The sequence below is a fragment of the Pseudomonas subflava genome (genome assembly GCF_023823685.1).
Lineage (GTDB): Bacteria > Pseudomonadota > Gammaproteobacteria > Pseudomonadales > Pseudomonadaceae > Aquipseudomonas > Aquipseudomonas subflava.
The window spans coordinates 112595-170265 of the sequence record NZ_JAMXBF010000007.1; the positions used below are offsets into that span (position 1 = coordinate 112595).

The 57671-nt window shown below is 63.1% G+C and carries 53 protein-coding genes and 2 tRNA genes (2 of these 55 running past the window's edge); 37 read left to right on the plus strand and 18 right to left on the minus strand.

All coding sequences use genetic code 11. The features are described 5' to 3' along the window. On the minus strand, positions 1-134 hold the beginning of the coding sequence (locus NF616_RS11925) for a rhodanese-like domain-containing protein (protein ID WP_252273497.1). Its footprint begins 280 nt before the window's first position; only the first 134 of its 414 coding nucleotides appear in the window; its start codon is at positions 132-134; the stop codon falls past the left edge of the window. A gap of 139 nt (positions 135-273) precedes the next feature. Between NF616_RS11925 and gpmI the strand changes: the two genes are divergently transcribed. The 3 genes from gpmI to NF616_RS11940 all read left to right on the plus strand — a co-directional run bounded on the left by gpmI (position 274) and on the right by NF616_RS11940 (position 4555). Then, the gene (gene gpmI, locus NF616_RS11930; protein ID WP_252273498.1) at positions 274-1809 is read left to right on the plus strand and encodes a 2,3-bisphosphoglycerate-independent phosphoglycerate mutase; all 1536 of its coding nucleotides are present in this window, start codon (positions 274-276) and stop codon (positions 1807-1809) included. Positions 1810-1973: 164 nt separating this feature from the next. Continuing rightward, entirely contained in the window at positions 1974-3215 is a 1242-nt protein-coding gene (locus tag NF616_RS11935; protein WP_252273499.1) for a murein hydrolase activator EnvC family protein, read from the plus strand. Between the two features lie 29 nt (positions 3216-3244). Then, complete coding sequence (locus tag NF616_RS11940) at positions 3245-4555, plus strand: S41 family peptidase (protein ID WP_252273500.1); 1311 nt, start codon at positions 3245-3247, stop codon at positions 4553-4555. Between the two features lie 125 nt (positions 4556-4680). On the opposite strand, the gene NF616_RS11945 is transcribed toward NF616_RS11940, so the two are convergent. The 8 genes from NF616_RS11945 to hisB form a co-directional block, all read right to left on the minus strand. Then, a complete protein-coding gene (locus tag NF616_RS11945) occupies positions 4681-5442 on the minus strand; it encodes a substrate-binding periplasmic protein (protein WP_434091882.1) in 762 nt (253 codons plus the stop codon). A 135-nt stretch (positions 5443-5577) separates the two neighbouring features. Then, on the minus strand, positions 5578-6333 hold the full coding sequence (locus NF616_RS11950) for a substrate-binding periplasmic protein (protein ID WP_252273501.1): 756 nt from the start codon (positions 6331-6333) through the stop codon (positions 5578-5580). Between the two features lie 218 nt (positions 6334-6551). Further along, the gene (locus NF616_RS11955; RefSeq protein WP_252273502.1) at positions 6552-7286 is read right to left on the minus strand and encodes a substrate-binding periplasmic protein; all 735 of its coding nucleotides are present in this window, start codon (positions 7284-7286) and stop codon (positions 6552-6554) included. A gap of 101 nt (positions 7287-7387) precedes the next feature. Next, a complete protein-coding gene (gene hisF, locus NF616_RS11960) occupies positions 7388-8146 on the minus strand; it encodes an imidazole glycerol phosphate synthase subunit HisF (RefSeq protein WP_252273503.1) in 759 nt (252 codons plus the stop codon). A gap of 72 nt (positions 8147-8218) precedes the next feature. Next, positions 8219-8962: a 1-(5-phosphoribosyl)-5-[(5-phosphoribosylamino)methylideneamino]imidazole-4-carboxamide isomerase gene (hisA, locus tag NF616_RS11965; RefSeq protein ID WP_252273504.1), complete on the minus strand. Its 744-nt coding sequence runs from the start codon at positions 8960-8962 to the stop codon at positions 8219-8221. A gap of 34 nt (positions 8963-8996) precedes the next feature. Then, complete coding sequence (locus NF616_RS11970; RefSeq protein WP_252273505.1) at positions 8997-9254, minus strand: DUF2164 domain-containing protein; 258 nt, start codon at positions 9252-9254, stop codon at positions 8997-8999. Beyond that, a complete protein-coding gene (gene hisH / locus NF616_RS11975; protein WP_252273506.1) occupies positions 9255-9893 on the minus strand; it encodes an imidazole glycerol phosphate synthase subunit HisH in 639 nt (212 codons plus the stop codon). Beyond that, positions 9894-10487, minus strand: a complete 594-nt coding sequence (hisB, locus tag NF616_RS11980; RefSeq protein WP_252273507.1) for an imidazoleglycerol-phosphate dehydratase HisB — start codon at positions 10485-10487, stop codon at positions 9894-9896. Positions 10488-10634: 147 nt separating this feature from the next. On the opposite strand from hisB, the gene NF616_RS11985 reads away from it, so the two are divergent. Further along, positions 10635-11033, plus strand: a complete 399-nt coding sequence (locus tag NF616_RS11985; protein WP_252273508.1) for an acetyl-CoA sensor PanZ family protein — start codon at positions 10635-10637, stop codon at positions 11031-11033. Positions 11034-11202: 169 nt separating this feature from the next. Here NF616_RS11985 and NF616_RS11990 read toward each other — a convergent pair whose 3' ends face one another. Further along, entirely contained in the window at positions 11203-12417 is a 1215-nt protein-coding gene (locus NF616_RS11990; protein WP_252273509.1) for a sterol desaturase family protein, read from the minus strand. Positions 12418-12700: 283 nt separating this feature from the next. Between NF616_RS11990 and NF616_RS11995 the strand changes: the two genes are divergently transcribed. The 6 genes from NF616_RS11995 (at position 12701) to NF616_RS12020 (ending at position 19239) form a co-directional block, all read left to right on the plus strand. Beyond that, positions 12701-14923, plus strand: coding sequence for an AsmA family protein (locus NF616_RS11995; RefSeq protein ID WP_252273510.1), 2223 nt, complete (start codon positions 12701-12703; stop codon positions 14921-14923). Beyond that, positions 14920-15987 (plus strand): A/G-specific adenine glycosylase, encoded by a 1068-nt coding sequence (gene mutY / locus NF616_RS12000; RefSeq protein WP_252273511.1) that lies wholly within the window; start codon positions 14920-14922, stop codon positions 15985-15987. Before NF616_RS11995 ends, mutY begins: the two co-directional genes overlap by 4 nt. Continuing rightward, positions 15984-16256: an oxidative damage protection protein gene (locus NF616_RS12005; protein ID WP_252273512.1), complete on the plus strand. Its 273-nt coding sequence runs from the start codon at positions 15984-15986 to the stop codon at positions 16254-16256. Before mutY ends, NF616_RS12005 begins: the two co-directional genes overlap by 4 nt. A 109-nt stretch (positions 16257-16365) precedes the next feature. Further along, positions 16366-16441 (plus strand) — tRNA-Phe (locus NF616_RS12010). A 91-nt stretch (positions 16442-16532) separates the two neighbouring features. Next, positions 16533-17183, plus strand: a complete 651-nt coding sequence (locus NF616_RS12015) for a DedA family protein (RefSeq protein ID WP_252273513.1) — start codon at positions 16533-16535, stop codon at positions 17181-17183. A 106-nt stretch (positions 17184-17289) separates the two neighbouring features. After that, complete coding sequence (locus NF616_RS12020; protein ID WP_252273514.1) at positions 17290-19239, plus strand: HD family phosphohydrolase; 1950 nt, start codon at positions 17290-17292, stop codon at positions 19237-19239. 416 nt (positions 19240-19655) lie between these two features. Here the strand turns inward: NF616_RS12020 and NF616_RS12025 are convergent, their stop codons facing one another. The 3 genes from NF616_RS12025 to NF616_RS12035 are packed head-to-tail and all read right to left on the minus strand — an operon-like array spanning position 19656 to position 22905. Next, a complete protein-coding gene (locus NF616_RS12025; RefSeq protein WP_252273515.1) occupies positions 19656-20552 on the minus strand; it encodes a M48 family metalloprotease in 897 nt (298 codons plus the stop codon). 14 nt (positions 20553-20566) lie between these two features. After that, entirely contained in the window at positions 20567-21067 is a 501-nt protein-coding gene (locus NF616_RS12030) for an SH3 domain-containing protein (protein ID WP_252273516.1), read from the minus strand. Next, positions 21064-22905 carry a CHASE2 domain-containing protein gene (locus NF616_RS12035; RefSeq protein ID WP_252273517.1) on the minus strand — a complete coding sequence of 614 codons (1842 nt, stop codon included), beginning with the start codon at positions 22903-22905 and terminating at the stop codon, positions 21064-21066. Before NF616_RS12035 ends, NF616_RS12030 begins: the two co-directional genes overlap by 4 nt. A gap of 434 nt (positions 22906-23339) precedes the next feature. Here NF616_RS12035 and NF616_RS12040 point away from each other — a divergent pair, with 434 nt between their 5' ends. From NF616_RS12040 to NF616_RS12110, 15 genes are all read left to right on the plus strand, one after another. Continuing rightward, positions 23340-24113, plus strand: coding sequence for an ABC transporter ATP-binding protein (locus NF616_RS12040; RefSeq protein ID WP_252273518.1), 774 nt, complete (start codon positions 23340-23342; stop codon positions 24111-24113). 13 nt (positions 24114-24126) lie between these two features. Continuing rightward, entirely contained in the window at positions 24127-24879 is a 753-nt protein-coding gene (locus tag NF616_RS12045) for an ABC transporter substrate-binding protein (RefSeq protein ID WP_252273519.1), read from the plus strand. A 55-nt stretch (positions 24880-24934) separates the two neighbouring features. Next, positions 24935-25627, plus strand: coding sequence for an ABC transporter permease (locus NF616_RS12050; protein WP_252273520.1), 693 nt, complete (start codon positions 24935-24937; stop codon positions 25625-25627). Beyond that, positions 25627-26316, plus strand: a complete 690-nt coding sequence (locus tag NF616_RS12055) for an ABC transporter permease (RefSeq protein ID WP_252273521.1) — start codon at positions 25627-25629, stop codon at positions 26314-26316. The genes NF616_RS12050 and NF616_RS12055 overlap by 1 nt, the downstream gene beginning before the upstream one ends. 70 nt (positions 26317-26386) lie before the next feature. Further along, entirely contained in the window at positions 26387-27592 is a 1206-nt protein-coding gene (locus NF616_RS12060; RefSeq protein ID WP_252273522.1) for a methyltransferase, read from the plus strand. Between the two features lie 331 nt (positions 27593-27923). Continuing rightward, positions 27924-27999: transfer RNA gene (locus tag NF616_RS12065), tRNA-Thr, on the plus strand. A gap of 271 nt (positions 28000-28270) precedes the next feature. Continuing rightward, entirely contained in the window at positions 28271-29704 is a 1434-nt protein-coding gene (locus tag NF616_RS12070) for a mannose-1-phosphate guanylyltransferase/mannose-6-phosphate isomerase (protein ID WP_252273523.1), read from the plus strand. A gap of 34 nt (positions 29705-29738) precedes the next feature. Continuing rightward, positions 29739-30830: a GDP-mannose 4,6-dehydratase gene (gmd, locus tag NF616_RS12075; RefSeq protein ID WP_252273524.1), complete on the plus strand. Its 1092-nt coding sequence runs from the start codon at positions 29739-29741 to the stop codon at positions 30828-30830. Between the two features lie 16 nt (positions 30831-30846). Beyond that, positions 30847-31929: a DegT/DnrJ/EryC1/StrS family aminotransferase gene (locus NF616_RS12080; protein WP_252273525.1), complete on the plus strand. Its 1083-nt coding sequence runs from the start codon at positions 30847-30849 to the stop codon at positions 31927-31929. Positions 31930-32199: 270 nt separating this feature from the next. Further along, a complete protein-coding gene (locus NF616_RS12085; RefSeq protein WP_252273526.1) occupies positions 32200-32931 on the plus strand; it encodes an ABC transporter permease in 732 nt (243 codons plus the stop codon). Further along, positions 32928-33680 (plus strand): ABC transporter ATP-binding protein, encoded by a 753-nt coding sequence (locus NF616_RS12090; RefSeq protein WP_252273527.1) that lies wholly within the window; start codon positions 32928-32930, stop codon positions 33678-33680. Before NF616_RS12085 ends, NF616_RS12090 begins: the two co-directional genes overlap by 4 nt. After that, positions 33677-35914: a glycosytransferase gene (locus NF616_RS12095; RefSeq protein ID WP_252273528.1), complete on the plus strand. Its 2238-nt coding sequence runs from the start codon at positions 33677-33679 to the stop codon at positions 35912-35914. The genes NF616_RS12090 and NF616_RS12095 overlap by 4 nt, the downstream gene beginning before the upstream one ends. Continuing rightward, on the plus strand, positions 35905-37554 hold the full coding sequence (locus NF616_RS12100) for a glycosyltransferase (protein WP_252273529.1): 1650 nt from the start codon (positions 35905-35907) through the stop codon (positions 37552-37554). Before NF616_RS12095 ends, NF616_RS12100 begins: the two co-directional genes overlap by 10 nt. Beyond that, positions 37551-38165 (plus strand): NeuD/PglB/VioB family sugar acetyltransferase, encoded by a 615-nt coding sequence (locus NF616_RS12105; RefSeq protein ID WP_252273530.1) that lies wholly within the window; start codon positions 37551-37553, stop codon positions 38163-38165. The genes NF616_RS12100 and NF616_RS12105 overlap by 4 nt, the downstream gene beginning before the upstream one ends. A 57-nt stretch (positions 38166-38222) precedes the next feature. Then, positions 38223-39362 (plus strand): glycosyltransferase, encoded by a 1140-nt coding sequence (locus tag NF616_RS12110; protein ID WP_350493493.1) that lies wholly within the window; start codon positions 38223-38225, stop codon positions 39360-39362. Positions 39363-39438: 76 nt separating this feature from the next. Here NF616_RS12110 and NF616_RS12115 read toward each other — a convergent pair whose 3' ends face one another. Continuing rightward, positions 39439-40815: a hypothetical protein gene (locus NF616_RS12115; RefSeq protein WP_252273532.1), complete on the minus strand. Its 1377-nt coding sequence runs from the start codon at positions 40813-40815 to the stop codon at positions 39439-39441. Between the two features lie 212 nt (positions 40816-41027). On the opposite strand from NF616_RS12115, the gene rfbB reads away from it, so the two are divergent. The 6 genes from rfbB to NF616_RS12145 are packed head-to-tail and all read left to right on the plus strand — an operon-like array spanning position 41028 to position 47579. After that, a complete protein-coding gene (rfbB, locus tag NF616_RS12120) occupies positions 41028-42086 on the plus strand; it encodes a dTDP-glucose 4,6-dehydratase (RefSeq protein ID WP_252273533.1) in 1059 nt (352 codons plus the stop codon). Positions 42087-42088: 2 nt separating this feature from the next. After that, a complete protein-coding gene (gene rfbA / locus NF616_RS12125) occupies positions 42089-42961 on the plus strand; it encodes a glucose-1-phosphate thymidylyltransferase RfbA (protein WP_252273534.1) in 873 nt (290 codons plus the stop codon). After that, positions 42958-43503, plus strand: a complete 546-nt coding sequence (gene rfbC, locus NF616_RS12130; protein WP_252273535.1) for a dTDP-4-dehydrorhamnose 3,5-epimerase — start codon at positions 42958-42960, stop codon at positions 43501-43503. Before rfbA ends, rfbC begins: the two co-directional genes overlap by 4 nt. Beyond that, the gene (gene rfbD, locus NF616_RS12135; protein ID WP_252273536.1) at positions 43500-44369 is read left to right on the plus strand and encodes a dTDP-4-dehydrorhamnose reductase; all 870 of its coding nucleotides are present in this window, start codon (positions 43500-43502) and stop codon (positions 44367-44369) included. Before rfbC ends, rfbD begins: the two co-directional genes overlap by 4 nt. 43 nt (positions 44370-44412) lie before the next feature. Then, positions 44413-46221, plus strand: a complete 1809-nt coding sequence (locus NF616_RS12140; protein WP_252273537.1) for a sensor histidine kinase — start codon at positions 44413-44415, stop codon at positions 46219-46221. Beyond that, the gene (locus tag NF616_RS12145; RefSeq protein WP_252273538.1) at positions 46218-47579 is read left to right on the plus strand and encodes a sigma-54-dependent transcriptional regulator; all 1362 of its coding nucleotides are present in this window, start codon (positions 46218-46220) and stop codon (positions 47577-47579) included. The genes NF616_RS12140 and NF616_RS12145 overlap by 4 nt, the downstream gene beginning before the upstream one ends. On the opposite strand, the gene NF616_RS12150 is transcribed toward NF616_RS12145, so the two are convergent. After that, positions 47576-47953, minus strand: coding sequence for a DUF5064 family protein (locus NF616_RS12150; RefSeq protein ID WP_252273539.1), 378 nt, complete (start codon positions 47951-47953; stop codon positions 47576-47578). The genes NF616_RS12145 and NF616_RS12150 overlap by 4 nt on opposite strands. A gap of 352 nt (positions 47954-48305) precedes the next feature. Between NF616_RS12150 and arcD the strand changes: the two genes are divergently transcribed. From arcD to NF616_RS12175, 5 genes are all read left to right on the plus strand, one after another. After that, the gene (gene arcD, locus NF616_RS12155) at positions 48306-49733 is read left to right on the plus strand and encodes an arginine-ornithine antiporter (RefSeq protein WP_252273540.1); all 1428 of its coding nucleotides are present in this window, start codon (positions 48306-48308) and stop codon (positions 49731-49733) included. Between the two features lie 16 nt (positions 49734-49749). Next, positions 49750-51000, plus strand: coding sequence for an arginine deiminase (arcA, locus tag NF616_RS12160; protein WP_252273541.1), 1251 nt, complete (start codon positions 49750-49752; stop codon positions 50998-51000). A gap of 64 nt (positions 51001-51064) precedes the next feature. Next, a complete protein-coding gene (locus NF616_RS12165) occupies positions 51065-52075 on the plus strand; it encodes an ornithine carbamoyltransferase (RefSeq protein ID WP_252273542.1) in 1011 nt (336 codons plus the stop codon). 116 nt (positions 52076-52191) lie between these two features. Beyond that, positions 52192-53118 (plus strand): carbamate kinase, encoded by a 927-nt coding sequence (arcC, locus tag NF616_RS12170; protein WP_252273543.1) that lies wholly within the window; start codon positions 52192-52194, stop codon positions 53116-53118. A gap of 184 nt (positions 53119-53302) precedes the next feature. After that, the gene (locus NF616_RS12175; protein ID WP_252273544.1) at positions 53303-55186 is read left to right on the plus strand and encodes a beta-ketoacyl synthase; all 1884 of its coding nucleotides are present in this window, start codon (positions 53303-53305) and stop codon (positions 55184-55186) included. Positions 55187-55286: 100 nt separating this feature from the next. Here NF616_RS12175 and NF616_RS12180 read toward each other — a convergent pair whose 3' ends face one another. From NF616_RS12180 to nudE, 3 genes are all read right to left on the minus strand, one after another. Next, positions 55287-55736 carry a thioesterase domain-containing protein gene (locus NF616_RS12180; protein ID WP_252273545.1) on the minus strand — a complete coding sequence of 150 codons (450 nt, stop codon included), beginning with the start codon at positions 55734-55736 and terminating at the stop codon, positions 55287-55289. A 378-nt stretch (positions 55737-56114) separates the two neighbouring features. Next, positions 56115-56936 carry a 3'(2'),5'-bisphosphate nucleotidase CysQ gene (gene cysQ / locus NF616_RS12185; protein ID WP_252273546.1) on the minus strand — a complete coding sequence of 274 codons (822 nt, stop codon included), beginning with the start codon at positions 56934-56936 and terminating at the stop codon, positions 56115-56117. After that, positions 56933-57499 carry an ADP compounds hydrolase NudE gene (gene nudE / locus NF616_RS12190; protein ID WP_252273547.1) on the minus strand — a complete coding sequence of 189 codons (567 nt, stop codon included), beginning with the start codon at positions 57497-57499 and terminating at the stop codon, positions 56933-56935. Before nudE ends, cysQ begins: the two co-directional genes overlap by 4 nt. Positions 57500-57581: 82 nt before the next feature. On the opposite strand from nudE, the gene yrfG reads away from it, so the two are divergent. Next, on the plus strand, positions 57582-57671 hold the beginning of the coding sequence (gene yrfG / locus NF616_RS12195; RefSeq protein WP_252273548.1) for a GMP/IMP nucleotidase. 585 nt of this gene lie beyond the right edge of the window; 90 of the gene's 675 nt are visible here — the first part of the coding sequence; it begins with the start codon at positions 57582-57584; its stop codon lies off the right edge, out of view.

Consider the following 57671-nt stretch of genomic DNA (forward strand, 5'->3'; position numbering starts at 1 on the left):
GCGGTCAGTTCGCGGCTGGAGAGGCTCTGCCCGCCCTTGCGCAGCTCGGTGACGATGAGCAGCACCAGGAGCACGGCGAAGCAACCGGCCAGCGCATAGTGGTTAGTGGCAAATTCAATCAGTTGGGCCAACATCGTGAGGTTCCAAAGCCTTAAAATGGCGGCCAGTATACACAGCGCGCCCATCGGGCCAAGCCCCGCACGGCGGTGACGCCAGAGCCCCACGCCGGTAGAATGCGCGACCTTTTTTGATCACCACAGAGAGCCAGTCTTCATGAGCGCGACGCCCAAACCCCTGGTCCTGATCATCCTCGACGGCTTCGGCCACAGCGACAGCCCCGACTACAACGCCATCCACGCGGCCAACACCCCGGTGTACGACCGCCTGCGTGCGACTTATCCGCACGGCCTGATCTCCGGCAGCGGCATGGACGTGGGCCTGCCGGACGGGCAGATGGGCAACTCCGAGGTCGGCCACATGAACCTCGGCGCCGGGCGCGTGGTGTATCAGGACTTCACCCGGGTGACCAAGGCGATCCGCGACGGCGAGTTCTTCGAGAACACCGAGATCAATACTGCGGTGGACAAGGCGGTCGGTGCCGGCAAGGCCGTGCACATCCTCGGCCTGCTCTCCGACGGCGGCGTGCACAGCCACCAGGACCACCTCGTAGCAATGGCCGAACTGGCCGCCCGCCGCGGCGCCGAGAAGATCTACCTGCACGCCTTCCTCGACGGCCGCGACACCCCGCCGAAGAGCGCCCAGCCGTCCATCGAGTTGCTCGACGCCACCTTCGCCAGACTCGGCAAGGGCCGTATCGCCAGCCTCACCGGCCGCTACTTCGCCATGGACCGCGACAACCGCTGGGACCGCGTCGAGCAGGCCTATCACCTGATCGTCGATGGCCAGGGCCAGTTCAATGCCGCCAGCGCCGTCGCCGGCCTGGAAGCAGCCTATGCCCGCGGCGAGAGCGACGAATTCGTCAAGGCCACCACCATCGGCGAGCCGGTGAAGGTCGAAGACGGCGACGCCGTGGTATTCATGAACTTCCGCGCCGACCGCGCCCGCGAGCTGACCCGCAGCTTCGTCGAGGCAGAGTTCCAGGAGTTCGAGCGCAAGCGCGTGCCACAACTGGCTGGCTTCATCATGCTGACCCAGTACGCCGCGAGCATTCCGGCGCCCAGCGCCTACAAGCCGGAGCCGCTGACCAATGTGCTCGGCGAGTACCTGGCCAATAACGGCAAGACCCAGTTGCGCATCGCCGAGACCGAGAAGTACGCCCACGTCACCTTCTTCTTCTCCGGCGGCCGCGAAGAGCCGTTCGCCGGTGAAGAGCGCATCCTGATCCCGTCGCCGAACGTCGCCACCTACGACCTCAAGCCGGAGATGAGCGCGCCGGAAGTCACCGACAAGATCGTCGACGCCATCGAGCACCAGCGCTTCGACGTGATCATCGTCAACTACGCCAACGGCGACATGGTCGGCCACACCGGCGTGTTCGCCGCCGCCGTGGCCGCCGTCGAGACCCTGGACGGCTGCGTCGGCCGCATCGTCGAGGCGCTCGACAAGGTCGGCGGCGAGGCCCTGATCACCGCCGACCACGGCAACGTCGAGCAGATGGAAGACGAGTGCACCGGCCAGGCGCACACCGCGCATACCTGCGAGCCGGTGCCGTTCATCTATGTGGGCAAGCGCCCGGCGACCATCCGCGCTGGCGGCGTGCTGGCCGACGTGGCGCCGACCCTGCTGACCCTGATGGGCATGCCGGTACCGGCGGAGATGACCGGCAAGACCATCGTCGAACTGCAGTAAGCCTTCGCCGCGGACGCGGCAATCCGTGAAACGCTCGCCGGCTGCCGCCCGCGGGCGTTTTTTTTGCGCAGCGCCGCGGGCATACTAAGGCCAGCCGACGGCTCGCCGCAGATTGCGCCGACCTCGCCGCTCCCGACTCCCCTCCCCCAGGTGCCGCACCGCCCATGTTCCGCGCCCTCGTCCTCGTTCTTCTCGCCAGCCTGACCGTACCGGCCTTCGCCGACGACAAGGCGCAGACCCAGAAGCAGCTGGAGGCCGCCCGCGCCGACGTGGCCGAGCTGAAGAAACTGCTGGAGAAGCTGCAGCAGGAAAAATCCGGCGTGCAGAAGGAGCTCAAGCGCACGGAGAAGGAGATGGGCGAGCTGCAGAAGCAGGTCAAGGGCCTCGAGGGCGAGCTGCAGAAGAGCGAGGACGAGCTGCAGCGTCTCGACCAGGAGAAAAAAAAACTCCAGCAGTCGCGCCTTGAACAGCAGCGACTAATCGCCATCCAGGCCCGCGCCGCCTACCAGAGTGGCCAGCAGGAGCCGCTGCGCCTGCTCCTCAACCAGCAACAGCCGGAACAGTTCTCGCGCAACCTCACCTATTACGACTACCTCGGCAAGGCCCGCCTCGAGCAGCTCGCGACCTTCAACGAGACCCTGCGCCAGCTGGCCAACGTCGAGAACGATATCGCCACCCAGCAGGCCCAGCTGCAGCAGCAGAAGACCGCGCTGGACAGCCGCCGCGACGAGCTGGCCGCAGCACGCAAAGAGCGCCAGGCGGCGCTGGCCAAGCTCAACAAGCAGTACGGCGCCGGCGACCGCAAGCTCAAAGCGAAGCAGCAGGAACAGATTGAGCTGGCCCGTGTTCTCAAGACCATCGAGGAAACGCTGGCCCGCCAGGCCCGCGAAGCAGAGGAGGCGCGCCGTCTGGCCGCAGTGCAAGCGCAGCAAGCCCGCAATCCGAACAGCCGCCCGCTGCCGCTGGGGCCGAGCGTGTCCAGCGGAGCCGGCTTCGGCGGCCCCTTCGCCAAGGCCAAGGGCAAGCTGCCGTGGCCGGTCAACGGCCGGCTGGTGGCCCGCTACGGCTCACCGCGCGACGGCGATGCCCGCGCCAAGTGGGACGGCGTGCTGATCGGCGCCAGCGCCGGTAGCCAGGTGCGCGCCGTGCACGGCGGCCGCGTGGTGTTTGCCGACTGGTTGCGTGGCGCCGGGCTTCTGGTCATCCTCGATCACGGTAACGGCTACCTCAGCCTGTATGGCCACAATCAGAGCCTGCTGAAGGATGCCGGCGACATGGTCGAGGCCGGCGAGGCCATCGCCACGGTAGGCACCAGCGGCGGCCAGGATACCCCGGCACTGTACTTCGCCATCCGCCAGCAGGGCCGCGCGAGCGATCCGGCGCAATGGTGCCGCGCGCAGGGATGACCGGGCGCCTCATCACATTGGGAGTTCACATGCAGCAATTCCGTCGTCTCACCCCCCTCGCCCTGGCCCTCGGCCTGCTGCTCGGCAGCCCCGCCGCGCTGGCCGCCGAAGTCGCCGAGGCGTCCGCCGCCGCGACCGAAGGCAAGGCGCCGCTGCCGCTGGACGAGCTGCGCACCTTCGCCGAGGTGATGGACCGCATCAAGGCCGCGTACGTCGAGCCGGTGGACGACAAGACCCTGCTGGAGAACGCCATCAAGGGCATGCTCAGCAACCTCGACCCGCACTCCGCCTACCTGGAGCCGGAAGCCTTCGCCGAGCTGCAGGAAAGCACCAGCGGCGAGTTCGGCGGCCTCGGCATCGAGGTCGGCACCGAAGACGGCTTCATCAAGGTGGTGTCGCCGATCGACGACACCCCCGCCTCCAAGGCCGGCATTCAGCCGGGCGACCTGATCGTCAAGATCGACGGCCAGCCGACCAAGGGCCTGTCGCTGATGGAAGCGGTGGACAAGATGCGCGGCAAGGCCGGCAGCAAGATCAACCTGACCCTGGTGCGCGAAGGCGGCAAGCCGTTCGACGTCGAACTGACCCGCGCGGTGATCAAGGTCCGGAGCGTGAAGAGCCAGATGCTCGAGGACGGCTACGGGCTGATCCGCATCAGCCAGTTCCAGGTCAATACCGGCGAGGAAGTCGGCAAGGCCCTGGGCAAGCTGCGCAAGGACAACGGCAAGAAACTGCGCGGTCTGGTGCTGGACCTGCGCAACAACCCCGGCGGCGTGCTGCAGGCGGCGGTGGAAGTGTCCGACCACTTCCTCAAGAAGGGCCTGATCGTCTACACCGAGGGCCGCATCGCCAACTCCGAGCTGCGCTTCAATGCCGACCCGGCCGACGCCAGCGAAGGCGTACCGCTGGTGGTGCTGATCAACGGCGGCAGCGCCTCGGCGTCGGAGATCGTCGCCGGCGCCCTGCAGGACCACAAGCGCGGCGTGCTGATGGGCACCGACAGCTTCGGCAAGGGTTCGGTACAGACCGTGCTGCCGCTGAACAACGATCGCGCGCTGAAGCTGACCACCGCTCTGTACTTCACCCCCAACGGCCGCTCGATCCAGGCTCAGGGCATCGTGCCGGACATCGAGGTCGCGCGGGCCAAGCTGACCCGCGAGGACGGCGGCGAGCTGATCAAGGAAGCCGACCTGGCCGGCCACCTGGGCAACGGCAACGGCGGTGCGGACAAGCCGAGCGGCAAGAAGGCCAAGGGCGATCCGCGCCCGCAGGACGACGACTATCAGCTGAGCCAGGCGCTCAACCTGCTCAAGGGCCTGAGCGTCACCCGCGGCGACTAGTTACAGGCGTTTGCTTGCGCTGGTGCGCACGGCGCACCCTACGAAGGCGTCGCATCGTTACCGATGTGCCTTTTTGTGGGCAATAAAAAACCCGGGCAAGCCCGGGTTTTTCATGAGCGCAGAATTTACTGCACGTAGCTCTGGAAGATCTGGTCGACCTTGCCGCTGGCGCGCAGCTCATCGAGAGCCTTCTGCAGGCGTTCGACCACTTCGTCCGGGGTCTCCGGGTTCAGCGCCAGGTACAGCTCGGCGCTGTCGAAACGTAGCACGGTCTTCAGGCCGGTAATGCCTTCCTGCTTGGCCAGGTAACGGCCGGCGGGATCGCCGGTGGCCCACAGGTCGATATTGCCTTCCTGCAGTTTGTGCGCGTTTTCCTGATCGCGCAGCGAGCTGATCGGCTCCAGGCCCTGCTTGCGCAGGTGTTCGTCGATGGCGTCGCCCTTGTAGGCGCCAACCCGGTAGGACTTGGCCTGCTCCAGGCTGATCAGATTGATGCTGCTGTCGGCACGGGCCAGCATGACCCAGTCATCCGGACCGATGGGGCCGACCCACTTGAACAGCTTCTCGCGCTCCGGCAGCTTGGCGGCGACGAACACGGCATGGTTCGGGTTTTCCAGGGCCATCTGGTAGATGCGCGCCCAGGGAAAGCGCAGGGTCATGTGATAGGCGATGCCGGCGTTCTTGAACATCTCGCGCACCACTTCCACGGCGATGCCTTCGAGGTTTTCCTCGCGGGCGTAGTTCTTGCCGTTGGTGGCCATGTTGTAGGGCGGGAAGTTCTCGGTGAGCAGCACCACCTTGTAGTCTTCCGGCAGCTCCGCCCGCGCCAGCGTGGAGAACAGCAGGCCCACGCCCAGCAGCACCATGGTCATTCGCTTCAACAACATATCGATATCCTTGGTCAGTCGGAGAGCCCTCGGCACGGCGGCTCGCCGGCCCCGAGGCCGCTGAAGGGTAGCAGAAGCGCAGCGGGAAACGCAGCACCGGCGATGGCCCGCCGGTGCCGTGCGTTCACCGTTTCGTTACAGATAGTTGTTGGTGATCTCGTCGACGAAGCCCTCGGCGCGCAGCTCGTCCAGGGCCTTCTGCAGGCGCTCGACCACTTCGTCCGGGGTCTCCTTGTTCAGCGCCAGGAACAGCTCGGCACTGTTGAAGCGCAGCACCACCTGCAGGCCGCTGGCGCCTTCCTGCTTGGCGATGTAGCGGCCGACCGGGTCGGTGGTGGCCCACAGGTCGATCTTGCCGCTCATCAGCTTGGCCACGTTTTCCTGGTCGCGCAGGGAGTTCTCCGGCGTCAGGCCCTTGCTCTCCAGGTGCTGGCTGACGGCGTCGTTCTTGTAGGCGCCGATCTTGTACTGGGCGGCCTCTTCCAGGCTGTTCACCTTGATGGTGCTGCCCGGCGCGGCGAGCAGTACCCACTCGCTCTTGGCCAGCGGGCCGACCCACTTGAACAGCGGCTTGCGTTCTTCGGTGAAGGTGGTGGAGAACAGGCCGTAGTTGGGCTTGTCCAGGGTCAGGCGGTAGATGCGGTCCCAGGGGAAGCGCAGGCTCAGGTTGTAGCCGATGTTGGCGCGCTTGAAGACTTCGCGCACCAGGTCGGCACTGATGCCGTCGATGTTGTCGTCGCGGGCGAAGTTCTTCTCGTCGATGGCCATGTTGAACGGCGGGAAATTCTCCGTCAGCAGGATCACCTTGTAGTCTTCGGAGAGCTCGGCGCGCGCAGTGCCGGCCAGCAACAGCAGGCCCAGCAGCAGCGTCTTGTGCAGATACTTCAACATTGCAGTACAGCTCCAGAGTTGTGGTTGTTGTTCGGCGACTTCGTCTGCAAATGCCACCTTGAGGGCAGGCGCCCCGGGCGGTCTTCTACCGGCACGGTACCGGCGCAGTGGCGGGCATAGTGCCACGCCACGGACCAACTACGTTGAACTGCGTCACGCCGGCGGCGCATGTCGGGCAGGTCGCTCGCAGGGCAAAAACAGGCAAGAAACGAACCAGCTCAGTACTTCTGCATAACGCCCTGCAACGCGCCTTCGTCACGCAGTTGCTCGAGGGCGGCGCGCAGCTTGTCCACGGTGGAGTCGGAGGTCTGCCGATTCAGCGCGAGGTAGAGGTCGCCGCGGCCGAAGGTCAGGGCCACGCGGAAATCGGCATGGCCCTGCTGGCGGGCCAGGTACTGGCCGGCGACCGACGAGGTCACCCACAGATCGATCTGCCCATTGGCCAGGCGCTCCGGGTTTTCCTTGTCGTACAGCGACAGCTGCACCTCCAGGCCCTGGTCGACCACGTGCTGGCTGGGCGCATCGCCCTTGTAGCCGCCCAGGCGATACTCCCCGGCCTGCTGCAGGCTGCTCAGCTGGATCGGCGAGTCGCCGCGGGCGAGCAGCACCCAGTCTTCGCCGGCAATCGGGCCGACCCACTTGAACAGCGCTTCGCGCTCCGCCGTGCGCGCCACCGAGAACAGGCCATAGCCGGCCTCGTCCAGCGCCTGGTTGTACACGCGCTCCCAGGGGAAGCGGAGGATCTGCTGGCATTCGATGCCGGCGCGCTGGCAGACCAGGCGCAGGGTCTCGGCGCTGATGCCGGAGATGCCGTCGTCGCGGGCGAAGTTGCCGCCGCTGACGGCCATGTTGAAGGGGGGAAGATTTTCGGTGAGCAGGACCAGCGATTCGGCCCGCGCCTGCACGGTGCCGACCAACAGCAGGAACAGGGTCAGCAGCCTCGGGAACAGCATAGGGACTCCTTGTCGAATGGGAGTTCGCCAATGGCGAACAGACCTGCCCATTCTAGCCGGCCGCCCGGCGCCCGGCTGGCGACTCCCGCACAGCCCCGCCTTCAGCGCACCACGATGCCGCGGCTGGCCAGGTAGGCCTTGGCTTCCGGCACGCTGTATTCGCCGAAGTGGAAGATGCTGGCGGCGAGTACCGCGTCGGCCTTGCCCTCGAGAATGCCGGCGGCCAGGTGCTCCAGATTGCCGACCCCGCCGGAGGCGATCACCGGCACATTCACCGCCTCGCTGATGGCACGGGTAACGCCCAGATCGTAACCGCTCTTCACACCGTCCTGGTCCATGCTGGTCAGCAGGATCTCGCCGGCGCCCAGGTCTTCCATCTTCTTCGCCCAGGCCACCGCGTCCAGGCCGGTCGGCTTGCGTCCGCCGTGGGTGAAGATTTCCCAACGACCCGGCGCCACGCGCTTGGCATCGATGGCGACGACGATGCACTGGGAGCCAAAGCGATCGGCGGCCTCGCCGACGAACTCCGGATTGAACACCGCGGCGGTGTTGATCGAGACCTTGTCGGCGCCGGCGTTGAGCAGGTTGCGGATGTCCTGCACGGTACGCACGCCGCCACCGACGGTGAGCGGAATGAACACCTGGCTGGCCATGCGCTCCACCGTGTGCAGGGTGGTGTCGCGGCCGTCGACGCTGGCGGTGATGTCGAGGAAGGTGATCTCGTCGGCGCCCTGCTCGTCGTAGCGGCGGGCGATTTCCACCGGGTCGCCGGCGTCGCGGATGTTCTCGAACTGGACGCCCTTGACCACGCGGCCGTTGTCCACGTCGAGGCAGGGGATGATGCGTTTGGCCAGTGCCATGGCGGCTTCTCTCGCAGGGTGCGCCGTGCGCACCGGTAACGTCAGCGGTGCGCGCGGCGCACCCGGTTCAACTCACTCGACCTTGTTCTTCAGGTCGCAGATGGCCTGGGCCTCGGCCACATCGAGGGTGCCCTCGTAGATCGCGCGACCGGTGATGGCGCCGATGATGCCGGGGTTGTTGGTGTCCAGCAGGGCCTGGATGTCGCCGATGTTGTGGATGCCGCCGGAGGCGATCACCGGGATGCGACTGGCGTTGGCCAGGGCCACGGTCGCCGGGATGTTGCAGCCCTGCATCATGCCGTCCTTGGCGATGTCGGTGTAGACGATGGCGGACACGCCGTCGGCCTCGAAACGCTTGGCCAGGTCGGTGGCCTGCACGGTGGATACCTCGGCCCAGCCGTCGGTGGCGACGAAGCCGTCCTTGGCATCCAGGCCGACGATCACCTTACCCGGGAAGGCCTTGCAGGCCTCGGTGACGAATTGCGGCTCTTTCACCGCCTTGGTGCCGATGATCACGTAGCTGACGCCGGCGCGCACATAGTGCTCGATGGTCTCCAGGGTGCGGATGCCCCCGCCGATCTGGATCGGCAGGTTCGGATAGCGCTTGGCGATGGCGGTGACCACCTCGCCGTTGACCGGCCGGCCCTCGAAGGCGCCGTTCAGGTCGACCAGGTGCAGACGGCGGCAGCCGCCCTCGACCCACTTGGCGGCCATGCTCACCGGGTCGTCGGAGAACACCGTGGAGTCTTCCATGCGGCCCTGGCGCAGACGCACACAGGCGCCGTCCTTCAGATCGATAGCGGGGATAATCAGCATCGGTAGAACCTGCTCAATTCGTGATTCGGTGGCGTCAGGCCTTTTCGAGCGCCCACAGGTCGCTCTCCAGGCTGGCGAAGCGATCGGCCAGCAACGCCTGAGCGTCGGCGATCGCCTTGTTGTAGTAGTGCGGGGCGATCTCGCGGGAGATCAGGTCGAGCACTTCCTGCACCTCGAACGAGCCCAACTCGAGCTCGAAGCGCTCTTCCAGAAAGCTCTTCAGCACCTGCAACGCGGCCTGCTGCTGGGCGGCATCGAGCTCCAGCTGCGCGACCTTCTTGCCCCGGCTCATTTACCGGCGGCCGTCCCAGGAGACGAAATTCTGCAGCAGCTGCAGGCCGTGGGTATGGCTCTTCTCCGGGTGGAACTGCACGGCGAAGCGCGAGCCATCGGCCAGCGCCGCGGCGAAGTCCTTGCCGTAGTGGCCGCGACCGACCACCTGGGCCGGATTGCCGGCCTCGATGTAATAGCTGTGCACGAAGTAGAAGCGGCCGCGGTCCGGGATCTCGTGCCAGAGCGGGTGGTCGACGTTCTGCTTGACCTCGTTCCAGCCCATGTGCGGCACCTTCAGATGCTCGCCGTCTTCCTGCAGATCCTTGCCGAAGAAGCGCACCTGGCCGGGGAACAGGCCGATGCAGTCGACGCCGCCATTCTCCTCGCTGCGTTCCAGCAGGGCCTGCATACCAACGCAGATGCCGAGGAACGGACGGTCCTGGCTGACCTCGCGCACCAGGGCGTCGAAGCCCAGGCGCTTGATCTCGGCCATGCAGTCGCGGATCGCGCCGACGCCGGGGAACACCACCCGGTCGGCCTCGCGGATCACGGCGGCGTCGCTGGTGACGACCACCCGGCCGGCGCCGACGTGCTCCAGCGCCTTGGCCACCGAGTGCAGGTTGCCCATGCCGTAATCAATGACAGCGACGGTCTGCATTTACAGGGTGCCCTTGGTCGACGGCATCTGCCCGGCCATGCGCGGGTCCAGCTCTACGGCCATGCGCAGCGCGCGGCCGAAGGCCTTGAACACGGTCTCGATCTGGTGGTGGGTGTTGTGCCCGCGCAGGTTGTCGATGTGCAGGCTGACCTGGGCGTGGTTGACGAAGCCCTGGAAGAACTCCTGGAACAGGTCCACGTCGAAGCCGCCAACTACCGCGCGGGTAAAGGGCACGTGCATCTGCAGGCCGGGGCGGCCGGAGAAGTCGATCACCACGCGCGACAGCGCCTCGTCCAGCGGGACGTAGGAGTGGCCGTAGCGGGTCATGCCCTTCTTGTCGCCGACGGCCTTGGCGAAGGCCTGGCCGAGGGTGATGCCGACGTCTTCCACGGTGTGGTGGTCGTCGATGTGCAGGTCGCCCTGGCAATGGATGTCCAGGTCGATCAGGCCATGACGGGCGATCTGGTCGAGCATGTGCTCGAGGAACGGCACGCCAATGTCGAACTTGGCCTTGCCGGTACCATCCAGGTTGATCGAGACCTTGATCTGGGTCTCCAGGGTGTTGCGCTCGACGGATGCCGTACGTTCGGCCATCTCTCCAGCTCCACGGCTGCTCACGGAAAAGGCCGCCATTATAGGGGAGCCGTGGCTTGGGCGGCTACCGCGGCGGTCGGGCCGCAGGCTATCGAGGTGATCGGCCCGGCCTTACACTGCGCAGCCTGTTCTCACGAGGAAGTCGTCATGCCCGTTCTGGTCGAAATCGTCAGCCGCCCATCCGTGCAGGACCACACCGACCTGGGCAAGGTCTACGCCGACGCGCCGGACTGGCTGCTGCCGCCCTACGCCAGCGTCGACGCGCTGCTGGCCGACGGCATCGGCGCCGGTAGGCTGATCGCCGGACGCTTCAACGACCGCCTGCTCGGCGCCGCGCTGCTGGAGCGTGGCGAGGCGTGCTGGCGCCTGTCGCACCTGTGCGTGCGCAAAGTCACGCGCAAGCGCGGCGTGGCCCGACGCATCCTCGACGAGGCCAGGCGCCTGGCATCCGAAGCGGGCAAGCCGCTGCACCTGGCCGCACCGCTCGATCACCTGGAGAGCCAGGCGCTGGCCGCGCGCACCGGCCTGCCGCTCGACAGCCTGTAGAGAAGACACCAATGCCTGTAGGGTGGATCGCGCTCCATCGATCCACCGAGCAGCGCCCTGGTGGATGAACAGAGCGTCATCCACCCTACAGAACCGTAGAGACGACACCAGCTCCCGTAGCCCGAAGCGCATCCGGAACAGGCAACTCAGCCCCCGGATTTCATCCGGGCTACGCCTGCGCCATCTGCGGCCGGGAAGCCAGCCAGATCAGCCACAGCAGACTCGCCAGGCACAGCCCGACCAGGCCGAGCCCCAGCGCCAGTTGCTGCGGCGCCAGCCAGAACACCCAGACCAGCGCCGCACCTGCCATCAACAGCTGGCGCCCCGCCTCCACCTTCCACAGCGAACGCCGCCCCTCGAACAGCAGGCCCAGGCCGACGCAGCCGGCCAGCACCAGCGGTACCAGCAGCAGCGCGTGCCACAGCTCGGCGCGTTTGACCGCCGCCAAGTAGCCCAGGGCCATGGCGTTGATCGCCACGAACTGGATGAAGGCGTATCCCTTCAGGCCGGCCGGGTAGGCACAGTCGAACCGGTCCGCGCCCATCTTCGGCCAGGTGCGCCCGGCCACGTCCGCCGGACGCCAGCCGGTGGGCATCCACCACAGGCGCAGCTTGTCCCACCAGGAGCGGGTCGCCACGGCATCCGCCCACAGCAGGCGCCACCAGGAAAACTGCAGGCGGATCGGGTCGAAGGTGCGTACCGGCGTGGTCACGCCGTAGCGCACCGGCTCGTCCTCGTCGGCGAAGGTGCCGAACAGGCGGTCCCAGATGATGAAGACGCCGCCGTGGTTCTTGTCGATGTAGCGGTCGTTCTGGCCGTGATGCACGCGGTGGTTGCTCGGCGTGACCATGAACCATTCGAGGAAGCCCAGGCGGCCGATGTGCTGCGAATGAATCCAGAACTGATACACCAGCTGCGCGCCGAGCAGGATGAGGAACAGCGGCAACGGCAGGCCCAGCAGCGCCAGCGGCAGGTAGAACGGCCAGTCGAAGCCGGTCTGGAAGGCGCCCTTGCGCAGCGCGGTGGACAGGTTGAAGTCCTCGCTGGAGTGGTGCGGCTGGTGTGCGCCCCACAGCAGGTTGTAGCGATGCAGGCTGCGGTGCGCCCAGTAGAAGCAGAAGTCCACGGCGACGAAGCCGAGCAGCCAGGTCCAGGGCGAAGTCGGGTCGAGGGTCCACAGCCGCGCATGCTCGTACAGCCAGGCATAGGGGATGACCAGCAGCAGGCGCAGCGGGCCTTCGAGCAACACCCGCAGCACGGCGGTGTTGATGCTCGTAGCGGCGTCGGCTAGGCGATAGGTGTGGCGACCGCTCCAGCGCTCGTAGGCGAGCTCCAGCAGCATCAGCAGGATGTACAGCGGCACGGCCATCACTACGACGTTCATCGCGACCTCACAGGCGGCTCTTCATTATTGTCATGTCGGCAGCCTACCCTCGCGGCAGCGGCGATGAACGGGCCTGCGCCGCCAAATCGTCTTTCCGTGCACGCCACCGGATGCCGGCCGTCTGGGAACCGGCCACCGACTTCGCCATCCAAACCCCAGCCACATCACGACCCGCACGGCATCGCGCCGCGGGCCGGGCCATCGCCGAGCGGGTCGCCGCCTCGCTCCGACGCGGCGTTATACTCCCGCCTCTCCGTAGAAGACTCTCCACAAGGACTGGTCCATGAAAGCCTTTGGCAAAATCCTGGGTCTGGTAGTACTTGGCCTGCTGTTGATCGTCGTAGGCCTCGGCTTCGCCCTGACCCATCTTTTCGATCCCAACGACTACAAGGACGAGATCCAGCAACTGGCCCGCGACAAGGCCAACCTCGAGCTGCAGCTCAAGGGTGACATCGGCTGGAGCCTGTTCCCCTGGCTCGGCCTGGAGCTGACCGAGGCCACCCTGGCCAGCGCCGAATCCCCGGAAAAACCCTTCGCCAACGTGCGCCTGCTCGGCCTGTCGGTGCGCGTGCTGCCGCTGCTGTACAAGGAAGTGCAGATGAGCGACATCCGTGTCGACGGTCTCGACCTGACCCTGCAGCGCGACGAAAAGGGCCGCGGCAACTGGGAAGGCGTGGGCCAGCCGGCCGAGCCGGCAGCGAGCCAACCGGCGGCTCCGGCCTCCGAGCAGCAAGACGCGCCGACCGCCCAGACCACCGACGAGAGCGGCAAGCCGGTGAAGCTGGACATCGACAGCCTGACCATCAGCAATTCGCGCGTGGACTATCACGACGCGCAGAGCGGCAAGCAGTACAGCGCCGAGGGCATCGAGCTCAGCACCGGCGCCATCCGCGAAGGCAGCGATATCCCGGTCAAGCTGCTGGCGTTCCTCGGCACCAACCAGCCGGTGCTGCGCGCCAAGACCGAGCTGCAGGGCCTGCTGCGCTTCGACCGCGCGCTCAAGCGCTACCAGCTGCTCGACCTCAAGCTGGCCGGCGAGGCCTCCGGTGAGCCGCTCAACGGCAAGACACTGACCTTCGCCAGCCAGGGCCAGCTGTTGCTCGACCAGTCCGCCCAGGTCGCCGAATGGACCGGCATCAAGCTCTCCGCCAACCAGCTGCGCGCCCTCGGCGAACTGAAGCTGCGCGACCTGGACAAGACCGCCCAGCTCGAAGGAAACCTGTCCCTGGCCCAGTTCAACCTGCGCGAATTTCTCGATGGCCTGGGCTTCGCCCTGCCGGCCATGAGCGACAAAAGCACGCTGGAACGCTTCGAGATGTCCGCCCGCCTGGCCGGCACGCCGAACAGCGTCACCCTCAGCGACCTCGCCCTGAAGCTGGACGACAGCACCTTCAGCGGCACCCTGGCGGTCAGCGACTTCGCCAAGCAGGCCCTGCGCGCGCAACTCAAGGGCGACAAGCTCGACCTCGACCGTTATCTGCCGCCGCAGAACCAGGAAGACGGCGCCAGCGCGGCGCGCAAGAGCGAGGTCAAGCAGGTCACCGCGGCAGCCGGCGCGAGCGGCACCACGCCGCTGCCCAGCGCACCGACCCAACAGGCCTGGAGCAGCGAGCCGCTGCTGCCGCTGGAAACCCTGCGCAAGCTGGATATCGAGGCCGGCATCGGCCTTGGCGAGCTGACCCTGAGCAAGCTGCCGATCGAGGACGCACGCATCGCGCTGACCGCCAAGGGCGGCCTGATCGACCTCAAGGAGCTGCGCGGCGGCCTGCACGGTGGCGAGTTCGCCGTGCGCTCGCGGCTCGACGCGCGCCCGGCCGTGCCGGTGCTGACCGCCAACAAGCAGCTCAAGCGCATCCCGGTCGAGAAGCTGATCGAGGCCCGTGGCGAGAAGGCGCCGGTGCGCGGCGAGCTCGACCTCAGCGCCGACGTGCGCACCCAGGGCAACAGCGAAAAGGCCTGGATCGACGCGCTGAACGGCACCGCCAGCTTCAGCCTGAGCGACGGCGTGCTGGTCGACGCCAACCTGGAACAGCAGCTGTGCCAGGGCATCGCCACCCTCAACCGCAAGTCGCTGTCCGGCGAGCCGCGCGGCAAGGACACGCCCTTCGAGGAGCTGCACGGCAGCCTGAAGTTCACCAACGGCGTGGCCAGTAACCCCGACCTCAAGGCGCGCATCCCCGGCCTGACGGTGAACGGCAACGGCGACCTCGACCTGCGTGTGCTGGGCATGGACTACCGCGTCGGCATCGTCATCGAAGGCGACAAGGGCGCCATGCCGGACCCGGCCTGCCAGGTCAACGAGCGCTATGTCGGCCTGGAATGGCCGCTGCGCTGCCGCGGCCCGCTGGAGCTGGGCGCCAAGGCCTGCCGCCTGGACAAGGACGGCCTCGGCAAGATCGCCGCCAAGCTGGCCGGCGACAAGCTCAACGAGAAGCTGGAAGAGAAGCTCGGCGACAAGGTCAGCCCGGAACTCAAGGACGCACTGAAGGGCCTGTTCAACCGATGAGCCCCGAGCAGTTCAATGGCGCCGTGCTGGCCTGGTATGACATCCACGGCCGCAAGGACCTGCCCTGGCAACAGGGCATCACCCCGTACCGGGTGTGGGTCTCCGAAATCATGTTGCAGCAGACCCAGGTCGGCACCGTGCTCGGCTACTTCGACCGCTTCATGGAAGCGCTGCCGACCGTCCAGGCCCTGGCCGAGGCGCCCGAGGACGAGGTGCTGCACCTGTGGACCGGCCTCGGCTACTACACCCGCGCACGCAACCTGCACAAGGCGGCGAAGCTGGTCGTGGAGCGGCATGGCGGCGAGTTCCCGCGCTCGGTCGAGCAGCTCGCCGAGCTGCCCGGCATCGGCCGCTCCACCGCCGGCGCCATCGCCAGTCTGAGCATGGGCCTGCGCGCACCGATCCTCGACGGCAACGTCAAACGCGTGCTGGCCCGCTACAAGGCCCAGCACGGTTACCCGGGCGAGCCCAAGGTGGCGGACCAGCTGTGGCAGCTGGCGGAACAGCTGACCCCGCACGCGCGAGTGAACCACTACACCCAGGCGATGATGGACCTGGGCGCCACCCTGTGCACCCGCAGCAAGCCGAGCTGCCTGCTGTGCCCGGTGCGCGACGGCTGCCGCGCGCACCTGCTCGGCAGCGAGACCGACTTTCCCGAGCCCAAGCCGCGCAAGGCGCTGCCGCAGAAGCGCACGCTGATGCCGCTGCTGGCCAACCGCGAAGGCGCCATCCTGCTCTACCGCCGCCCCTCCAGCGGCCTGTGGGGCGGCCTGTGGAGCCTGCCGGAGCTGGACGACATCGGCGCCCTCGACCCGCTGGCCAGCCAGCACGCCTTGCGCGTGGGCGAGCGCCGCGAACTGGCCGGGCTGACCCATACTTTCAGTCACTTCCAGTTGGCCATCGAGCCCTGGCTGGTGCGCGTCGAGCAGGCCAGCCCCGCCGTGGCCGAGGGCGACTGGCTCTGGTATAACCTCGCCAGCCCGCCGCGCCTGGGCCTGGCCGCACCGGTGAAGAAGCTGCTCAAGCGCGCCGCGGAAGCATTGAATGCAGGAGAAGACTCATGAGCCGCACCATCCACTGCCGCAAGTTCAACGAGGACCTGCCGGGCCTCGACCGCCCGCCCTACCCCGGCGCCAAGGGCCAGGACATCTACGACAACGTGTCGAAGAAGGCCTGGGACGAGTGGCAGGCGCACCAGACCATGCTGATCAACGAGCGCCGGCTGAACATGATGAACGCCGAGGACCGCAAGTTCCTCCAGGCCGAGATGGACAAGTTCCTCTCCGGCGAGGACTACGCCAAGGCCGACGGCTATGTGCCGCCGAGCGCCTGAGGCGGTCGCGGGCGGAGCGGCGAATTTCGTAACCGCCCGTCCGCACTGCAATTTTTTTCCTGGGCGCGCTTGACACTGCAAATCCAAATCCGTTTAATGGCGCCCCGTTGCCCAGGTAGCTCAGTCGGTAGAGCAGGGGATTGAAAATCCCCGTGTCGGCGGTTCGATTCCGTCCCTGGGCACCACTAATACCGAGAACCCCGAGAGAAGCGATTCCTCGGGGTTTTTGCTATCTGCGACGCAGGAACGCGTCGCGCTTCGGCGAGTGGAGCCCAGATGGAATTCATCCAGCTTGTCATCGACTTCATCCTGCACATCGACCGCCACCTGGCGGAGCTGACCGCCGCCTACGGGCCGTGGATCTACGCCATCCTGTTCCTGATCATCTTCTGCGAGACCGGCCTGGTGGTGACGCCCTTCCTGCCCGGCGACTCGCTGCTGTTCGTCGCTGGCGCCATCGCCACCCAGGACGCGATGAACGTGCACATCATGGTCGTGCTGCTGATCATCGCCGCGATCCTCGGCGACGCGGTGAACTACAGCATCGGCCGCTTCTTCGGCACCAGGCTGTTCGCCAACCCGGACTCGAAGATCTTCCGTCGCCGCTACCTGGAAGTGACCGAGGCCTTCTACGCCAAGCACGGCGGCAAGACCATCATCCTCGCCCGCTTCGTGCCCATCGTGCGCACCTTCGCCCCCTTCGTCGCCGGCATGGGCCACATGCCCTACCGCCGCTTCGCCCTCTACAACGTGATCGGCGCCGTCACCTGGGTGACCCTGTTCAGCTACGCCGGCTACTTCTTCGGCAACCTGCCGGTGGTGCAGAGCAACCTGCACTACCTGATCGTGGCGATCATCTTCGTCTCGATCCTGCCGGGGGTGATCGAGATCATCCGTCATCGCCGGGCCGCCGCGCGCTCGCAGTAAGCCGGCCGGCACGACGGACGCACCGCCCGTCATCTGGTGGCCCCACGCCACCAGTGCAATACTCTCCGCCAGCGTCGTGTCGGCGCGCCGCCGAGGGTAATCAGTGATGACAGCCAGCTTTACGGTGGGACACAGCCCACGCTTCGCCGAGTCCGGCCTCTACGCCCGGCTCGTCCAGGCCGGTGTGGACCTGCGCAGCCTGACCCGCGCCGATGAAGCGCAGCCCGGCGCCTTGGAAGTGCTGCTGCTCGATGCCGAACTGTTGAGCGCCAGTCCGCTGGAAGACTGGCAGGCCTGCGGCGCCAGCCTGGTCGCCTTCGAGGCACCCGCGGGCGTACTGCCCCTGCCGGCCGCCGCCAGCGAGGACGAACTGATCGCCCTGCTCGGCTTCGCCGCCGAGCAATTCCGTCTCAGGCAGAAGACCGATCAGCTGGCCGCCGCCCTGCACAGCAAGGACGGCGACCTGCAGAAGCTGGTCGACGTCGGCCTGGCGCTGTCCGCCGAGAAGGACCTGGAACGGCTGCTGAGCAAGATCCTCACCGAGGGCCGACGCCTGTCCAACAGCGACGCCGCCTCGCTGTTTCTGGTGGACAACAAGGGCGAGCAGCCGCAGCTGCTGTTCAAGCTGACCCAGAACGCCTCGATACCGACACGTTTCCAGGAACAGCGCATGCCGCTGACCGAGGCGTCGATCGCCGGCTACGTGGCGCTGACCAGCACCGAGCTGAACATCGCCGACGCCTACGCCATTCCCGCCGAGGCGCCCTACCGTTTCAACCGCTCGTTCGACCTGCAGGTGGGCTACCGCACTCTGTCACTGCTGGCCATCCCCATGCTCAACCACCGCCATGAGGTGGTCGGTGTGCTGGAGTTCATCAATTGCCAGAGCGCCGGCGGCGAACCGATCGCCTTCGACGAGGTGATGGCCGCCTCGCTGCGCGCGCTGGCCAGCCAGGCCGCGGTGGCCATCGAGAACCGCCAGTTGCTGGACGACATCAGCCAGCTGTTCGACGGCTTCGTGCAGGCCTCGGTGTTCGCCATCGAGCAGCGCGACCCGACCTCCGCCGGTCATTCGTTCCGCGTCGCCGACCTATGCATCGCCCTGGCCCGCCAGCTGCCGATGGCGCCCACGGCCCATTTGCGCAACCAGGCGCTGGGCGACGAGGGCATGCGCGAGCTGCGCTACGCCGCCCTGCTGCACGACTTCGGCAAGGTCGGCGTACGCGAGCACGTGCTGACCAAGGCCAAGAAGCTGCCGGAGCCGGTGGTCGACAACCTGCGCTACCGCGTGGCGCTGGCCAAGGAAAGCCTGCAGAACCAGACCCTGCGGCGCATGCTGCAGGCCTACCGGCAGTACGGCGCACTGGACGAGCAGTTGCGCCTGCAGTGGGAGACCGAGCTGGCCATCGAGTGCGAGCGGCTGGACCAGTACCTGCGCGATATCCTCAAGGCCAACGAGCCGAGCGTGCTGACCGAGGGCGACTTCCATCACCTGCAGGAGATCCAGGGCCACGTGGTGAAGAGCCACGACGACAGCCTGATCGGCCTGCTCTCGGAGAGCGAGTTCTGCGCCCTGGCCATCCGCCGCGGCAGCCTGACCCAGGAGGAGCGCGCGGAGATCGAGCGCCACGTGGTGCACACGCGCGACTTCCTCAAGCTGATTCCCTGGACCCCGGCCCTGCAGGGCATTCCCGAGATCGCCGCGGCGCACCACGAAAAGCTCGACGGCAGCGGCTATCCCAAGGGCCTGGCCGGCGAGCAGATCCCGTGCGGCTCGCGGATCATGACCATCTGCGACATCTACGACGCGCTGACCGCCTCGGACCGCCCGTACAAACCTGCGGTGCCGGTGGAGCAGGCGCTGGACATCCTCCAGGCGGAAGTGAAGAACGGCCTGCTGGACGGCGACCTGGTCAAGGTCTTCATCGATTCGCGCTGCTACCTCAACCCGGCCCAGAGCGTGGCGCTCCCCGCCCCCACAATCACACCGACCGGCGCGCCGGCATATGCCCACCACGTCTGCGACTACGAGCACTGCGACCAGCATCCGCATTGAGCATGGCAGCACGCCGGTGGCCTCGCCGAGAACAACCTGTAGGGCGGCCTCGCCGCACAGCGGCATCCCGCCAATACGCGGCGCCGATAGCACGCCCCTCGGGGCGAGTGCTCCCTCCGTTGTCCGGTGCAGACACTGCGCCAACCCCACCACACCGAGAAGCGGCCATCCCGTAGGGCGGCCTCGCCGCACAGCGGCAGCCCGCCAATACGCGGCGCCGATAGCACGCCCGTCGGGGCGAGTGCTCCCTCCGTTGTCCGGTGCCGACACCGCGCCAACACCACCACACCGAGAAACGGCCCCTCCCGTAGGGCGGCCTCGCCGCGTAGCGGCAGCCCGCCGAAGGGCCGGTGGTGCACTAGCCGAGCGGGACGAGCCCTCCCTGCCAGCTCAGATCTGCGAACCCAATGCCCGCATCACTTGGCCGAAAGCACCTTCCGGTAGCGCTGGTCCAGCGTCTGCTGACTGCCGCTGGCGGCCGTCTTGTCCAGGTACTGGTAGGTGGGCTCCAGGCGGGTCAGGCGATCGCCGATGTTCGGGTGCACCTTGAGGAAGGTCACCAGGGTCGCATCGTCCTGCTTCATGGTCCCCAACCCCTGCAGCACATTGGCCAGGCCGTAAGGGTCGTAGCCGGCGCGGGCGGCGATGACCGCGCCCATCTCGTCCGCCTCGTACTCGTCGCCACGATCCAGGCCGCGGGTATAAAGGTTGGTCACCAGCTGGTCGAACTGCTGGGTAGACGGCGGAGCGCCGGTCGCGCCGCCCGAGTTGGCCTGGCTCGCCTGCAGGGCGAACTGCGACAGATTGCTCAACAGGCCCGCCCCCGCCTTCTGCTTGATCGCCGCCAGGTGATGCTTCTGCACCACGTGCGCCACCTCGTGGGCCAGCACGCCGGCCAGCTCGGCCTCGCTGCCCATCTGCGCCAGCATGCCGCGGGTGATGAACACGTAGCCGCCGGGCGCGGCGTAGGCGCCGACCACGCTGCTGTCGAGCACGCCGAAGCGCCACGGCAGGTCGGGCCGCTCGCTGTTCAACGCGACCCAGCGGCCGACCTGGTTGACGTACGCCTGCACGCCGGCGTCGTCCAGCAGCGGTGCCTGCTTGAGTAGCAGCTCGGCGGTGCTGGCGCCAATCAGCAGTTCCTCGTCCTGGCTCTTCTCGCCCATTTCGCTGAAGTTGCGGCTGGCGCTGGCCAGCGGCGTGAGGTCGACGCCCTGGATCTGCACGCCCTCGAGGGCCTGCAGGTTCTGGCAGGCGGGCAGCACGGCGCAGATGGCGGCGAGCAGGGCGGTACGGCAAAGAATCTTGTGCATGGCTCGGCTCCGGCTCACTGGGGATAGGCGATGGACTGGCTGCGCAGGCCGCCCTGCTGGGCGAACGCGCGGGCGTTGCCCGGCGTAACGGCGTAGCGGTCGAGCTGCTGCAGGGACAGGCTGCCGGAGCCGCCGCCACCGCCGACCTGATCGTCGCTGATGCCGCGCACGCCGGTGGCCACGCCGCTGGCCGGTTCCACCGCGGTGCTGCTCTCCAGCAGCGCGCCGATGTTGCCGCCCTTGGCGCCGGCAGACTTGTCGAAGCGCACCGCCAGCAGCGCCACCCAGCCCTGCTGGCCGGCGGCAGTCTGCACCTGGTACCAGCCGCCCTGGCGCTTGTGGATGTCCAGGCGCGTCTGTGCCGGCAACTGCTGCAGCACGGCGGCGCCGGCACCGGCACTCTCGCGCAGGGCGGTGGTCTCGACGGTGATGCCGCTGCGCACATCGGCCAGCGCCATGGCGCTGCCCAGCCAACCCGCCAGCATCAGCAGGACAGCGGAGAGGGTACTTCTCATAACGTCTTTCTCCTGGGTTCGAAGAGGGTCACCGGCTCGACGCGGCCCTTCACCTGGAAGTCGCCGTGGGGCACGAAGTCGAAGGCATCGCCGCAGGCCTGCATGGTGGCGGCCGACACCAGCAGACGGGCACGGTCCTTGGTCAGCCCCTCGATGCGGCTGGCCAGGTTCACCGTGTCGCCGATGGCGGTGTAGTCGTAGCGCTTGCTGGTCCCGACCATGCCGACCACCGCGGGCCCGGTGTGCAGGCCGATGCCGATGTCGAAGTCGGGGTGGTCGAAGTCGCGCCGATAGCGCTCGACGTTGTCGATCATCTCCAGCGCCGCGCCGACCGCGTCCACCGCCTGGTTGGGGTTGTCCTGCGGCGCGCCCCAGAAGGCCATGATCGCGTCGCCGATGAACTTGTCGAGCGTCGCGTGGTGCCTGAACAGCACGTCGACCTGGCCGGCGAAATAGTTCTCCAGGATCTGCATGATCTCCTGGGCACTGTGCCGCTCGGACATGGTGGTGAAACCGCGGATATCCGAGAACAGCACGGTGAGCTGGCATTCGCGGCTGGCCAGCAGGCCCTGCGGGTTCTCGCGAGCGACCAGCTGCGCCACCACCTTGGGATCGAGGAAGCGGCTGAACAGGCTGATGGTGTCGGACAGCTGCCGGCGCCGGCGCCGATAGAACACCGCCAGCGCCAGCGCCAGCAGCAGCCAGAGCGCCAGCAGGCCGGGCAGTACCGATACCAGCACGCCCTGCAACACCAATAGATAGGAGCCCAGCAACAGCGCCCCGCTGGCGCCCAGGGTCATCAGTCCCGCGACCAGCAGGCGCTCGCGTAATAAAAGGAGGTGCAGGCCGAGCAGCAGGACGATGCCCGACAGCGCCATGCCCCAGGCCGGCGCTGCGTGCAGCTGCTGGCCGTTGAGCAGGTTGTCGATGGCGGTGGCGAGGATGAACACCGCCGGATAGAGGTCGTCCAGCGGCGTGCGGCGCAGGTCGTAGAGGCCGGCGGCGGTGGTGCCGATCACCACGATCTTGCCAGCGAAGTAATCGGCCGGCAGCTGGCCCGCCTCGCCACGCGCCTGGGCCAAGGCGGCCGCGAAAGAGATGCGTGGATAGGGCACGCGCTCGGCGCTGCGCCAATCGAGCAGAAAGCTGTCGACGGCCGGCAGCGCCACACCGCGGTCCTGCGCCACCCGCGCCGGCAGCGAGGGCATGCGCCAGTCGCCGAAGCGACGATGGATGTCGTAGCGCCGGCCGACGCCGTCGGCGTCCTGGGTGAAGTTGATGGTGCCGGTCTTCCAGTGCTCCGGCGCAACGGCCCAGGGCAGCAGCAACACGCCGCGCTGCCGCGCGTCGCGGCCCGGGAGCAGGCCTGCGGTCGGCGGGTAGTCCGCGAGCAGCGGCGCCTCGGCCGGATTGCTGGCCTGCTGCTGCAACGCGGCCAGGTAAACCCGGTCGCTCGCGGCCAGCACTTCGCCGAAATAGGCGTCGGCATCGGGATGGAAGCGGTCGGCCTCGCTGAACAGCACGTCGAACACCACCGCCTCGGCCTGCTGCGCCAGCAGGTGTTCGAGGAGTTCGGCATGCATCGAGCGCGGCCAGGGCCACTTGCCGGCCTCGCCGACCAGGGCCTGCAGGCTGGTGTCGTCGATGTCGACCACGACGATGCGCGGGTCGGGTGTCTGCAGTGTGGCGCGCTGACGGATCAGCCAGTCGCCATGGACATTGCTCCAGCGCTGGGCGGGCGCCCACAGATGGAGCAGCGGCAGCAGAACGGCGACCAGGCCGAAGGCCAGCCACAGGCTGGCACGAAAGGCCCTGGATGACTGCGGCGCCTGCTGCATGGGTGCTCCCTGGAGATTGGTCGCGCTCGACCCGATCCCCTGGGGAGCTGCGCCGACTCTAGCAAGAACCTCCACATCCTGGCCATTGGCCATCGACGGCGCGCTTCACCTCGCCGCACCACTCCAGTACACTGCGCGCCCCGCGCCGGCCGGCCCGATATGCCGACACCGCCGAAGCGCGATCGGGCGCATCGGACCGCTGTCTCTACCCGCCCCGACGGCGCCCATCGGACCGTCACGTGCGATATCGACGATCGCTTCCGGCATTTTTGTTTGAGCGCGACACGCAACTGTCATGATGCGACAACAGGCCGCGGCCGGGCTGCGCCGCGCCGGCACCCGGCTTGGCGCTCCGTTGACGCTATGCTAGGTTCAGCCGCACGCCAGGAAGGCGACCAGCAGCCGGAGCGCATCCGCAACCAAGAGGACCCCCCATGGCCGAGGCAACGCCCGCGCTGGAAATCCGCAACCTGCATAAAAGCTACGGCGACCTCGAAGTGCTCAAGGGCATTTCGCTGACCGCTCGCGACGGCGACGTGATCTCCATCCTCGGTTCCTCCGGCTCCGGCAAGTCGACTTTCCTGCGCTGCATCAACCTGCTCGAGAACCCGCACCAGGGCCAGATTCTGGTGGCCGGCGAGGAACTCAAGCTGAAGGCGGCGAAGAACGGCGAGCTGGTGGCTGCCGACAACAAGCAGATCAATCGCCTGCGCAGCGAGATCGGCTTCGTGTTCCAGAATTTCAATCTGTGGCCGCACATGACCATCCTCGACAACATCATCGAGGCTCCCCGTCGCGTGCTCGGCCAGAGCCGTGCCGAAGCCACCGAGGTGGCCGAGGCACTGCTGGCCAAGGTCGGCATCGCCGACAAGCGCCATGCCTACCCGAATCAGCTCTCCGGCGGCCAGCAGCAGCGCGCCGCCATCGCCCGCACCCTGGCCATGCAGCCCAAGGTGATCCTGTTCGACGAGCCGACTTCGGCCCTCGACCCGGAAATGGTACAGGAAGTGCTTAACGTGATCCGCGCGCTTGCCGAGGAAGGCCGCACCATGCTGCTGGTCACCCACGAGATGAACTTCGCTCGGCAGGTGTCCAGTGAAGTGGTATTCCTTCACCAGGGTCTGGTGGAGGAGCAAGGGCCGCCCGAGCTGGTGTTCACCAGCCCGCAATCGGCACGCTGCAAACAATTCATGTCCAGCAATCACTAACGGAGCAACACGCATGCAGAACTATAAGAAGATCCTGCTGGCCGCCGTCGCCACCCTGGCATTCGGCACCCAGGCGATGGCCGCCGACAAACTGAAGATCGGCACCGAAGGCGCCTACCCCCCCTTCAACCTGATCGACGCCAGCGGCAAGGTCGGCGGCTTCGACGTAGAGATCGCCCAGGCCCTGTGCGCCAAGATGGGCGCCGAGTGCGAAGTGGTCACTTCCGACTGGGACGGCATCATCCCGGCCCTGAACGCCAAGAAGTTCGACTTCCTCGCCGCCTCCATGTCGATCACCGAAGAGCGCAAGGCCGCCGTCGACTTCACCGACGCCTACTACACCAACAAGCTGCAGTTCATCGCCCCGAAAAGCGCTGACTTCAAAGCCGACAAGGCCAGCCTCAAGGGCAAAGTGATCGGTGCCCAGCGCGCCACCATCGCCGGCACCTGGCTGGAGGACAACATGTCCGACACCGTCGAGATCAAGCTGTACGACACCCAGGAAAACGCCTACCTCGACCTGGCCTCCGGCCGCCTCGACGGCGTGCTGGCCGACAAGTTCGTCAACTGGGAATGGCTGAAGAGCGACGCCGGCAAGGACTTCGAGTTCAAGGGCGACCCGGTCTTCGATAACGACAAGATCGCCATCGCCGTACGCAAGGGCGACCCGCTGCGCGAGAAGCTGAACACCGCGCTGAAGGCCATCGTCGAAGACGGCACCTACAAGCAGATCAACGACAAGTACTTCCCGTTCAGCATCTACTGATGCGTCCGACCGCCGCCGCCCCATGGGCGGCGGCCGTCTTCTGCAGTAGCCCCCCATGATTCTCGACCTGCACGGCTTCGGCCCCGCCCTCGCCGCCGGCACGCTGGTGACCATCCAGCTGGCCCTGTTCGCCCTGGCCATCGGCCTGGTGCTCGGGCTGCTCGGCGCCCTGGCCAAGACTTCCTCGCACAAGCCGCTGCAATGGCTTGGCGGTACCTACTCGACCCTCGTACGCGGCGTGCCCGAGCTGCTCTGGGTCCTGCTCATCTATTTCGGCACCGTCCAGGGCCTGGCCGCCCTCGGTGAATTCCTCGGCGTCGGCAGCCTGGAGCTGACACCGTTCGCCGCCGGCTCCATCGCCCTCGGCCTGTGCTTCGGCGCCTATGCCACCGAGGTGTTCCGCGGCGCCATCCTGGCGATTCCCAAGGGCCACCGCGAGGCCGGCATGGCTCTCGGCATGTCCAAGGGTCGCATCCTGTGGAAGCTGATCCTGCCGCAGATGTGGCGCATCGCCCTGCCCGGCCTTGGCAACCTGTTCATGATCCTGATGAAGGACACCGCCCTGGTCTCGGTCATCGGCCTCGAGGAGGTCATGCGCCGCTCGCAGATCGCCGTGACCGCCAGCAAGGAGCCCTTCACCTTCTATATGGTCGCCGCCTTCATCTACCTGGGCCTGACCGTCATCGCCATGATCGGCATGCACTTCCTCGAGAAGCGCGCCAGCCGCGGCTTCGTGCGGAGCGTCTGATGAACTGGGAAGTGATCTACAAGTACCTGCCCAAGCTGCTCGAGGGCGCCCAGCTGACCCTCGAGCTGGTCGCCATCGCCGTGGTGGCCGGGCTGATTCTCGCCCTGCCCATGGGCATCGCCCGCGCCTCCAAGCATTGGTACGTGCGCGCCCTGCCCTATGGTTACATCTTCTTCTTCCGCGGCACCCCGCTGCTGGTGCAGCTGTTCCTGGTCTACTACGGCCTGGCGCAATTCGATGCGGTGCGCCAAGGCCCGCTCTGGCCGTACCTGCGCGATCCGTACTGGTGCGCGATCATCACCATGACCCTGCACACCGCGGCCTATATCGCCGAGATCCTGCGCGGCGCCATCCAGGCCGTGCCGCCCGGCGAGATCGAGGCCGCTCGCGCGCTGGGCATGTCACGCGCCCAGGCGATGCTCTACATCATCCTGCCGCGCGCCGCGCGCATCGGCCTGCCGGCCTACAGCAACGAAGTGATCCTGATGCTCAAGGCCAGCGCCCTGGCCAGCACCATCACCTTGCTGGAGCTGACCGGCATGTCGCGCACCATCATCGCGCGCACCTACCTGCCGGTAGAGATCTTCTTCGCGGCGGGCGTGTTCTACCTGGTCATCGCCTTCGTGCTGGTCCAGGCCTTCAAACAGCTGGAGCGCTGGCTACGCGTCGACGCCTGCCAGGGCCGCTGATTCGCCGCATCCCTCTCCCGCGGCGGGAGAGGGATAGAATGCCGGCATCGCCGCCACCCCAAGCCCTCGCATGATCCTCACCGGCCCCGCCCTGCGCGAACGCTTCGATGCCCTGGACGGCTTCCTCCTCGCCCACCAGCACCTGTGGCGCCCCAAGCCCTTTACCTACCGCGTGCTGCCATGGGAAACCGAGCACCCCGAGCTGGCCATCTGGCTGCGCAGCCGCAGCCTGGAGCAAGCGGAGGCCGAGCACAATCATCCCGAGCGCTTATCGGCCCCTGCACCATTCCCCGAGCTGGCGCGACGAGCCACCGAGCTGACGCACATCGGCGAGCTACGAGCGCATGAGCTGGGCCCGCTGCCCGACCGCCTGAGCGTCGACGTACCGGGACGCAAGTGGCAGCAGATCGCCGCGTTCGCCGGGCGCCTGCAGTTCCAGCGACAGCCGAGCCACTGGCTGGACTGGTGTGCCGGCAAAGGCCATCTCGGCCGCCTGCTGGCCCAGGGCGGCCAGCGGCTGACCTGCCTGGAATACGACCCACAGCTAGTGGAAACAGGGCAACGGATGAGCGAGCGCCTGAGCCTCGAGGCCCGCCATCTGCAACAGGATGTGCTGGCTGCCGATGCCAGCGAGCGCCTGCACGCCGAGCACACGCCGGTGGCCCTGCATGCCTGCGGCGACCTACACGTGCGCCTGCTGCGACTGGCCAGCGCGGCGGGCTGCGCACAGCTGGCGGTGGCACCCTGCTGCTACAACCGCATCGCTGGCGAGCACTACCGGCCGCTGTCCGCACCGGCCCTGGCCTCGCGCCTGCAGCTATCAAAGGACGACCTTCGCCTGCCCTTATCCGAAACCGTGACCGCCGGCCAGCGCCAACGCCGCCAGCGCGACCGGTCCATGGCCCGCCGCCTGGCCTTCGACCTGCTGCAACGCCAGCAGCGCGGTGTGGACGAATACCTGCAGACACCCTCGCTACCGCTGAGCTGGCTGGACAAGGACTTCCCAACCTACTGCCGCGACTTGGCCGATCTCAAGAGCGTAACGCTGACCGGCGCCATCGACTGGCCCACCCTGGAGGCCGCCGGATGGCAGCGCCTGGCGCAAGTGCGCAACCTGGAACTGATCCGCAGCCTGTTCCGCCGCCCGCTGGAAATCTGGCTGCTGCTCGACCGGGCCCTGTTTCTCGAAGAACAGGGCTACCGCGTACGCCTGGGCGCCTTCTGCGCCCATCAGCTCACCCCGCGCAACCTGCTACTGGTCGCTGAGAAGCCCTGAACGCTTACTCACAGAGACTGTGGATAACTCTGTGTGCAGTTTCTGCAGAACTCTCTGCGCAGCCGGCCACGCTTGCCTGATCGAAGCCTGTATATTTTTTGATCGACGACGAAAAGTCTATAAAAAACAGCTCATTACAAGAAGCACGGAATCAGCGCACACAATCTGCGCACACCCATCGCGCCCTACTCATATTTGTGCATAAACAAACACCTGCTGATAGCCGCCCCCGCTCGATCCAGCCCTCCCTACTTAGCCCTCGCGGCCTGACAAACCGATCGAGCGCTTTGGTTTACACAACCGAAGCAATGGCTATAATGGCGGCCCCTTCGCCGGTATAGCTCAGCTGGTAGAGCAACTGACTTGTAATCAGTAGGTCCCGGGTTCGACTCCTGGTGCCGGCACCAAATGCAAAGCCCACCAATGGTGGGCTTTTTAGCTTCACCGCTAGCCTCTTGAAATTGGCTAAGGGATGCGGCAAGCAGTTAAGCCCCCTGTTTGCAGCCCCTCCGATAGTCGGATGAGCTGATATTAGCTGCCGGCGTACATATCCATATGTCCACCAACCAGTTAACATTCTGCCATTTTTCAGGCGCCAACGTGGGACACGCCGCCTTCTGCTGCCAATCAGATTCCATCTGAGCTTTATAAGTAAGAATTGCAAAGGACTACGATTTCATGCTGTACCCCGTGATCATCTGTGGAGGCGCAGGAAGTCGCCTTTGGCCCGTCTCACGAGAAGCACATCCTAAACCCTTCATACCGCTTCCCGACGGCCAAAGCCTGCTGCAGAAAACCCTTCTTCGAGCGCTCCGCCTTGAGGGGGTTGATGAGGTAATGACAGTGACCAATCGGGAGTTGCTGTTTGCCACCGAAGATTTGTATCGCCCCCATACGCAATCTCGCTGCAAGCTCAGCTATGTGCTTGAACCCTTCGGCCGTAATACAGCAGCAGCCATCGCGGCGGCTGCCATACAGATGCGCCAGGTGCATGGCGAAGAAGCCGTAATGCTGGTAATGCCCGCCGACCATTTAATTCGGGACGATGGAGCATTTGCTAACGCGGTTAATCAGGCTCGGATATTGGCAGCGGAGGGCTGGCTCGTGACGTTCGGCATAACGCCGACCTGCCCGGAGACTGGCTTCGGCTATATCGAGGCGGATCGCAGCACTCACCTTTCCGCAGGGCTTAAGGTGGCTTGCTTCGTTGAAAAGCCCGATCTGCAGACCGCGCAAGGTTACTTGGAAGCCGGCAATTATTATTGGAACTCTGGGATGTTCTGCTTCACGGCGGGCACATTGATCGCTCAGCTGGAGCAACACGCTCCCGATGTCCTAAGCAAGGTTCAAACCGCCGTAGACGCCTCGCGATTGAGCCAAGGCAGCGGCTACGCCTGCGTAAATCTGGATCCGGCCACTTTTGCTGACGTACCGGACATATCCATTGACTACGCGCTAATGGAGCGCTCGAGCAGAGTCGCCACGGTTCCATGCGAGCTTGACTGGAGCGATATCGGATCGTGGAATGCCATGGCTGAGCTGACCCCGATTGATGGGAATGGCAATCGCTGCATCGGCGAGATTCTCACTCATGGCGCGCACGGCAACTTCGTTCATAGTCCCGAGCGCCTAACCGCCATGGTCGGGGTCAGTGACCTTGTTGTGGTCGACACTCCCGACGCAATTCTCGTAACCCACAAGTCCTGTACCCAAGACGTAAAACATATTGTCGGCCAACTGAAGAAGAGCGGACATGAAACGCATCTGCTCCATAGAACTGTGCATCGTCCATGGGGCACTTACACTACTCTGGAAGAAGGTGAGCGCTTCAAGATCAAGCGCATCAAGGTAAAGCCACGCGCCTCGCTCTCACTACAAATGCACCACCATCGCAGCGAGCACTGGATTGTCGTAAGTGGCATGGCAAAAGTGATCAATGGTGAACGGGAGCTCATGCTCAACACCAACGAGTCAACTTTCATTCCGGCCGGCCATCAGCATCGCTTGGAGAACCCTGGCGTTATCGATCTGATACTGATCGAGGTTCAAAGCGGCGACTACTTGGGAGAGGACGATATAGTTCGCTTCCAAGATATATATGGCCGCAAATAAGACTTCAAACCCTTCAAAATTAGTGAGCATCACCATGAGCAAGAAAATTGCACTGATCACCGGTATCACAGGCCAAGATGGCGCCTATCTGGCAGAGTTCCTACTGGCTAAAGGCTATGAAGTCCATGGCGTTCGCCGCCGCGCCTCCCTGTTTAACACTGATCGCATTGATCACCTGTACCATGACCCGCACAATAAAGGTTATGACCTGACTCTCCACTACGGCGATCTGACAGACTCGTCGAGCTTGATTCGCATCGTGCAACAGGTAAAGCCTGACGAGATTTATAACTTGGCAGCACAAAGCCATGTTGCCGTATCGTTCGAGGAGCCCGAGTACACGGCGAATTCGGATGCTCTGGGCGCCCTACGCATCCTAGAAGCGATCCGCATCGCAGGCCTCGAGAAGAAAACCCGTTTCTATCAGGCTTCTACTTCGGAGCTCTATGGTCTCGTTCAAGAGATCCCACAGAAGGAAACTACGCCCTTCTATCCCCGCTCACCCTACGCCGTCGCCAAGATGTACGCCTATTGGATCACCGTTAACTATCGCGAGGCATACGGCATCTATGCTTGCAACGGCATCCTCTTTAATCATGAGTCCCCGATTCGCGGCGAGACGTTCGTAACCCGAAAGATCACCCGCGCTCTGGCTCGCATCAAGCTTGGCCTTCAGGACTGCCTGTACCTGGGCAACATGAATGCGCTTCGTGACTGGGGCCATGCTCGCGACTATGTCGAAATGCAATGGCTGATGCTGCAGCAAGACAATCCGGAAGACTTCGTGATTGCTACCGGCGAACAGCATTCGGTACGCGAGTTCGTAGAGCTTGCAGCCAAAGAGATCGGCATCGAGATTCGCTGGGAAGGCAAAGATGCGGAAGAGAAGGGCTATGACGTGGCGACTGGCAAGTGCATCGTAGCCGTGGATCCTCGCTATTTCCGGCCTGCGGAAGTTGAAACCCTGCTCGGTGACCCTACTAAAGCTAAAGAGAAACTTGGCTGGGTCCCGAGAACCACGTTCCAGGAACTGGTTTCCGAGATGATGCGCGAAGACCTGAAAGAAGCTCAGCGCGACGAACTGGTCAAGCAGCACGGCTTCAAGTACTTCAACTACAACGAATAATCACAGGCGATAGCGCATGATTCCGGTCTATCAACCTCATTTCACCGGCCGTGAAAAAGAGTATGTAAACCAGTGCCTAGACTCGAGCTGGATCTCCTCCAAAGGAGAGTTTATCGCTCGATTTGAGAATGGCTTCGCTGAATATACCGGCGCCGCGCATGCCACCAGCGTTTGCAACGGTACCGTCGCAATTCACCTGGCGTTGGAAGCCATCGGCGTCGGCCCCGGCGACGAAGTCATCGTTCCAACGCTGACCTATATCGCATCGGTTAATACCATCCTTCAGGCCGGCGCCAAACCGGTGTTCGTCGAATCTCTCGAAGAGACTTGGCAGGTCGACCCTGCCGACGTCCGCAGGAAGATCACCCCGAGAACCAAGGCGGTAATGGCAGTCCATCTCTACGGACAGGCCTGCGGGATGGACGAACTAGTGCAGATTTGCCGCGAACATGAACTGCTGCTGATCGAAGACTGCGCCGAAGCGTTTGGCACCCTCTACAAAGGGCAACACGTCGGCACCTTCGGCGACATCGCCACTTTCAGCTTCTTCGGTAACAAGACCATCACAACAGGTGAAGGCGGCATGGTGGTGGCCAAGGAAAAGGCCACAATCGAGCGCGCTTTTCATCTGAAAAATCAGGGTGTTTCCCAAACCCAGGAGTATTGGCATGACTCGGTAGCCTACAACTACCGGATGACCAATATCTGCGCTGCTATTGGCCTCGCTCAGCTGGAAAATGCGGACGTAGTGCTGGCCAAGAAGCGGCAGATTGCCGACTGGTACAGAACCGGCCTTGCCGGGTTGCCGCTGAAAACTCATGACGAGCAGCCGGATACGGTGCACTCCTTCTGGATGTGCTCCATCCTTCTGAACAATGCTGATAGCCGGCCCGCTCTGCGTGAGCATCTGAAGAAGGCGGGCATAGAAACTCGACCACTCTTCTACCCCGCGCACTCCATGCCGCATTGCGTAACCGGGGAGTCCTTCCCGGTTGCCGATTCCCTTGGGGCGCGGGGCGTAAACCTGCCTAGTTATCCTGATCTGACAGAAAACCAAGTTTCCGAGATTTGCGCCGAAATCAAAAAGTTCTTGAGCTAATAAGACAAAGAAGCCGAGAGCATGAATACTCATGCTCCCGGCTTTATGTTTTTGTGGCTGACTGTTAAGCAAGCTGTACTAGAGATTAAGTTCAATCTCTGTAGCGGCAGCGATGATGAAGACTAAAGAAACCAGAAGGCGGCATGCAGGGGAATTCACATTGCGTTACCAACGCCTTGCATCGCAGGAACTGCTCAAATAACAAATGAGGCTTAATCTTTGTTTAGTTACCTAACCGACATCTGGAAATCCCGATATTTCTGGACCCACTTGTCCTTTGCCGACCTCAGATCCCGCTGGCGCCGATCCTTCTTCGGCATCCTCTGGACCATCATCCAGCCACTGGGAATGACTCTGCTGCTATCGATAGTATTCGGCAAGATTTTTAAAGTGGACATATACGAATATGCCCCCTACATCTTGTCCGGCATGATCATCTGGGAGTTCGTAACCGCCTCCGCTATCGGCGGGGCCCTGGCCTTCGTCCAAGCGGATGCGTACATCAAGCAGTGCACCCATCCACTCGCCATCTACACCCTGCGCACCGTCTTCACCAATATCATTGTGCTCGGCATGGCAAGCCTGACATTGGTCGCCTGGGTATTGGTAGTCATGCCAGGCAATTTTGGCTGGCATTGGCTGGCCGCCCTCGCCATCTTTCCAATTTTAGGATTAATTGCTTGGCCGTTGGCAACTTTCCTAGCCTATATCGCTACCCGCTTCCGCGATCTGCCCCACGCCCTAAGCCTAATCCTCCAAGCGATGTGGTTCGTATCCCCTATTTATTTCGAAGCCAAGATTTTCAAGGGTGGCGAGTTGCATGCCCTGGTGGACTACAACCCGATCTACCATCTACTGGAGATCGTCCGAGCGCCCCTGCTGCAGGGCACCTGGCCCACCATTGAGAACTTCGCGTTCTGTGCGGGCACGATCATCGCGCTGATCGCCAGTGCTGCATTGCTAGGACGAAGCGCCGAGAAAAAGGTTATTTTTTACCTATGAAAAACAACCAAATCACCTTAGAAAATATCAACCTCTACTACTCCTCAGTAGCCTTCAAGGAACGCTCACTAAAATCCCTACTGGGAAGCGCCCTGCGCGTCACTAGAAAAAATCATGAAATCCATGATGTTCATGCGCTAAAGAACATCAGCCTTGATATCGGTCCTGGAGAGCGCGTCGGCCTACTAGGCCACAACGGAGCTGGCAAAAGCACTTTCCTGAAGATGCTTGCTGGCCTATATCCGATTTCCTCAGGGCGTCGCCGCGTAACAGGCACTGTCCGTTCATTATTTGACCTGAGCTTAGGCTTTGAGCCCGATGCTTCAGGCCGGGAAAATATCCTCTACCGAGGCCTTCTTCTAGGGCTCAGCCCCAGCTTCATGCGTGAAAGAGAAGAAGAAATTGTTGCTTTTGCCGACCTTGGCGAATTCATCGATTATCCAATCAAGACATATTCCGCCGGTATGCAGGTGCGTCTTGCATTCGCCATATCTACGGCAGTAGGTGGTGAAATTCTACTCTTGGATGAAGTAATAGGTGCGGGCGATGCAAACTTTATGGCTAAAGCCAAAGATCGCATATTAATGCTTATAGAGCAGTCAGAAATACTTGTCCTCGCATCTCATGACTTCGGCGCACTTACAGCCATCTGCGAGCGAGGACTTGTATTCAATCACGGTCAAATTATTTTTGATGGAAACATCAATGACTCCATTAGCTTCTATCAAAAATCAATTGAGGCGAAATGAAAAAAACTCGCGCAATGTGGTTAATCAACCATACCACGCTAAGAAAATTCGAAGCGGCTCAATTTAAAGCAGCCGGGATCGATGAGATCTACACACCCAAGAGCTTCCCGTATGACGAAGGAAACCTCTCTGCCAATGTGGAGTATTCTCTAGACTCCGACTTGAGTATTACCGAAGAAGAGCTTGAAATCCTTAACGCTCAAAATTGGTATGAAAGTCCAAGCGCCGAATCCTGGGAAATTGCCAATCGACATTTCGACATTGTATTCGTACCTTTTTTTCTTGATCAATTGAAGTCAGTCACCCTTAATTTTAGAGGGATAATTGTACTTAGGGTATTTGGGCATGCAGCCGGACAAACATATTCTCAACTAATTTACCAGTACTCCGGAGAGCGGCTAGTTAGACAAATAAAATCATTAGGTCGGAGATTCTGGTTCGGGGCAGGCTACGAACATTTATATCAAATAGAACAAAATTTCCTTGCAAGCCGAAATTGTTTTCTGCCTGTGGGACTTTCGACCACAGACAGATCAAGTGAATGGACAGGCGAATGCAGAAAAATTCTATTTGTCTGCCCAAGGATAGCCTCTTCAAGTCATTTTGGATCAGTCTTTAATGATTTCTTAATAAATTTCGGAGAGTTCCCTTACACCATTGGAGGCGCACAGCCTATCCATGTTGACAACCCCAATGTAATAGGCTTTGTGTCCAGAGAAGAACATGAGCGAAATATGCGAGAGCATCGCGTCATGTTCTATCACTCACAACAACCAAATCATATCCATTATCATCCTTTTGAGGCAGTTGCCGCAGGCATGCCACTGATTTTTATGGCGAATGGCCTCTTAGATCGGATGGGAGGGGTTGGGCTTCCAGGCCGCTGCAAATCCATTTCAGAAGCCAAACAAAAAATAAGAAAAATACTCTCCGGCGACCAAAATCTAATTAACTCAATTAGGGCAAGCCAAGGCGCCCTCCTAGCAGCAATAAAGGCCGAAAACTGCGCACCAGCCTGGCAGAGCAGCTTTAAAAAAATACTAAGCGAACTTCAAATTCTTAAAAACGAAGAGACCGACAAAAGCCACTCAAAAAAGAAGAAGATCGCTATAATATTTCCAAAAACAGAAAAAGAGATAGACTTCCAAGTCGCAAAAATCCTCGCCAACACAATATTCACCGGCAGCAAACTTTCCAAAAGCTATGCGGAAGTGATATTTCTTTATCCAGAAAGGAATGAATATGAGGAATGCGACTTTATAGATCTACACAAAGATATTAAATGCAGATCCTTCAACTGGAAAAAATTAAGTTCATCCGAAGCCAAAAGAGCCATGCGGTACTCTGGCCACGAGGGTTGGGAGCCAACAGAGGCAAACTATCTTACGGTTGATGATGGTATTAGGCAAATTCAAGATTGTGATCTTTGGCTAGTCGTCTCCGACTTGGTAGATAAACCGCTTCTGCCTATCCGACCAACAGTCCATTTCATATATGATCACCCCAAGCGCCAATCCGAAAACGCTCTCATCCCCGAAGAAAAAAGCAGATTAAACACCATAAGAGCGGCAGAAAAAATACTCGTAACAACTCAGAGCACTTTCGACAAAGCCGCACAATATGCCGGCGTCCCGACGAAAGATATAATTAAGCTCCCCTATCTAATGCTTCCACCTGCAAATACAAGCCAGCCTGACATAACACCATATTATTTTATTCTAGATGTCGGCACTCAACAGCGCCTCAAAAAAGCTCTACAGATTTTGGAGTTTTTCTACGCAGAACTGGACGGTAGTCTTCAGTGCCTGATTTTGGCACAGCATCGTCCGCAGCTCCTAGATGATGCGATTTTCTTACAGAAAACAAAAGATAATATTCATTGGCGCAAGAGCCCTGACCTCAACATTTATGACAAATTAATCGCGAAATGTGCGTTTATTTGGAATATGGACTCCTCTGATATGGGAATGATTATCCCAATGAGGGCAGCGAATGCAGCGATACCTACTATTAGCATCGATACTCCTGCGGCACGAGAAATAGCTTCGCACGCCCCTCTCGACCAAGCATGGATGACCGACGCTTCTCCACGAGCAATGGCTCAGGCTCTTAAAAGCATGGAAGATTCATATCCAACGTACAAAAGAAGGCCACCCACTACTGAAAACTCACAAATAGATGACATAGAGATGATTTCGATGGAGTACTGGAGGGCGATACAGGAATGCCTATAAAATATTATGGGATTTATCTTTGTTACGCCCCTACAATCGATTTACGGGGCGAAGGTCTTGGGCGCTACTTAGCTTCATTTCTGAAGGGGGCTTCGCAGAGACAGGATATTCATTTCATTATTGCCTGCCCCAGCTGGTCACGCGAGCAATTGACAGAGCTGCTATTAGCCGAATCTGTACCTCAAAATAATTTTTCCATTGCTTCACCAAAAACCTTTCCTGCAGCGCTGAGACTCTATAATCACTGGAAACGCTATAGGGGCAAACCAAAGAAGCCATCATGGCTTGGTCGACTGTATTGCAAGGCTATAAACTACAAAGCATCGACAGTTGAGAAAACGTTAAACCACCTTGCCCAGACAGACTCTTATCTTATTTTAGGGCTTCGCTTGCTACCACTGGCGTTACTAGTGCTGGCTAGCGCGCCATTTCTTCCTATATTTATTACAATACTGGCTCTATCTTCGGCGCCAAAAAATATTCGCCGACTACTTGGCCGACATAATCAAATTATAGTCAGCATGTGGTCTCGTTGGCATCGCATGCTTTCACAACCTAAGAACGATACGCTTTCGACCAGAATGTACCAATCTATGGAATCTGCGGAAATAAAGCGCATGCATCACATGATCGAGGGCATGCCTGAAGTCCGAGCATGGTACAGCCCAACCGCCTTTTGGCCGTCATTCAACCTAATTGATGCTCCGAAACTGATGTGCGTCCCTGATGTTGTTCTTTCTGACTTTGCCATCGGCTTTTCAAACGTAGGTGGCGACAGGGTTCTTTATAATTTTGAGCAAATTGAGAAAGCCATTCGGCAAGGCACGAACTTTGTTACCTACAGTAAAGATGTAAAATTTAACACCCTGATTAACAAGTACCTAATACGAGACAAGGACATATCAGTAATTCACCATGCCCCCAATAATTTAAAGCCATGGATTTCGATTATCGGCCTCGATAATCCGGAGGCTGCCTCCTATGGCTACAGCCGCTCTCTGCTATACGGGGCCATTAAAGGAAAATGTGGAACCGATTACTCTTATGGATTTGACAATATAAATTTCAAATTTCTATTTTACGCAAGTCAATTGCGAGCAAATAAAAATCTACTAACTCTCTTGCGTGCCTATGAATATCTTCTGCGCACACACAAAATCAATCATAAGCTTTTGCTTACATGCAATCCAAATGCAATAGAAAGTGTCAAATCCTTTGTAATAGAAAAATCTTTAGAGAATGATGTACTCTTCCTTAAGGGCTTGCAGGTTAACGAGCTAGCAGCATGTTACAAACTTGCAGATTTAGCGATAAACCCCAGCCTAAGCGAAGGGGGCTGTCCCTTTACCTTTACGGAGGCCTTATCTGTCGATACGCCTGTCGTCATGGCCAAGATACCTGTCACCGAAGAAGTGCTGACCGATCCGCGGCTTCAAGAGATGACTTTCTTTGATCCCTATGATTGGCAGGATCTAGCCAGCCGGATCGAGTGGGCGCTCGACAACCGGGATGAGTTGCTGACGGTGCAACGCAAAACCTATGCGCAACTCGCCCAGCGTACGTGGGCTGATGTTGTCGACGAGCACCTGCAAGTACTTGAGCGCATATCCGAAGGCTACCCCGAGAAGACTCAGGCGTGAAAAACCAGCAGCTAATTATTCTGGGCTTCGGCGGACATGCCCGCAGCGTCGCCGACGTAGCACTTTCCTGCGGCTATTCCAGCCTGCTGTTCGTAGATGGCAATGCGCGCGAAGGTGAAAACTTCATGGGCCACGCTGTGCTTGCAGAACTGGATATCCTCTCTCAAAGCTGCGACGTGTTCCCCGGCGCTGGGGATAATAAAAGACGCCAGCAGCAATGCAGGGAGATAGCGCTTCTGGGCCTCACCCCGACGACGCTCATATCGCCCCTGGCCAGCATCGGTGCTGGCAGCAGCATTGAGGGGGGATGCTTCGTCGGGCATCACGCCCACATCGGCCCCATGGCCGAGATAGCGCAAGGCTGCATTATCAATACTGGCGCGATCATCGAGCATGAGTCCAAGGTAGGCGCCTTTTCCCATGTCTCGGTTAACGCCACCATCGCTGGACGCAGCACCTTGGGTGCGTTCTCGATGCTGGGAGCCGGTGCCACCATCATCGATGGCGTGACGGTGGGCGACCACATAATGATCGGTGCGGGCGCCGTTCTACATCGCTCAACCAACGTTCCAGGCACGTACGTAGGCGTGCCGGCCAACAGGTTATCTTGAGCCCTCAGAATCCTAAGCCAAGCCGGCGCAGAGGAACGCTCCATTAACGTTCTGCATATTTATCGCACTTATTACCCCGACCCTCCTGGTGGGCTTCAGGAAGCTATCAGGCAGATCTGCTTGGCCACGCAACCACTAGGGGTTGAGTCTCGAGTGTTTACGCTTTCTCCCTCTCCAACTCCCTCCATCATCCTGCGTGAAGAGGGTAGAGTAACCCGCGCAAAGTCTTGGATTGCACCCGCCTCTTGCGATCTTGGAGGATTTTCTGCTTTCCGTGCGTTCTCTCAAGAGGCTGAATGGGCGGACGTGCTGCACTTCCATTTTCCTTGGCCCTTTGCCGATGTTCTGAATCTTTTACCCGCCGCACGCAAGCCAAAGATTCTTACCTATCATTCAGATATCGTACGGCAGAAATTTCTCTCGAGCCTGTACTCGCCGCTCATGCGAATCACAATGCGCTCCATGGATGCGGTGGTGGCAACCTCACCCGCTTACGCACAGACGAGCATACCTATTCAACGATATGTGCCAGCAGACAAGCTAAGAATTATTCCTCTGGGTATTGCCGATATTGCACATATAAGACCTGAAGATACTTCTCATATCATTGACCGCCTAGGGTTATCGAATTCTCCTTATGTGCTAGCCCTTGGTGTTCTGCGCTATTACAAGGGACTGCATACGCTGATATCAGCTGCAAAAAAAATCCGAGGAAAAATTGTGATCGCAGGAGGCGGCCCAGAGTCCGAAAAGCTCAGAGCTCAGATGATCGCACTCAATGCCGAAAATGTGATCTTTGCGGGCCGAGTAGATGAGAAGGAAAAGCATGAACTCTTACGTCAGTGCTCATCTCTTGTTCTACCCTCACATCTTCGCTCTGAAGCATTCGGAATGGTGTTGCTTGAAGCCGCTATGTACGGCAGGCCTCTCGTTTGTTGCGACATTGGCTCTGGCATGAGTTACGTTAACCAAGACGGAATTACAGGCTTTCTGGTACCACCTGAATCTCCCGAAGAGCTTGCTAGCGCAATCAATCAATTACTCGATAAGCCAATACAAGCGCGAAAAATGGGCCAGAATGCAAGAGAGCGCTTCCTTTCTCTCTTTTCTGAAGAACCTCTCGGAAAAAATTATCAGGCCCTTTATTCCGACCTAGCTCGGCATAGACTGCCAAGGGAAGAAGGGGATGTGAATTAGCGCAACCCGCTGCCGAAGCATTCATCCCATGCGGAAATGCAGTTGCATAGCCGCAACCACAATTCTTAGGAGTGCCCTACATAGGACGTACAATAGAGCCAATCCATCGAACACCTAGATTTACTATCTCATCCGAATTACCAACTTCAAATTTGCTTAGATTCATTATGCAATTTTCATTAACTATAACCTTAATGTTCCTACCCTGAATCTCCAGTGCCATTACGGCTGAGTCCGGAATACCAACCATTTGTCTACCCGGCAGACAGCCCCAAGCTGTGCCATCATGCCGCCATACCGAAAAGCTGACTTCTTCTCCAGCGCGCTGTACAAGAAAGGCAGTCATATATTCATCCCCTCCCATGCCACTGTAATTTAACACGATTGAAATGTGACTATGCTCATGCTGTAATGAGTAAGCAAACTTGGCGACACCATCTATTTTATTCAACTGCTTGACCATCAGGCACAGGTTTTCACTCTCTGCGACCTTATATCCGTCATCACGATTAGCCGGACTGCCAAAAATAAGCTCATAGCCTGACCACATCTCTTTGACACTCAATGCGCGCTTTGCAAGTGCCAACTTCTTTTTCACCAGAGATTCTGCCACGCCTTCTCTTCCAATTAATTCCTGTAACCCTTTAAAAGGAGACGAGTGATGAGCTTCATCTGGGACATCAAGTATTCTCACCTCATTAACGGCGCCATACGGCCCGAGACTAATATAATCTAGCGCTTTCCAACTCTTGCGATCCAGCACCCAGATCCCGCCCCAAGAGCTCCGTCTCAAGTCCCTCCCCGTTTTCTGACTCTCTCCAACCACTACATAATCACGACTCGCAGCAAGGCCACGTGTATAGATCGAATCACCGGCTTCCCACAGCGGAGCTTGTGCATCCAAATCAACAACACAACCCGTCTCGGAATGACAGCTTATTCTTTGACCTTCTTGAGTCATCCAAAAATTATGCAGACCTGTTCTGGCGCCTAAAGAATCAACCGAAAGCAACTCCAGACTCGGGTACGAGAACACCCCCAACTTAGCGCCTTTGGAGTGCCTGTGCGCTATTACATATAAAAAATCCTTGGTAAGAAAAACGGAATTCAAATGATCACCAACGACTTGATCCAATGAAAGCCGGTCCCACCTTACATCATTGATACCGGCCTCTTGATAAAGCCCCGCATGATTGAAATCAATCACAGTAACAACATTGCGCCCTGTGTTAGTACACACCACCCTATTGTCTGGAGCACAGATTATTTGATGCGGCTGAGACAGAAAATTCTTACTACGTAGAGAGCCAGCAGATACCCAGCCGACCTCCGAAGAAGCATAAGACGCCACATCTACCAATGTTGCGTTATCAAGACCGCTGTGCGAAAGCACCAGATCCTTGCTACCAGCAAACCACGATATGCCGTAATACTCTGAACGATGATTCTCCAAGGGAGTTACAGTCCTGGTAACGACATCGACCAAAAGAAGATGTGTTGGCGTTGATACAAGAATATTCCGCATAAATACCCCGCGAAGAAATATGATTCTCAGACCGAAACACAGGCGCTACGCCCAGCACATGCACCCAACGTAAGCGCTTGATTCTTATCTCATTGGCAGACATTCTTGCACCAACTCCACATTTACATAAAGGCATTTGCATGCGGATTATGCTCACAGGCGGAGCAGGCTTCATTGGCTCCGCGTTGGTTCGGTATCTGCTGAACGACACTGTTCATGAGGTACTCAACCTCGACAAACTCACCTACGCCGGCAACCTGGAGTCCCTAGCCAGCATCGAGGCCCACCCGCGCTACCAGTTCCTCCAGGCCGACATAGCCGACAGTCAAGCCGTGAGCGCCGCCCTGGCGGAGTTCCAGCCAGACGCCATCATGCACCTGGCCGCCGAGTCGCATGTCGACCGCTCCATCGACGGCCCAGCCGCCTTTATCCAGACCAATATCGTCGGCACCTATGCGCTGCTGGAGGCGACCCGTGCCTACTGGATGGCGCTGCCAGAAGAGCGCAAGCAGGCGTTTCGCTTCCACCACATTTCCACCGACGAAGTGTATGGCGACCTGCACGGCGTGGACGATCTGTTCACCGAGACCACGCCTTACGCCCCCAGCTCGCCCTACTCGGCTAGCAAGGCGGCCTCTGATCATCTGGTGCGCGCCTGGCACCGCACCTATGGGCTGCCGGTGCTGATCACCAACTGCTCGAACAATTACGGCCCCTATCATTTCCCCGAGAAGCTGATTCCGCTGGTGATCCTCAACGCCCTGGAGGGCAAACCGCTGCCGGTCTATGGCAACGGTCTGCAGGTACGCGACTGGTTGTTCGTAGAGGACCACGCCCGCGCCCTGCTCAAGGTCGTGACCGAGGGCAAGGTCGGCGAGACGTACAACATCGGCGGCCATAACGAGCAGAAAAACATCGATGTGGTGCGCGGCATCTGCGCCTTGCTGGAAGAACTGGCACCGGGCAAGCCGTCCGGCGTGACGCGCTACGAGGACCTGATCACCTTCGTGAAAGACCGCCCCGGTCACGATCAGCGCTACGCCATCGATGCCAGCAAGATTCAGCACGAACTCGGCTGGGTGCCACAGGAAACCTTCGCCAGCGGCCTTCGCAAGACCGTGCAATGGTACCTGGACAACCTCGAGTGGTGCCGTCACGTGCAAGACGGCAGCTACCAACGCGAACGCCTCGGAGCTTAAACATGAAAGGAATCATCCTCGCCGGCGGTTCCGGCACCCGCCTGCACCCAATCACCCTCGGCGTTTCCAAACAACTGCTGCCGATCTACGACAAGCCGATGATCTACTACCCGATCTCGGTGCTGATGCTCGCCGGCATCCAGGACATCCTGATCATCTCCACGCCCCACGACCTGCCGCAGTTCGAGAAGATGCTCGGCGACGGCAGCCAGTTCGGCGTGCGCTTCAACTATGCCGCGCAGCCGTCGCCGGACGGCCTGGCCCAGGCCTTCCTGATCGGCGAGGAATTCATCGGCGATGACTCCGTCTGCCTGATCCTCGGTGACAACATCTTCCACGGGCAGCACTTCAGCGAGATGCTCCAACGCGCCGCCGCAGCCGAATCCGGCGCCACGGTGTTCGGTTACTGGGTGCGCGATCCGGAGCGCTTCGGCGTGGTCGAGTTCGACGGTGCGGGCCATGCCATCTCCATCGAAGAGAAACCGACGCAGCCGAAGTCCAGCTACGCGGTGACTGGCCTGTATTTCTACGACAACGACGTGATCGAGATCGCCCGCGCCGTGAAACCCTCGCCTCGCGGCGAACTGGAGATCACCGACGTCAATAACGCCTACCTGCAGCGCGGCGATCTGCGTGTGGAGCGCTTCGGCCGTGGTTTCGCCTGGCTCGACACCGGCACCCACGACAGCCTGCTCGAGGCCTCGCAGTACGTGCAGACCATCGAACACCGCCAGGGCCTGAAAGTCGCCTGCCTGGAAGAGATCGCCTTCCAACAGGGCTGGATAAACCGCGAGCAGCTACTTGCCCAGGCCAAGGCTTTCGGCAAAACCGGCTACGGCCAGTACCTCTATCAGGTAGCCGGGGAACAGCCGTGAATATCGTCGCTACCGCCCTGCCGGAAGTACTGATCCTCGAGCCGAAGGTGTTCGGCGACGAGCGCGGCTTCTTCTACGAGAGCTTCAACGCCCGCGCCTTCGCGGAGGCCACCGGGGTGCAACGCGATTTCGTCCAGGACAACCACTCGCGCTCCCAGCGCGGCGTGCTGCGCGGGCTGCATTACCAGATCCAGCAGCCCCAAGGGAAACTGGTCCGAGTGAGCCAGGGCGAAGTGCTGGACGTGGCGGTGGACATCCGCCGCAGCTCGCCCAACTTCGGGCGCTGGGTCGGGGTGCGCCTGTCCGCCGAGAACAAGCGCCAGCTCTGGGTGCCGGAAGGCTTCGCCCACGGCTTCGTGGTGCTCAGCGAATACGCCGAGTTCCTCTACAAGACCACCGACTACTACGCCCCGGCCTTCGAGCGCAGCATCCGTTGGGACGACCCCGAACTGGCCATCGACTGGCAGTTCGACGGCATCCCTCAGCTGTCGGCCAAGGACCAGGCTGCCGTCGCCCTGCGCACCGCCGAGCTGTTCCCATGAGAGTGCTGATCACCGGCCGCCACGGCCAGGTCTCCCGTGAGCTGCAGCGCTGCCTGGCGGATCAGGCGGAATTACTGGTGCTCGGTCAGGAGCAGCTCGACCTCGGCGATGCGGCGGCGATTCGCCGACAGGTGCGCGAGCTGAAGCCGGACCTGCTGATCAACGCCGCCGCGCACACCGCCGTAGACCAGGCCGAGAGCGAGCCCGAGCGCGCCTTCGCCATCAACGCCGCCGCCCCCGGCGTGCTGGCGGAAGAGGCGGCATCATTGGCCGTGCCGCTGATCCACTACTCCACCGACTACGTCTTCGACGGGAGCAAGGACGCGCCCTACCACGAGGACGACCTCACCGCCCCCCTGGGCGTGTATGGCTGCAGCAAGCTGGCCGGCGAGGAGGCCGTTCGCGCGGTCGGCGGGCAACACCTGATCCTGCGGACCAGCTGGGTCTACTCGCTGCACGGCAAGAATTTCCTGCTGACCATGCAGCGCCTGCTGCAGGAGCGCGAGGAATTACGCGTGGTCGCCGACCAGATCGGCGCGCCGACCTGGGCCGGCAGCATCGCCTCGGCGACGACCGAGCTGGTCCGCCACTGGAAGGAAGGCAGGGCCGGCGCCTGGGGCACCTATCATCTGACCGGCCAGGGCGAGACATCCTGGTTCGGCTTCGCCGAGGCCATCGCCGCGCAACTGCGCAGCCAGGGCAGGCCCTGCGCCCGGCTGGTGCCCATCGCCGCCAGCGAATACCCGACACCAGCCCAGCGCCCGCTCAACTCCCGGCTGGACTGTTCGCGCCTGCAGCGGGAATGGAACATCCGCCTGCCGAACTGGCACGACGCCCTGCTGGAGTGCCTGAACAGCCCACGCTAGAACGGGGCGGTGCATAATGCGCCCATCATCCAGGCGCATCGACATGACCTTGCCCCCCATGCCTCCCCGTCCGCGCTGGCGCAATCTGGCCCTGCTGGCGCTGTTGCTCGCACCGCTGCTGTGGCCGCTGCAGTATTTCGCCGAGCGCTACTACCGCAGCGAGCTGGCCGAGCAGAATCGTCAGACCCTCGACCTGTACGTCGCCAACCTGTTCGGTACCCTGCGCCGCTACGAGGTGCTGCCGAACATCCTGGCCGACCTGCCGGCCCTGCGCGCCCTGTTCGCCGCGCCGGAGGATGCCGCCCGGCGCGACAGCGCCAATCGCCTGCTGGCCCGGGTCCGCGGCGAGACCGGAGCCGACGTCATCTACCTGATGGGCCCCGCGGGCACCACGCTGGCCTCGTCCAACTGGGACCAGGTGGACAGTTTCGTCGGCCGCGACTTCAGCTACCGTCCCTATTTCCGCGAGGCCCTGGCCGGCAAGCCGGGCCGCTTCTTCGGCCTCGGCACCACTTCGCGCAAGCGCGGCTACTTCTTTTCCAGCCCGGTGCGCGACGGCGAGCGGGTGATCGGCATCCTGGTGGTCAAGGTCGACCTCGACGACTCCGAGGCCCTGTGGGGCAACACGCCCGAGCAGCTGATGGTCACCGACCGCAACGGCGTGGTGATCATCTCCTCGCGCGCTGAATGGCGCTTCCGAGCCACCCGCGCGCTGGACAATGCTGAGCGGGCCGCCATCGCCGCCAACCAGCCCTACCCGACCCAGGCGCCGACGCCGCTGCGGCTGGACGGCGACGCCTGGCTCATTCAGAGCCGCGAACTGCAGGAAGCCGGGCTGACCGCTAGCATCCTCGCCCCGCGCCAGCTGATCGACCGCCAGGTGAGCACAACGCTCGCCGTGGGCGGCGCGGCGCTGCTGGCCCTGCTGCTGCTGCTCGGCCTGCTGCTGCAACGGCGGCGCCACTACCTCGAGCGCATCGCTTTCGATGCCCGCGCGCGGCGCGACCTGGAGATCCGCGTGGCCGAGCGCACCCGCGACCTGGAGACGCTGAACCACCGCCTGAAGGACGAGGTGCTGGAGCGCGAGCACACCCAGCAGGAGCTGGTGCGCACCCAGGACGAACTGGTGCAGGCCGGCAAGCTGACGGCCCTCGGCACCATGAGCGCCAGCATCAGCCACGAGCTGAACCAGCCGCTGGCGGCGATTCGCAGCTACGCCGACAACGCCGGCGTGCTGCTCGACCACCAGCGCCTCGACGATGCCCGCGGCAACCTGCGGCAGATCAGCGAGCTGACCGGGCGCATGGCCTCGATCATCGCGCACCTGCGGGCTTTTGCCCGGCGCGACCGGCACGCACCCGAGAGCGTCGCCCTGCAACCGGCGCTCGATGACGCCCTGGCCCTGCTCGCCAAACGCCGCCGCGCCCTGGAGGTCGAGCTGATCCGCGACCTGCCGGACGCCACGCTCTGGGTCCAGGCCGGCGAGACGCGCCTGCGCCAGGTGCTCGGCAACCTGCTGGCCAACGCCCTCGATGCCGTGGCCGAGAAGGCGCCGCCGCGGCGCATCTGGCTGAGTGCCGAGGTCACCGCCGAGGGCGTCAATCTGTTGCTGCGCGACAACGGCCCCGGCTTCTCCGAACAGGCGCTGCGGCACGCCCGCGAGCCCTTCTTCACCACCAAGACCAGCACCCAGGGCCTCGGCCTCGGGCTGGCCATCTGCGAGACGCTGATGCGCGCTCTGGGCGGCGAGCTGCTGCTGGCCAACCACCCGGCCGGCGGCGCGCTGATCACCCTGCAGCTGCGCGGTGCCGCGCCCGGCGCCAACCTGCAATCGCCCGAGGAATTTTCATGAGTGCCATCGACGCCGACACCCAGGTCCTGCTGATCGACGACGACGAACATCTGCGCCTGGCCCTGGCCCAGACCCTCGACCTCGCCGGGCTGCGCGTCGCGACGCTGGCCGATGCCCGCGGCGTGGCCGAGCGCATCGAGCCGGACTGGCCCGGCGTGGTGGTCAGCGACATCCGCATGCCGGGCGTCGACGGCCTGCACCTGCTGCAACAGCTGCGCGAACGCGACGCGGAGCTGCCCGTGCTGTTGATCACCGGCCACGGCGACGTGCCGCTGGCGGTGCAGGCCATGCGCGCAGGTGCCTACGACTTCCTGGAAAAGCCATTCGCCAGCGAGGCCCTGCTCGACGGCGTGCGCCGCGCCCTGGAACTACGCCGCCTGGTGCTGGAGAACCGCAGCCTGCGCCTGGCCCTGGCGGATCGCAGCGAACTGGGCGCGAGGCTGATCGGCCAGTCGGCGCCGATGCTGCGCCTGCGCGAACAGGTCGGCGCGCTGGCGGCGATCAACACCGACGTGCTGATCCTCGGCGAAACCGGCGCCGGCAAGGAGGTGGTGGCGCGCGCCCTGCACGACCTCTCGGCGCGTCGCAAGGGACCGTTCGTGGCGATCAACGCCGGCGCCCTGGCCGAATCGGTGGTGGAGAGCGAGCTGTTCGGCCACGAGCCGGGCGCCTTCACCGGCGCGCAGAAGCGGCGCATCGGCAAGTTCGAGTTCGCCAACGGCGGCACCTTGTTCCTCGACGAGATCGAGAGCATGAGCCCGGACGTGCAGGTCAAGCTGCTGCGCCTGCTGCAGGAACGGGTGGTCGAGCGCCTCGGCGGTAACCAGCTGGTCCCGCTGGACATCCGCGTGATCGCCGCCACCAAGGAAGACCTGCGCGTGGCCGCCGACCAGGGCCGCTTCCGCGCCGACCTCTACTACCGCCTGAACGTCGCACCGCTGCGCATTCCACCGCTGCGCGAACGCGACGCGGACATCCTGCTGCTGTTCCAGCACCATGCCGAGGCGGCTGCCGAGCGCCATGGCCTGCCGATTCGCGAACTGCAGGCGGGACAGCGCGCCCAGCTGCTCAGCCACGCCTGGCCGGGCAACGTGCGCGAGCTGCAGAACGCCGCCGAGCGCTTCGCCATGGGCCTGGAACTGGGCCTCGACCTGCCCGGCGGCGAGGCCGAACCCTACGCGGGTGGGCAGAGCCTGGGCGAGCGCGTCGACGCCTACGAGAAGGCGCTGATCGCCGCCGAAATGGCCAAGGGGCACGGCTCGCTGCGCAGCCTCGCCGAGGCGCTCGGCCTGCCGCGCAAGACCCTGCACGATCGTATGCGCAAGCATGGCCTCGACATGGGCGCGGACGAGGACTAGTTCGGCTTCACCTCGCCACGGTCCAGCAGAAAGCGCTGCAGGTCGACCGGCTCGCCCGGGCGGGCCTGGAGCCGCTGGCGCAGGTCGGCGAACACCCGGTCGTAATCCTGATGAAAGGCGAACAGCGCCGGATGCGTCGGCCGGATGCCGTGCCGGCGTAGGCAGCGCCCCGCACAGTGCAAAAAGTTGTAGGCGACGTCGCGGCGCAGGCAGAAGCGGTCGTGTACCACCTGCCCGGCGACTTCGCCGTCCAGCGCGAACTCGACGCGGGCGCCCGCCTCGTCACGGCACACCGAATAATCCAGGCAGAGGCGATAGCCCGGCACCCGCGCCGAAGGCTGTTGCCGCACCTCCACACGCCCTGGGCGAAACATATGTGTCTCCTCTATGCCGCTACGGCATATATGCAACCTCGAGATATAAAGACCTAATTAATTGCAATCAGTCAGAAAGCACTTTGCTATTAGCGCAAGATTTTTAGTTACCCGGCTTGCGGCCCGCAAAACCTCGACTAGCTTAATTTCCACGCCCAACGAAACGTCGTGCTAGAGCGGCCGCAGGCTAAGCCAGCGGTCGCTAAAAGCCCTTTCCAAAAGATCGATAGTTGCTTCAGGGATAGCCTCCGACGGAATGGATAGCTCGCTATTGATCAGGATCAATATCGCTTCCTACATCGGCGCGCCCAATAAGACATAACTTCTCTCCGCCAAATGATGGAGGTGTGCGATGTCCTCTTCAGCGCAAAAACTTCGATTAGGGGCACTGATTGCCCTGGTAGTGGGTTCGATGGTCGGCGGCGGCATCTTCTCGTTGCCACAGAACATGGCCAACAGCGCCGGCGCCGGAGCCGTGCTGATCGGCTGGGCCATCACCGCCGTCGGCATGCTGACCCTGGCCTTCGTCTTCCAGACCCTGGCCAACCGCAAGCCGGAACTGGATTCGGGGGTCTACGCCTACGCCAAGGCCGGCTTCGGCGACTACATGGGCTTCTCCTCGGCCTGGGGCTACTGGATCAGCGCCTGGCTGGGCAATGTCAGCTACTTCGTCCTGCTGTTCTCCACCCTCGGCTACTTCTTCCCGGTCTTCGGCGAAGGCAACACCGTCGCCGCGGTGATCGGTGCCTCGCTGGTGCTCTGGGGCGTGCACTTCCTGGTGCTGCGCGGGATCAAGGAGGCGGCCTTCATCAACACCATCACCACCATCGCCAAGATGGTGCCGCTGGTGCTGTTCATCGTCATCGCCGCCATCGCCTTCAAGATGGACGTGTTCACCGCGGACTTCTGGGGCCAGGGCAACCCCCAGCTGGGCAGCGTGATGGACCAGGTGCGCAACATGATGCTGGTCACCGTGTGGGTATTCATCGGCATCGAGGGCGCCAGCGTCTACTCCGCCCGGGCGGAAAAGCGCAGCGACGTGGGCAAGGCCACCGTGCTCGGCTTCGTCGGCGTGCTCCTGCTGCTGGTGCTGGTCAACGTACTGTCGCTGGGCATCATGCATCAGGCCGAACTGGCCGGCCTGAAGAACCCGTCGATGGCCTACGTGCTGGAGCACGTGGTCGGGCGCTGGGGGGCGATCTTCATTTCGGTCGGCCTGATCGTCTCCCTGGCCGGTGCCCTGCTGTCCTGGACCCTGCTGTGCGCCGAGATCCTCTTCGCCGCTGCCAAGGACCACACCATGCCGGACTTCCTGAAGAAGGAGAACGCCAACCAGGTGCCGGCCAACGCTCTGTGGCTGACCAACGGCCTGATCCAGCTGTTCCTCGTCGTCACCCTGTTCAACAACTCGACCTACCTGAGCCTGCTGTACCTGGCCACCTCGATGATCCTGGTGCCGTACCTGTGGTCCGCCGCCTACGCGGTGCTGCTGGCCCTGCGTGGCGAGACCTACGAGAACGCCTCGGGCGAACGCAACAAGGATCTGCTGATCGGCGGCATCGCCCTGGTCTACGCGATCTGGCTGGTCTACGCCGGCGGCATGCAGTACCTGCTGCTCTCCGCCCTGCTCTACGCGCCCGGCGCGATCCTCTTCGCCAAGGCCAAGCGCGAACAGAACCAACCCGTATTTACCACGGTTGAGAAGCTCATCTTCGCGGCCGTCGTGATCGGCGCCATCGTCGCCGGCTACGGCCTCTACGACGGCTTCCTCAGCCTTTAACCCCAGGAGGTTCACCATGTCCAAGGTCAAACTCGGCGTCCATTCGGAAGCAGGCAAGCTGCGCAAGGTGATGGTCTGCTCGCCTGGACTCGCCCACCTGCGGCTGACCCCCAACAACTGCGACGAACTGCTGTTCGACGACGTGATCTGGGTGAGCCAGGCCAAACGCGACCACTTCGACTTCATGACCAAGATGCGCGAGCGCGGCATCGAGGTGGTGGAGATGCACAACCTGCTCGAAGAGACCGTGCGCAACAAGGATGCGCTGGCCTGGATCCTCGATCGCAAGATCACCCCGGACAGCGTCGGCCTCGGCCTGCAGGGCGAGGTGCGTTCGTTCATCGAAGGCCTCGAGCCGCGCCGCATCGCCGAATACCTGATCGGCGGCGTGTCCGGTGCCGACCTGGTGCGGCACAAGGATTCCGACGCGGCGAAGATGTTCAACGCCTACCTCGGCGAGTCCAGCTTCATCTTCCCGCCGCTGCCCAACACCCAGTTCACCCGCGACACCACCTGCTGGATCTACGGCGGCGTCACCCTCAACCCCATGTACTGGCCGGCGCGCCGTCAGGAAACCCTGCTGGCCAGCGCCATCTACAAATTCCACCCGGACTTCGTCAACGAGGAGTTCGAGATCTGGTACGGCGACCCCGACAAGGACCACGGCGCGGCCACGCTCGAGGGCGGCGACGTGATGCCCATCGGCAACGGCACCGTGCTCATCGGCATGGGCGAGCGCTCCTCGCATCAGGCCATCGGCCAGGTCGCCCAGGCCCTGTTCGCCAAGGGCGCGGCGGAGAAGGTGGTGGTCGCCGGCCTCGGCAGATCGCGCGCCGCCATGCACCTGGACACCGTGTTCAGCTTCTGCGACCGCGACCTGGTGACCGTCTTCCCCGAGGTGGCCAATTCCATCGTGCCGTTCGTCCTGCGTCCGGACGAGAGCCGCCCCGGCGGCATCGACGTGCGCCGCGAGAACAAGTCCTTCATCGAGGTGGTCGCCGAGTCCCTCGGCCTACCCAAGCTGCGCGTTGTGGAAACCGGCGGCGACGCCTACGAGGCAGAGCGCGAGCAGTGGGACGACGGCAACAACGTGGTCTGCCTGGAGCCCGGCGTGGTGGTCGGCTACGACCGCAACACCTACACCAACACCCTGCTGCGCAAAGCCGGCGTCGAGGTCATCACCATCAGCGCCAGCGAACTGGGCCGCGGCCGCGGCGGTGGCCACTGCATGACCTGCCCGATCATCCGCGACCCCATCGACTACTGACCGAGCCAGCCCGGGCGGCCATTCGCCGCCCAGGCGTTTCATCTACCCACGAGGAGAACGAATCATGGCCTTCAACATGCACAACCGTAACCTGCTCAGCCTGATGCACCACAGCACCCGCGAGCTGCGCTACCTGCTGGATCTGTCCCGCGACCTCAAGCGCGCCAAGTACACCGGCACCGAGCAGCCGCACCTGCTGCGCAAGAACATCGCGCTGATCTTCGAGAAGACCTCCACCCGCACCCGCTGTGCCTTCGAGGTGGCCGCCTACGACCAGGGCGCCAACGTCACCTACATCGACCCGGGCTCCTCGCAGATCGGCCACAAGGAGTCGATGAAGGACACCGCCCGCGTGCTCGGCCGCATGTACGACGCCATCGAATACCGCGGCTTCAAGCAGGAGATCGTCGAGGACCTGGCCAAGTACGCCGGCGTGCCGGTGTTCAACGGCCTGACCGACGAATACCACCCGACCCAGATGCTCGCCGACGTACTGACCATGCGCGAGCATAGCGACAAGCCGTTGCACGACATTAGCTACGCCTACCTGGGCGACGCGCGCAACAACATGGGCAACTCGCTGCTGCTGATCGGCGCCAAGCTCGGCATGGACGTGCGCATCGCCGCACCCAAGGCGCTGTGGCCGACCGACGAGCACGTCGCCGCGTGCAAGCAGTTCGCCGAGGAGAGCGGCGCGCGCATCACCCTCACCGAGGACGCCAGGGAAGCGGTCAAGGGCGTCGACTTCGTCCACACCGACGTCTGGGTGTCCATGGGCGAGCCGGTCGAGGCCTGGGGCGAACGCATTCAGCAACTGCTGCCGTACCAGGTGAACATGGACCTGATGAAGGCCGTCGGCAATCCGCGGGTCAAGTTCATGCACTGCCTGCCCGCCTTCCACAACAGCGAGACCAAGGTCGGCAAGCAGATCGCCGAGCAGTACCCGGACCTGAAGAACGGCATCGAGGTCACCGAGGACGTGTTCGAGTCGCCGTACTGCATCGCCTTCGAACAGGCGGAGAACCGCATGCACACGATCAAGGCGATCCTCGTCTCGACCCTCGCCGACGTCTGACCCGACCACCTGCACAGATCCCTCTCTCCGGGAGAGGGCCTGGGCGGGGGCGTTGCGGAAACCCGGCGCAGCCGGGAGGCTCCGCCCTCGCCTCACAACGAACCAGGAGAACAACCATGCGACTAGTCATCGCCCTGGGCGGCAACGCCCTGCTGCGGCGTGGCGAGGCCATGACCGCGGACAACCAGCGCGAGAACGTGCGCATCGCCTGCGAGCAGATCGCCAAGGTCGCGCCGGGCAACGAGTTGGTGATCGCCCACGGCAATGGCCCCCAGGTCGGCCTGCTGGCCCTGCAGGGCAACGCTTACGACCCCGCCAACCCCTATCCGCTGGACGTGCTCGGCGCCGAGACCGAAGGCATGATCGGCTACATGATCGAACAGGAGCTCGGCAACCTGCTGCCGTTCGAGGTGCCGTTCGCCACTATCCTCACCCAGGTCGAGGTGGACAGCGGCGACCCCGCCTTCAAGACCCCGACCAAGCCGATCGGCCCGGTGTACAGCAAGGAAGACGCCGAACGCCTGGCCGCCGAAAAGGGCTGGAGCATCGCCCCGGACGGCGACAAGTTCCGCCGAGTGGTCGCCAGCCCACGGCCGCAGCGCATCTTCGAGATTCGCCCGGTGAAGTGGCTGCTGGAGAAGGGCAGCGTGGTGATCTGCGCGGGCGGCGGCGGCATCCCGACCATGTACGACAACGGCAAGCTCAAGGGCGTGGAGGCGGTGATCGACAAGGACCTGTGCTCGGCGCTGCTGGCCGAGCAGCTGGACAGCGACCTGCTGGTGATCGCCACCGACGTGGACGCCGCCTATGTCGACTGGGGCAAACCGACCCAGAAGGCCATCGCCCAGGCCCACCCGGACGAGCTGGAGCGCCTGGGCTTCGCTGCCGGCTCCATGGGGCCCAAGGTCCAGGCCGCCTGCGAGTTCGCGCGCAACACCGGCAAGGTCGCGGTGGTCGGCTCGCTGGCCAATATCGAGGCCATCGTCCAGGGCAAGTCCGGCACCCGCATCAGCGTCGCCGAACCGGGCCTCAGCTACCGCTGAAAACGCGGGGCGCAACGCCCCGTTTTTCCGCCACTCGGCAGACAGGCCGTGACCTGACAGTCACGGCCTGCGTCATCCAGACATCCCGATTCATTTTGAGTCGCCTCCCGGTATCCACCGCGCCTGGCCGGAACGGCCATTGCCCGCACAACGCCCGCCGGGGCGATCGAAGGAGTTTTGCGTGATGTCTCGTCTCCCCGTCATCGTCGGCTTCGGTGGCTACAACGCCGCGGGCAGAAGTTCGTTCCACCACGGCTTCCGCCGCATCGTCCAGGAATCGCTGGACGCCACCACCCGCCAGGAGACTCTGGCCGGCCTGGCGGTGATGATGAAACTCGTGCAGGTGGTTGACGGCCAGTTCCGTAGCCACGACGGCCAGGCCCTGAGCCCGGCCGAGATCGAGGCGCGGCATGGCGCCGAAATTCTCGCAGGCACCCTGGTGCGACGCATCGACAAGCGTCATCTGGACGTGGACGCCGCCCATTGGCAGAAGAACCTCGCCGTCAGCGGCGCCCAGTTCACCACCCTGCGCAAGCAGCTGCCCGAGCCGCTGCCGGCCAGCTGGCGGGTCGAGGAGCTGGACGAGCAGCAGGTGCGCGTCACGCTCGATGAAGGCTGCGAGTTCAAGGTCGACAGCTACCGCGCGTTGCCGGTGAAGTCCGCCGGCCAGCTGCCCACGGGCTTCGAGCCGGGCGAGCTGTATCACTCGCACTTCCATCCGCGCGGTCTGCAGCTGGCGGTGGTCGGCGCCACCGACGCGCTGCGCTCCACCGGCCTGGATTGGCGCACCATCCAGGACCGCGTACAGCCGGACGAGGTGGCGGTGTTCGCCGGCAGCATCATGAGCCAGATGGACGAGTATGGCTTCGGCGGCATGCTGCAGTCGCGCCTCAAGGGCGGCCGCGTCACCGCCAAGCAGTGCCCGCTGGGCCTCAACACCATGCCGGCGGACTTCATCAACGCCTATGTGCTGGGCAGCGTCGGCACCACCGGCAGCGTCACCGGCGCCTGCGCCACCTTCCTCTACAACCTGCAGAAGGCCATCGAGCAGATCGCCAGCGGCAAGGCCCGCGTGGCCCTGGTCGGCAATGCCGAGGCGCCGATTACCGCGGAAATCATCGAGGGCTACGGCGCCATGGGCGCACTGGCCACCGAGGAAGGCCTGCGCAAGATCGAGGGCCGTGACGAGGTCGACTTCCAGCGCGCCAGCCGCCCGTTCGGCGACAACTGCGGCTTCACCCTGTCGGAGTCCAGCCAGTTCCTGGTGCTGATGGACGATGCCCTGGCCCTGGAACTGGGTGCCGAGATCCACGGCGCGGTGCCGGACGTGTTCATCAACGCCGACGGCTTCAAGAAGTCCATCTCCGCCCCCGGCCCGGGCAACTACCTGACCCTGGCCAAGGCCGTGGCCAGCGCCGCCCAGCTCGTAGGCATCGACGCCGTGCGCGAGCGCAGCTTCGTCCATGCCCACGGCTCCAGCACCCCGGCCAACCGCACCACCGAGTCCGAACTGCTGGATCGCGTCGCCGCCGCCTTCGGCATCGACAACTGGCCGATCACCGCGGCCAAGGCCTTCCTCGGCCACTCGCTGGCCACCGCCAGCGGCGACCAGGTAATCGCCGCCCTCGGCACCTTCCGTCATGGCCTGCTGCCGGGCCTGAAGACGATCGACAAGGTGGCCGACGACGTCCACCGCCAGCACCTGAGCCTGGAGACGCGCGATCGCCGGGTCGAGGGCATGGAGGTGTGCTTCGTCAACTCCAAGGGTTTCGGCGGCAACAACGCCACCGGCGTGGTGCTGGGGCCGCAGGTGGCCGAGCGCATGTTGCGCAAGCGCCACGGCGAGGCCGCCTTCAGTGCCTGGCAAGCCAGGCGCGAAGCGACCCGCGCCGCGGCCGGTGAATACGACCAGCAGGCGCTGCAGGGTGGCTTCGACATCCTCTACAACTTCGGCCGCGACCTGATCGACGACCAGCAACTGCAGTTCAGCGCCGAGGGTATCCGGGTACCGGGCTTCGCCCAGCCGCTGCTGTACAAAAAGGACGAACGCTACACCGATATGTTGTGAGGCAGAGGCAGGCCACGCCGATGACGGTAGCGGGGTGCGATCCAGAGTGGGGCAAGTCGGGCCCCGGATCGCATCCGGGCTCCCCGAAAAGAGGGCGACTTCAGCGGTGCAGCACGTACTGACCGCTGAAACGCACCGCCTCGACGTCGCCCACGAGGATGCGGCTTTGCAGCCGGATCCGCGCCAGGCCGCGGCGCCGGTAGAGGGCGAGAAACTTCTCCCACTCCGCCGCGACCGGCGCGGCGCAGACCGCCATGGCGTCGGCCAGCACCGGCTCGGGGTAGTCGATCTGGCCCTGCTGGATGACGATGTGCCCGTCCTCGATGCCCGCCTCGCGCAGGCTCAGGTGCAGCCAGCCCCAGCCGGCCAGCACCGCGCCGCAGTAGAGGCTGCCGCCGAACATGCTGCTCTTGTGATTGAGATTGGCCGCCAGCGGCAGGCTCAGGCGCAACTCGCCGTCACCCCACGCCAGCACGCCCAGGCCGAGGGCTCGGGTCAGCGGGATGTCCTGGTGCAGCAGCTGCTCCAGGTAGGCGCGATCATCATTCATATTCCGAGTCCGCGTAGGGCTCTCGACCTGGAGCCCGGCAAGGCAAAAGTAGGTGAGCAAGGGGACTGGGCCCGCACCCCGGGGTTACTGGCAGTGAATGAGCATGACTCGCTCCGCTCACCTTTCAGTACGGTAGCCCGGATGCAATCCGGGAACGGAGCTGCCTGCTTCCCGGATCGCATCCGGATTACGCGAGCGCTTCCCAGCCACATCGCTCAGGCGCACGGCAGGCCGCCACGACGGCTGATTTACTTGCAGTGAATGGCCATGGCTCGCTCCGCTCACCCTTCGGGCCGCGTTAAGCGCGCTAGCCGCAAGCTGCATTGCTAACTCGCTTTTAACATAGCCAGGCCGACGCACAGCAGACCCTACGCCGACTCAGTCCAGCGCGCAGGCCAGCTGGATCAGCTCGGCGCGCCATTCGGCGGCCTGCGGCAGGCCGAGGAACGACGGGTTGAGGTAGCTCTCGCGGGCCTCGTAGGTCAGCGGCTCGCCCTTGAGATCCAGCACCTCGCCGCCGGCGCCTTCCAGCACGCCCTGGGCCGCGGCGGTGTCCCACTGCGAGGTGGGCGCCAGGCGCGGGTAGCAGTCGGCGTTGCCCTCGGCCAGCAGGCAGAACTTCAGCGAGCTGCCGATATTGGCCAGCTGCAGGTCGCCGAACCGCTCGGACAGACCGGCCAGCAGCCGCTCCTGGGCCGGGCTTGAGTGGCGCTTGCTGGCCACCAGGGTGAAGGCCTCGGCCGGCGCCAGGCGCACGGCAATGGCCTCGGGCTCGCCGTTCGGCTCCTGGCGCCAGGCGCCCAGGCCGGCGCCGCCGAAGTAGCAGCGGCCACTGGCCGGCACGCCGACCACGCCGAACACCACCCGGCCGCGCTCGATCAGGGCGACGTTGACGGTGAATTCCTCGCTGCCGGAGATGAACTCCTTGGTGCCGTCCAGCGGGTCCACCAGCCACCAGCGCTGCCATTCGGCGCGGTCGGCGAAGGCGATGCCGGCGTCCTCCTCGGACAGCACCGGAATCTCCGGCGCCAGCTCGCGCAGGCCGGCAGCGAGAATGTCGTGGGCGGCCAGATCGGCGGCGGTGACCGGCGAGGCGTCGGCCTTCTCGACCACGGCCACGTCGTTGCGCCAGTGCGGCAGTGTGGCCTGGCCGGCGCGCTGAACCAGGGCGATCACCGCGGGCAGATGGGGATGACTCACGGCTTGAATTCTCCACGTTGGGTGAGCAGGTCGCGGACCAGATAGAGGGCGGCCAGGGCGCGGCCTTCGGTGAACTGCGGGTGCTGGACCAGGGCGCTGAGCTCGCGAAGGCTGACCTTGTCGACCCCGAGCGGCTCGGGCTCGTCGCCCGGCAGGCTTTCTTCGTACAGATCGCGGGCCAGCACCACCTGGATCTTCTGGCTCATGTAGCCTGGCGACAGGCTCAGCTCGGCGATCAGTTCGAGGCGCTCGGCACCGTAGCCGGCCTCCTCCTTGAGCTCGCGGCCGGCGGCCACCAGCACATCCTCGCCGGGCTCGATCAGCCCCTTGGGCAGCGACAGCTGATAGTCGTCGGTGCCCGCGCAATACTCCTCGACCAGCACCGCATGCTCGGCATCGAGCAGCGCCACCACCATCACCGCACCGTAACCGGCGCCCTTGCCGACCAGCCGCTCGTAGGTGCGCTCGACGCCGTTGGCGAAGCGCAGCTGCAGCTCCTCGACGCGGAACAGGCGGCTGCTGGCGACTATCTCGCGGGCCAGCACCTGGGGTTTTTCACGCATCACTCGCTCCTTGATTCGAGCGGGTATCATACCCCGCTCCCCGCGCGGGATTCCTCCTCTCCGTCTGTTTCCGGACTTTGCCATGCACCAGCTGCCCTGGGCCGATATCGACACCGTCCTGCTCGACATGGACGGCACCCTGCTCGACCTGCACTTCGACAACCACTTCTGG

Bases quoted from the DNA above. Each gene is read 5' to 3' on its own strand.
- mutY (WP_252273511.1), top strand. From the start codon at position 14,920: ATGAGCCCCGAGCAGTTCAATGGCGCCGTGCTGGCCTGGTATGACATC.
- NF616_RS12040 (WP_252273518.1), top strand. From the start codon at position 23,340: ATGGCCGAGGCAACGCCCGCGCTGGAAATCCGCAACCTGCATAAAAGC.
- NF616_RS12090 (WP_252273527.1), top strand. From the start codon at position 32,928: ATGAAAAACAACCAAATCACCTTAGAAAATATCAACCTCTACTACTCC.
- nudE (WP_252273547.1), bottom strand. From the start codon at position 57,499: ATGCGTGAAAAACCCCAGGTGCTGGCCCGCGAGATAGTCGCCAGCAGC.
- NF616_RS11995 (WP_252273510.1), top strand. From the start codon at position 12,701: ATGAAAGCCTTTGGCAAAATCCTGGGTCTGGTAGTACTTGGCCTGCTG.
- rfbB (WP_252273533.1), top strand. From the start codon at position 41,028: ATGCGGATTATGCTCACAGGCGGAGCAGGCTTCATTGGCTCCGCGTTG.
- NF616_RS12165 (WP_252273542.1), top strand. From the start codon at position 51,065: ATGGCCTTCAACATGCACAACCGTAACCTGCTCAGCCTGATGCACCAC.
- NF616_RS11970 (WP_252273505.1), bottom strand. From the start codon at position 9,254: ATGAGCCGGGGCAAGAAGGTCGCGCAGCTGGAGCTCGATGCCGCCCAG.
- NF616_RS12150 (WP_252273539.1), bottom strand. From the start codon at position 47,953: ATGTTTCGCCCAGGGCGTGTGGAGGTGCGGCAACAGCCTTCGGCGCGG.
- NF616_RS12100 (WP_252273529.1), top strand. From the start codon at position 35,905: ATGCCTATAAAATATTATGGGATTTATCTTTGTTACGCCCCTACAATC.
- hisB (WP_252273507.1), bottom strand. From the start codon at position 10,487: ATGGCCGAACGTACGGCATCCGTCGAGCGCAACACCCTGGAGACCCAG.
- NF616_RS12030 (WP_252273516.1), bottom strand. From the start codon at position 21,067: ATGAGAAGTACCCTCTCCGCTGTCCTGCTGATGCTGGCGGGTTGGCTG.
- hisH (WP_252273506.1), bottom strand. From the start codon at position 9,893: ATGCAGACCGTCGCTGTCATTGATTACGGCATGGGCAACCTGCACTCG.
- NF616_RS11940 (WP_252273500.1), top strand. From the start codon at position 3,245: ATGCAGCAATTCCGTCGTCTCACCCCCCTCGCCCTGGCCCTCGGCCTG.
- NF616_RS12005 (WP_252273512.1), top strand. From the start codon at position 15,984: ATGAGCCGCACCATCCACTGCCGCAAGTTCAACGAGGACCTGCCGGGC.
- NF616_RS11950 (WP_252273501.1), bottom strand. From the start codon at position 6,333: ATGTTGAAGTATCTGCACAAGACGCTGCTGCTGGGCCTGCTGTTGCTG.
- NF616_RS12050 (WP_252273520.1), top strand. From the start codon at position 24,935: ATGATTCTCGACCTGCACGGCTTCGGCCCCGCCCTCGCCGCCGGCACG.
- arcD (WP_252273540.1), top strand. From the start codon at position 48,306: ATGTCCTCTTCAGCGCAAAAACTTCGATTAGGGGCACTGATTGCCCTG.
- NF616_RS12095 (WP_252273528.1), top strand. From the start codon at position 33,677: ATGAAAAAAACTCGCGCAATGTGGTTAATCAACCATACCACGCTAAGA.
- NF616_RS12060 (WP_252273522.1), top strand. From the start codon at position 26,387: ATGATCCTCACCGGCCCCGCCCTGCGCGAACGCTTCGATGCCCTGGAC.
- NF616_RS12025 (WP_252273515.1), bottom strand. From the start codon at position 20,552: ATGCACAAGATTCTTTGCCGTACCGCCCTGCTCGCCGCCATCTGCGCC.
- NF616_RS11945 (WP_434091882.1), bottom strand. From the start codon at position 5,442: ATGTTGTTGAAGCGAATGACCATGGTGCTGCTGGGCGTGGGCCTGCTG.
- NF616_RS12140 (WP_252273537.1), top strand. From the start codon at position 44,413: ATGACCTTGCCCCCCATGCCTCCCCGTCCGCGCTGGCGCAATCTGGCC.
- arcA (WP_252273541.1), top strand. From the start codon at position 49,750: ATGTCCAAGGTCAAACTCGGCGTCCATTCGGAAGCAGGCAAGCTGCGC.
- NF616_RS12045 (WP_252273519.1), top strand. From the start codon at position 24,127: ATGCAGAACTATAAGAAGATCCTGCTGGCCGCCGTCGCCACCCTGGCA.
- hisA (WP_252273504.1), bottom strand. From the start codon at position 8,962: ATGCTGATTATCCCCGCTATCGATCTGAAGGACGGCGCCTGTGTGCGT.
- NF616_RS12055 (WP_252273521.1), top strand. From the start codon at position 25,627: ATGAACTGGGAAGTGATCTACAAGTACCTGCCCAAGCTGCTCGAGGGC.
- NF616_RS12020 (WP_252273514.1), top strand. From the start codon at position 17,290: ATGACAGCCAGCTTTACGGTGGGACACAGCCCACGCTTCGCCGAGTCC.
- rfbD (WP_252273536.1), top strand. From the start codon at position 43,500: ATGAGAGTGCTGATCACCGGCCGCCACGGCCAGGTCTCCCGTGAGCTG.
- rfbA (WP_252273534.1), top strand. From the start codon at position 42,089: ATGAAAGGAATCATCCTCGCCGGCGGTTCCGGCACCCGCCTGCACCCA.
- NF616_RS12180 (WP_252273545.1), bottom strand. From the start codon at position 55,736: ATGAATGATGATCGCGCCTACCTGGAGCAGCTGCTGCACCAGGACATC.
- hisF (WP_252273503.1), bottom strand. From the start codon at position 8,146: ATGGCACTGGCCAAACGCATCATCCCCTGCCTCGACGTGGACAACGGC.
- NF616_RS12080 (WP_252273525.1), top strand. From the start codon at position 30,847: ATGATTCCGGTCTATCAACCTCATTTCACCGGCCGTGAAAAAGAGTAT.
- gpmI (WP_252273498.1), top strand. From the start codon at position 274: ATGAGCGCGACGCCCAAACCCCTGGTCCTGATCATCCTCGACGGCTTC.
- NF616_RS12145 (WP_252273538.1), top strand. From the start codon at position 46,218: ATGAGTGCCATCGACGCCGACACCCAGGTCCTGCTGATCGACGACGAC.
- NF616_RS12015 (WP_252273513.1), top strand. From the start codon at position 16,533: ATGGAATTCATCCAGCTTGTCATCGACTTCATCCTGCACATCGACCGC.
- gmd (WP_252273524.1), top strand. From the start codon at position 29,739: ATGAGCAAGAAAATTGCACTGATCACCGGTATCACAGGCCAAGATGGC.
- NF616_RS12035 (WP_252273517.1), bottom strand. From the start codon at position 22,905: ATGCAGCAGGCGCCGCAGTCATCCAGGGCCTTTCGTGCCAGCCTGTGG.
- NF616_RS12175 (WP_252273544.1), top strand. From the start codon at position 53,303: ATGTCTCGTCTCCCCGTCATCGTCGGCTTCGGTGGCTACAACGCCGCG.
- NF616_RS11955 (WP_252273502.1), bottom strand. From the start codon at position 7,286: ATGCTGTTCCCGAGGCTGCTGACCCTGTTCCTGCTGTTGGTCGGCACC.
- arcC (WP_252273543.1), top strand. From the start codon at position 52,192: ATGCGACTAGTCATCGCCCTGGGCGGCAACGCCCTGCTGCGGCGTGGC.
- NF616_RS11985 (WP_252273508.1), top strand. From the start codon at position 10,635: ATGCCCGTTCTGGTCGAAATCGTCAGCCGCCCATCCGTGCAGGACCAC.
- NF616_RS11990 (WP_252273509.1), bottom strand. From the start codon at position 12,417: ATGAACGTCGTAGTGATGGCCGTGCCGCTGTACATCCTGCTGATGCTG.
- NF616_RS12070 (WP_252273523.1), top strand. From the start codon at position 28,271: ATGCTGTACCCCGTGATCATCTGTGGAGGCGCAGGAAGTCGCCTTTGG.
- NF616_RS11935 (WP_252273499.1), top strand. From the start codon at position 1,974: ATGTTCCGCGCCCTCGTCCTCGTTCTTCTCGCCAGCCTGACCGTACCG.